Here is a 54,214-nt window from a genome sequence, read left to right on the forward strand (position 1 = left end):
CGGATACGATCTAGACACTCGCATCCTCGCAGGTCAACGGCACCTTTCTGCTATCGGGACGTCAGCCCGCCCAATTCCGCTGAATACCCAGGGTTGAACTTCGCGGCGACCTCGGGCGCTTCCTGAGGTGAAGGTCGCCAAATCTTGAGCCCCTTCATTCTCGGCCTCAGAAACATCACCTCCACATTGCCGACGTAGATCTCAACCCTGGTGCCGAACTCATCGCCAGGACTCGGGTTGCTGCGCAGCGTCAATGTGCGATGCGATGGGCTGAAGCTCCAGACCTCGAACAGTCTGTCCGACTCATACGCTGACACTACTGACCTGCCAAACCTCTCAGAGTTGCCCAGTCGGGCTCTTCAATATCGACTGGATCGCCTCTCCAATGGAACTGAGGGACGACCAGGGCCTACCAAACTCGCTGTCCACGTTGTTCAGGTAGGCATTTCGTCCAACTACACTCATTTCCCAGGGTGTACCATAGCCGCCTTGAGTGGCCCCTTTCGCGCCGGCCCCCACCCCACGGATGTAAGCATTCTGGAATACCTCTTCTGGCGTTGCGCCGGGGAGCCCGTCAAGCGTGATGCTAAGCCTGGTGTCCGGGCTTCCAGCAGTTCGCATCACACCATGCATCCACTCCGGAATACCGCCCTCTCCGACGTCTCCCAAATGCCGGGAGCAGGCCCATCTCGACCTGGGCGTCGACGACTTGGACGCGGCCCAGGCCTGGTTGCTCGCCCTGGGAGCGGTCGAACCCGCCGTCCAGCCGGAACCCGACACCCGACCGGTGGCGGGTTCTGCTGGACCCCGCAGGCCACCCGTTCCGCATCTCCACCCTCGTCTGAGCAGGTTCGGCCGAGCACTGTCTGATCGCGCAGATCCGTGTGCCCGACCACCCGGAGAGCGTCAGCGCAGTCGGGACGACGACAGGATCGACAGCAGGTGGGCCGGGACCATCAGCCAGGTGATGACGGCGATGGCGGCGAGCGCCCAGCGGGTCGGGTCGACGGAGTCGGTGGCCGCGTCGGCGAACGCCACGACGACGAGGACCAGGGACGCCTCGATGCCGTTGGTCACCCGGTGGATCTTGAACGCGGCGGCGAGCCGGCGCAGTGAGGCCACGCCCTGCGAGCGGGGCGCGGTGGACTCGTCGTCGGCGACGGCCAGCCCGCGGCGGGCGCGGGCCACGTCCACCAGGTCGGTCGAGGCCTTCAGCAGCACGACGCCGAGCGCCGTCGCGAGGCCGAGGGACACCCAGCCGTTGAAGCCCGCCCAGCCGCCGAGGCCCGACTCCGCCGCGCGGAAGCCGAAGCCGATCATCAGCGCCGCGTCGGCGAGGTACGCGCCGAGCCGGTCGACGTAGATGCCGGTCGCGCTGTTCTGCCCCTTCCAGCGGGCGACCTCGCCGTCCACGCAGTCGAACAGCAGGAACAACTGCATGAGGAGGGCCGCGAGGACGGCCCCGGCCAGGCCCGGGATCAGCAGCGCGGCCCCGGACAGCACCCCGCACCCCACCATCGTCCAGGTCAGCTGGTCAGGGGTGACCCGGGTGCGCACCAGCTGGCGGGTGAAGCGGAGCGAGACGCGACGCATGTAGAGCCGGCCGGCCCAGTGTTCGCCGTTGCGGCTCGCCAGCTTCGCCTGCGGCTGACACACCTCCCGCAGCTCCTCCAGAACAGGAGCAGCAACCATGACCTTTCCTTCCGCCCGGGGCTCAACTGCCGCGCCTGCGGCGGTGATCGGCACAGGTTACTTGACCCGCCCCTGGACATTTTCTGGGGGATTTTGACACGGTTGGATGCACCGACCCGGAATCGAACACGCGGTCGATTACGTTCCTGGGAGCCTCTGTGTCCCTCGCTTTCCACGCCTCGCAGAGCACGTTCTCCGACCCCGGCGATCTCGCCGACCTCTACGCAGGACTGCCACGCGACCCCGCCCAACTCGCCCGTATCACAAGGGACTTGCTCATCCACCGGCTGGAGGGCGGGATCTTCGGGCACACCCTCGCCACCGACCGCCTCCACAACGACGCCGAGACCCGCTACATCGACGACATCCTGCGGATCGTCGTCGCACGTGACGACACCCCACTGACGCGACGGCGCGAGGTCGGCGACCGGTTCGTCGGCGTCTGCCGCGACTTCTCGCTGCTGCTGTGCTCGTTCCTGCGCCACACGGGCACTCCGGCCCGCATCCGGTCCGGCTTCGCCGACTACTTCGGGCCCGGCGGCTCCAGCAGCTTCCATGGTGACCATGTCGTCACCGAGTACTGGGACGGGCAACGCGGCTGGCTGCTCGCCGACGCCCAGCTCGCCGACCCGTATGTCGCCGACCACTGGAAAGTGGACTTCGACCCCATGGACGTACCGCGCGACCGTTTCCTGGTCGCGGGACAGGCATGGCGGGCCATCCGCGAGTACGGAGCCGACCCCCGGAGCTTCGGGCTCCATCCGCCGGAAGAGGGGCCGCTGTGGGGAGAGCGGTTCGTGGCGGGCAACATCCGGCTCGACCTCGCCGCCCTGAACAAGGTGGAGACCCTGCTGTGGGACCTCTGGGGCGAGGAGGCTTACGCCTGGACGGAGGACGAGACGGACGGTGACCGACCCCCGATGACGGACACCGCCCGTGCGGTCTACGACCAGGCCGCCCGGGTGACCGCCGGCGACGTCGACTTCGACACGGCACGGCAGCTGTTCGCAAAGGAGGACGAGCTGCGTACCCCGAAGGCGGTGCTGTGCCTGGCTCCGTTCAACGGACCGAGCCGCGTCACCCTGCGCTGACCCCGTCGGACCGCCGACCGCGACCCCGGCGCGGCCCCCGGCCGCGGGCTGTCGGGAGCGTGCGTTCCGCATGTCGCCCTCGTCTTTCCGGCACAGTGGGGTCGTGAACCTTTTGGATCAGGCGACGGCACGCGTCTGGCTCGCCACCGCCGTCGAGGAGGCCCGCGCCGGGCTCGCCGAGGGCGGCATCCCGATCGGGGCCGCGCTCTACGGCCCGGACGGCGTCCTGCTGGGCCGCGGGCACAACCGCCGCGTCCAGGACGGCGACCCCTCGATGCACGCGGAGACGGCCGCGTTCCGCGCGGCGGGGAGACAGCGCACGTACCGCGGTACGACGATGGTGACGACCCTGTCACCCTGCTGGTACTGCTCCGGACTGGTCCGCCAGTTCGGCATCTCGCGGGTCGTGATCGGCGAGGCGGTCACCTTCCACGGGGGCCACGACTGGCTGGCGGAACACGGCGTCGAGATCGTGCTCCTGGACGACCCCGGGTGCGTCACGATGATGCGCGACTTCATCGAGACCAACCCGGCCCTGTGGAACGAGGACATCGGTGAGTGAGCCCCAGGCCCCCCAGACCCCGGCCCCCCAGACCCCCGCCCCCCAGACCCCCCATACCCCCCGACCGCCCCGCATCCCGACCGTCGACCTGCGCCCCTGGCTGGACGGCGATCCCGAAGCCCGGGCCGCGATCGCCCGTACCGTCGACGAGGCCCTGCAGAGCGCAGGGTTCCTGCTGGTCACCGGGCACGGCGTCGACCCCGTCCTGCGGCAGCGCATCCGGGAGGTCGCCCGGGCGTTCTTCACCCTCCCCGTCGAGGCCAAGCAGCCGTACGCCGCGAAGGTCGGCGGACGGGGCTGGCTCGGGCCCGGCGCGGAGGCCAACGGCTACGCGGAGGGGACCGAGACGCCCCCCGACCTGAAGGAGTCCCTGACCTTCGCCACCCACGAGCCCTTCGACGACCCGGTGATCAACGCCGAGTGGTACGCGCCGAACGTCTGGCCGGCGCAGACGCCACTGCTCAAGGTGTTGTGCGAGGAGTACCTGGAGCGGATGGCCGAGCTGGAGAAGGAACTGCTGTCCCTGCTCGGCCAGGCCCTCGGCCTCGAACCGGACTTCTTCTCCCGCCACATGGACCATCCCACCTACGGCTTCAACATCAACTGGTATCCGGGCACGGAGGCCGTCGGCGAGCCGCAGCCCGGTCAGTTCCGCATCGGCCCGCACACCGACTTCGGCACCGTCACCATCCTCGACCGGCAGGCCGGAAAGGGCGGACTCCAGGTCTTCACGGATGACGGCGGCTGGGAGGACGCGCCCTTCGACCCGGATGCCTTCACCGTCAACGTCGGTGATCTGCTGGCCCGTTGGACCGGCGACCGCTGGCGCTCCGGCCGCCACCGGGTCCTGCCGCCCCCGGCCGACGAGCCCGCCGAGGAGCTGATCTCCCTCGTCTACTTCGGCGAGTGCACCCCGGGGACGCTGGTGGAGTCGGTGCCCGCCCCGGTCGGCCGGGTGGCGTACGAGCCGGTCGACTCCCATGTGTACCTGCGGGAGAAGCTGGACTCGATCACCGTGCCCTAGGTGTTGCCCCAGGTGTACACCTAGACCGTCAGCAGCAGCTTGCCGGTGCTCTTTCGTGCCCCCATCAGCCGGTGTGCCTGTGCCGCTTCCTCCAGGGCGAACTGGGCGGTGACCGGCAGGGACACCGTCCCGTCGGCGGCCTTGGCGAACGCCCGCTCGACCAGCGTCCGCAGCTCGGCGGGGGCGGTCTGGGCCAGCGTGAGGATCGAGAAGCCGCCGACCGACAGGCCGGTGGGGTACAGCTCGGGCTGGCCCACCTGCCACGGCTCGGCGGAGCTCGCGTTGCCGAAGGAGACCAGGCGGCCGAAGACCGCGAGGGAGGCCAGGGAGGCCTTCAGCGTCTCGCCGCCGACCGGGTCCAGGGCGAGATCGACCCCGCGCTCGCCGGTCGCCGCCCGTACGGCCTTCTCGAAGTCGCCGACGAACACCTCGTCGTAGCCGTGGCCGCGGGCGTACTCGGCCTTGGCCGCCGACGACACCACGCCGTACACCGCGCCCGCGCCCGCCGCCTTCGCCAACTGGCCGGCGACGGTGCCGATCCCGCCGGCCGCGCCCTGCACCAGGACGCTCTCGCCCGGCTGAAGCCGGCCCACGGTGTGCACCAGGGCGTACGCCGTCGGCAGCACCGCCAGGAGGCTCGCGGCCGTGCGCAGGTCGACGCCTTGCGGCAGCGGGAAGACGGTCGCCGCCTCGGCCACGGCCACCTCCGCGTACGCGCCGCTCTGCGTCAGGGCGGTCACCTCCTGGCCCACGGACAGCCCGGTCACGCCTTCGCCGATCGCCCGCACCCGGCCGGAGAGCTCCAGTCCGGGCCGGAACGGCAGTGCCGGGACCCGGTAGCCCTCCGCGCGTGCCTTGAGGTCCGCGAAGTTCACCCCGGCGTAGGCCACGTCGACGCTCACCTGGCCGGGGCCGGGCTCGGGCACGTCCGCCTCCACCGCCTCCAGAACCTCAGGGCCGCCGTACTGCTGGAACTCGATCGCGCGCATGCCGGACTCCTCGCCCATCTGTTCAATGAAAAGCGAACACTCGCGAGTGTATGGTTTCTGTCGAACACTCGGCAAGCAGCGCGAAGGAGTCGGGCGTGGCAGAGCGCAGCGTCAGTCATCGGGCCGCACCCGAGCATGTTCACCCCGACGACGTCCCGGTCCTGACCGCGCTCGCCGCGCTGGCCGACCCCGTACGACTCACCCTCGTCAGGGAGTTGGCGGGCTCGCCCGAGTGGACGCGGGCCTGCGGCAGCTTCGACGTGCCCGTCGGGAAGGCGGCCCTCAGCCACCACTTCGCCGTACTGCGCGGGGCCGGTCTCGTCGAGCAGCGCGACGAGGGGCCCAGGCGGGTCAACCGGCTGCGGCGGGAGGAGTTCGACGCCCGCTTCCCCGGACTGCTCGACCTCGTCCTCCGACGCGACTGACAGCATCCTCCGACCCGTCCGACCCGTCCGACCCGTCCGCCCGTGCGGGCACGGCGGTCTGCCTGGGGGCATCGGCTGCCTCGATGGGCCCATCGGCGGGACGCCCCACTGGCTCGTGGACCGGCCTGCCCGCCCGCTCCTACCTTCGGGGCATGACCTCACAGAACACGGCCTCGGGGACCATGACCTCGGGGAACACGGGCTCGGAGAGCAAGGGCACGGCCCAGCTCACGGCCGCGATGGTGCTCTCCGGCACCCTCGGCGTCTTCGTCGTCGAGTCGGGCGCCTCGCCGTTCAACGTCGTCTTCTTCCGCGTCCTGTTCGGCGCGCTGGCGCTGGGGACGTACGTCGTGTCCCGCGGCTGGCTGCGCGACCACGGCTTCACGCCCCGCACCCTCGGACTCGCCGTGCTCGGCGGGGTGTTCATCGTCTTCAACTGGGTCTTCCTCTTCCAGTCGTACGAGAACACGTCGATCTCCGTCGCCACGGTCGTCTACCACACCCAGCCGTTCTACGTCGTACTGCTGGGAGCCCTGCTCTTCCGCGAGCGGCTCACCGCCGCCAAGGTCGGCTGGATCGTCGTCGCCTTCGCCGGGCTGATCCTCGTCTCGGGCGTCAGGCCGTCCGACTTCACGAGCGGCGGAACGTATCTGACAGGCGTCGGCCAGGCCCTCCTCGCCGCACTCCTCTACGGCCTGTCCACCCTGGTCACCAAGCGGATCACCGGCGTACGCCCGCACCTGATCGCCCTGGTCCAGGTCGTCGTCGGCATCCCCCTCCTCCTCCCCTTCGCCGACTTCGGCGCGATGGGCGGGACCGGCGCGGACTGGGGCTGGCTGGTCGGGCTCGGCGTCGTCCACACCGGGCTGATGTACGTCCTGATGTACGCCGCCTACGCCCAGCTGCCGACCGCGAAGATCGCCGTCCTCGCCTTCACCTATCCGGCGGTCGCGATGGGCATGGACTGGCTGGTGTACGGCCACCACATCGGCCTCGTGCAGGCGCTCGGCGTCCCGCTGATCGTGACGGCGAGCCTCAGGGTCACCCTTGCTCGGCCACGAGCCGCCGCGCCTGTTCGAGGAACAGTCGGGCATGCGCCGGAAGCCGCTTCCCGGCCCGCCACGCCAACTGCGTGCGAAGCGTGAACGGCGGCTCCCAGGCCAGCCGCAGCAGCGTCCCCTCCGCGAGTTCGGCGGCGACCGTCACCTCGGGCAGCAACGAGATCCCGAGGCCGGCCGCCGCCGCGCGTTTCGTGGCCTCGATCGTGCCGAACTCCATGAACTGCACGTCGGGATCGGCGGACTTGAGCTCCCGCTCGAACAGGTCGCGGTAGGCGCACCCCGGTTCGGTGGCGAGGAGCGGTTGCCGTACGAGGTCGGCGGTCGTCGGCTCCTTCCCCGCGAGGGCGTGTCGCGGCGAGGCGACGAGGGCGAGCGGCTCCACCGCCAGCACCTCCGCCTCCAGCCCCGGGTGCTCGGTCTCCGCCTCCATCAGGAATCCGAGGTCGTACGTCCCCTGCCGCAGCGCCTGCCGGGTCTCGTCCCCGAGGGTGGGGCGCAGCGAGAGGCGGACCTTCGGGTAGCGGTGGTGGAAGAGTTCGAGGAGCGGGGGCAGCCGGTACGAGGTCAGCGACTCCATCGTGCCGACGGCGAGCGTGCCGGAGGGCTCCTGCGGGCCGGTGACCGCGACGCGCGCCTCCTCGGCCAGCTCCCGCAGCTGCCGGGCGTAGGGCAGCAGCCGCTCACCCGCCTCGGTGAGCCGGATGCGGCTGCCGAGCCGGTCGAAGAGCTCGACGCCGAGGGAGTCCTCCAGGGCGCGGATCTGGCTGGTCACGCTGGACTGGGCGTAGTTCAGCTCGGCCGCGGCCCGGGTGAAGCTCAGGACGGCGGAGACCTTCTCGAAGGTGGCCAGCAGCCGCAGCTCCATCAGCTGTCCTTGGGGCCCTCGCCGGACTCGCGGCGCTTCAGCTCCTCCTCGCGGCGGCGCAGGTCGGCCTCCCAGTCCTTGAGGAGTTTCTCGTCCTTGTCGTTCTCGTCCTTCAGGGACTTGAGGAACTCGGGGTTGTCGTCCGGCGCGACGAACTCCGTGCGGTGGCTGCGGTGCCACTGCGACGGAGTGGTCCCGCCTGCCGGCGCGTGCCGCACCTTCCCGGCCACCAGCCAGGCGATCGGACCGACGAGCACCTCGCCGAAGAGCAGGATGATGATGACCCACACCACCTTCGGCAGCCCCCGCACCTCCTCCTCGGGAGTGTTCACGCAGTCGATGAAGGCATAGATCCACAGCGCCAGGACCAGCAGGAACGGCAGATACCTGAGCATGGTGGTGGGATCTCCCAGAAGACGGCGGCGGGGCGCTGGGCAGCCCCGGTGACGCGGCCAGAGTAGCGGGTGGCCGCTGTGCCGCCCCGGGGGGACGAGCCCGGACCCCCGGCACAAAGCAGGGGGCGGGCGTCAGGACAAAGCGGTCCCTCGGTGATACTGGGACACATGGCTTACGACGATCTTCGTTCCCTGCTCAGGGCACTGGAACGCGAAGGCGACCTCAAGCGCGTCAAGGCCGAGGTCGATCCGTATCTGGAGGTCGGGGAGATCGTCGACCGGGTCCAGAAGTCCGGTGGCCCGGCGCTGCTCTTCGAGAACGTGAAGGGGTCGTCGATGCCCCTCGCGATGAACGTCTTCGGGACCGACCGGCGGCTGCTCAAGGCCCTCGGCCTGAAGTCGTACGAGGACATCTCCGACAAGATCGGCGGGCTGCTGCGCCCCGAGCTGCCGCAGGGGTTCGTCGGTGTGCGCGAGGCGTTCGGCAAGCTCGGCGCGATGACGCACGTACCGCCGAAGAAGGTGAAGGCCGGCGACGCGCCCGTCCAGGAGGTCGTCCTGTACGGCGACGACGTCGACCTCGACGCCCTGCCCGCCCTCTTCACCTGGCCGCAGGACGGCGGCTCCTTCTTCAACCTGGGCCTGACGCACACCAAGGACCCGGAGAGCGGGATCCGCAACCTCGGCCTGTACCGCCTCCAGCGCCACGACAAGCGCACGATCGGCATGCACTGGCAGATCCACAAGGACAGCCGCAACCACTACCAGGTCGCCGCGCGCAAGGGCGAGAAGCTCCCCGTCGCGATCGCCTTCGGCTGCCCGCCCGCTGTCACCTACGCCTCCACCGCCCCGCTCCCCGGTGACATCGACGAGTACCTCTTCGCCGGGTTCATCGCGGGCAGGCGGATCGAGATGGTCGACTGCAAGACCGTCCCGCTCCAGGTGCCGGCGCAGGCGGAGGTCGTGATCGAGGGCTGGCTGGAGCCGGGAGAGATGCTCCCGGAGGGCCCCTTCGGCGACCACACCGGCTTCTACACCCCGCAGGAGCCGTTCCCGGCTCTGAAGATCGACTGCGTGACGATGCGGAAGCGGCCGCTGCTCCAGTCGATCGTCGTCGGCCGTCCCCCGACGGAGGACGGCCCGCTGGGCCGGGCCACGGAACGGTTCTTCCTGCCGCTCCTGAAGATCATCGTCCCGGACATCGTGGACTACCACCTGCCCGAGTCCGGCGGTTTCCACAACTGCGCGATCGTCTCGATCGACAAGAAGTACCCCAAGCACGCGCAGAAGGTCATGCACGCGGTCTGGGGCGCTCACATGATGTCGCTGACCAAGCTGATCGTGGTCGTCGATTCCGACTGCGACGTCCACGACCTGCACGAGGTCGCCTGGCGGGCGCTCGGCAACACGGACTACGCCCGCGACCTGTCGATCGTCGAAGGCCCCGTCGACCACCTCGACCACGCCTCCTACCAGCAGTTCTGGGGCGGCAAGGCGGGCATCGACGCCACGAAGAAGTGGCCCGAGGAGGGCTACACCCGCGACGGCGGCTGGCCCGAGATGGTCCTGTCCGACCCGGAGACGTCCGAACGCGTGACGCGACGCTGGAAGGAATACGGACTGTGAGCGCCTCCGCCGCCGCGATTCCGCAGCCGGGCAGAGCCCGCGCGTTTCTGCGTCTGGTGATGATCGAGCACTCGATCTTCGCGCTGCCCTTCGCCTACATCGCCGCGCTGACCGCGATGTTCCAGAGGGACGGCAACATCCACTGGGGCAGGCTGCTGCTGGTCACCGTCTGCATGGTGGGTCTGCGCACCTTCGCGATGGCGGTCAACCGGATCATCGACCGCGAGATCGACGCCCGCAACCCGCGCACGGCCCACCGCGAGCTGGTGACCGGCGCGATGTCGGTCAGGCACGCCTGGACGGGCGCGTTGATCGCCGTCGCCGTGTTCCTCGGCTCGGCGGCCATGCTCAACCCTCTCTGCCTGGCCCTCGCCCCCGTCGCGGTCATCCCGATGGTGGTGTACCCGTACGGCAAACGGTTCACGAACTTCCCGCAGGCCATCCTGGGCCTCGCCCAGGCCATGGGTCCGATCGGCGGCTGGCTGGCGATCACCGGCGAGTGGTCGTGGGACGCGGTGATCCTCGGCCTGGCGGTCGGCGTCTGGATCGGCGGCTTCGACCTGATCTACGCCTGCCAGGACGTCGAGACCGACCGTGAGATCGGCGTCATGTCGGTTCCGGCCCGCTTCGGCATCCCGGCGGCGATCTGGGGGGCGCGCGCCTGCCACGCGATCACGACGGCCCTGTTCGTCTGGTACGCCCTCGCCACCGGCGCCGGCGCGTTCTTCTGGCTCGGACTGCTGATCGTGGCGGGCGCGTTCGTCTACGAGCACACCATCGTGCGGCCCCATGACCTGTCCCGTCTGAACAGGGCGTTCTTCAGCGTCAACGGTTTCATCGGCATTGCCCTGTTCGGGTGTGCGTTGCTGGATCTCCTGGTTCGGGGTCTGAGCGTCTGAGTACGTTGCGGCCTACCATCGAGTGCAGGAACCCAAGGAGGCCAGCGTGAGCGTCTCGGACCTTGACCGCCTGCACTCACAGCTCAGCGAGCTGGAGGACATGTTCCCCGGCTATCTGACGGAGATTGTCGAGGGCAGCATCGTGATGAGTCCGGTCAAGCCACACCACGCGGAGACCCTCCGACTGGTCTGGAACGCCCTCCGCGAGCAGGTGGCCGAGGAGTGGGGCTTCACAAGCGACGTCGCCTTCCCGTTCGACGAGGACAACGAGTTCTGCCCCGACCTGGCGATCATCCCGGCATCGGAGGTGGCGAAGAACGAGGGCGCGTACTCGCCAGATCTCGTCGAGCTGGCGGTCGAAGTCGTCTCCAAGGGCAGCATCCGCCGCGACTACGAGGTCAAGTCGCGCTGGTACGCCTCCCGAGGCATCGCCAACTATCTGATTTTCGACCCTCTCCAAGGGCATGTCGTCACGCTGTGGAACCCCGGTGCCGACGGTTATGCGGGCAGAGACACCATCCCGTACGGTCCCGAACTGATCGTCGCCTCGACTCTCGGCAAAATCACCCTCGCCACCTCCGGCCTCCCCGTCGACCCCCACGCGCCCTACCGGTCCTGAAGACCTTTCCGCCCACCGGTACGCTCAAGGTGTGAACGCAGGAGAAACGCAGCGCGTGCCTTGGATCGTGGGGGTGTCCGGGGCGTCCGGTACGCCCTATGCCGCCGCCGTGCTGCGTGCGCTGCTCGCCGCGGGGGAGAGCGTGGACCTGGTGGTCAGCCGGGCCTCGCGGCTCACGCTGCTCGACGAGACCGGGATCTCCTTCCGGGACGCGCACTGGCGGGACGACCTGCGGGAATGGCTGACGCGGGGGGCCGACGGCAAGCCGGGCACGTTCGAGGTCGACATCGAGGCCGGAGCCGAGGTCGACATCGAGGCCGGCGTCGAGGCCGTGCGGTACTGGAGCGCGGGGGACCTTGCGGCGGGGCCGTCGTCGGGGTCGTATCCCGCGAAGGGGATGCTGATCGTGCCCGCCTCCACCGCCTGCGTCGCCGGTGTCGCCCTCGGTCTGTCGAAGGATCTCCTCCAGCGTGCGGCGAGCGTCACGCTCAAGGAGCGCCGGGCGCTCGTCGTCGCCGTACGGGAGACCCCGTTGAACGGGCAGACGCTGCGGCATCTGGTCGCTCTCGACGACGCCGGCGCGAGCGTCGTGCCGGCCTCGCCCGCCTTCTACGCGGGGGCCACCCACATTCAGGACCTGGTCGACTTCGTCGCCGGGCGGGTCCTCGACGCGGCGGGGGTCGCGCACGGACTGTACCGCCGGTGGGACGGCGAGCTGGGCACGGTCCGGGACACCTGAGCACGCCGTACGTCGTGGCACCTCTCATCTCTTCAGGAACTTTGACCGGAAGGCTTCGATTCGCATGGACGCGGTGGACAGGCAGCTCATCCAGGCCCTGAGGGAGAACGGCCGGGCCTCCTACGCGGAGTTGGGACGCCTCGTCGGACTGTCGGGACCCAGTGTCACCGACCGCATCAACCGGCTGGAGGCGGCCGGCGTCATCACCGGCTACCGCGCCACGGTGAACGCCGCGCAGCTCGGCCTCGGCGTCACCGCCCTCATCGGCATCTCCCTCTCCGACGCCGCCGACCACGAGGACGTGGCGAACCGGATGAAGGACCTCGGCGAGATCGAGGACTGCTGGTTCATCGCCGGCGACGACTCGTTCATGCTCAAGGTGCGGGCGAACGACGTGGACGGGCTGGAGAAGATCATCCGGCGGCTGTCGGGAACGAAGGGCGTCTCCCGGACCCGTACGACCATCGTGCTCTCCACGAAGTGGGAGAACCGGGTGGGTGAACTGCCGGAAGAGGTCTGAGGCAGCGGTCGAAGTCCGAAGGCGTACGGTTTAACAGGTCTGTCTGCGGATCTGTCTGCGGATCTGTCTAGGAGAGGGTTGATCATGGACGTCGGGCTCAAGCGCGAGCTGGAGGAGAAGGTCAGGGCCGGTGAGCGGCTGACCCGTGAGGACGGCATCGCGCTGTACGAGTCGGACGACCTGGCCTGGCTGGGCGGTCTCGCGCACGAGGTACGGACGCGGAAGAACGGCGACGTCGTCCACTTCAACGTCAACCGTCACCTCAACATGACCAACGTGTGCACGGCGTCCTGCGCCTACTGCTCGTTCCAGCGCAAGCCGGGCGAGAAGGACGCGTACACGATGCGCATCGAGGAGGCGGTGAAGCTCGCCAAGGCGATGGAGGGCGAGAACCTCACCGAGCTGCACATCGTCAACGGCCTGCACCCGAACCTGCCGTGGCGCTACTACCCGCGTTCGCTGCGGGAGTTGAAGGCCGCCCTCCCGAACGTCTCGCTGAAGGCCTTCACGGCCACGGAGATCCACCACTTCGAGACGATCAGCGGTCTGTCGGCGTCGGAGATCCTCGACGAGCTCATCGACGCGGGCCTGGAGTCCCTCACCGGCGGCGGCGCGGAGATCTTCGACTGGGAGGTCCGCCAACACATCGTGGACCACCGCACGCACTGGGAGGACTGGTCGCGGATCCACCGCCTGGCGCACGAGAAGGGTCTGAAGACCCCGTGCACCATGCTGTACGGCCACATCGAGGAACCGCGCCACCGGGTCGACCACGTCCTGCGCCTGCGTGAGCTGCAGGACGAGACGAACGGCTTCCAGGTCTTCATCCCGCTCCGCTACCAGCACGACTTCGTGGACATGAAGGACGGGAAGGTCCGCAACCGCCTTCAGGCGCGGACGCAGATGGCGACGGGCGCGGAGGCGCTGAAGACCTTCGCCGTCTCCCGTCTGCTCTTCGACAACGTCCCGCACGTCAAGGTCTTCTGGGTCATGCACGGCGTCCAGACCGCGCAGCTCGCGCTCCAGCACGGCGCGGACGACATGGACGGCTCGGTCGTCGAGTACAAGATCACGCACGACGCCGACAACTACGGCACCCCGAACAAGCTGACCCGCGAGGACCTCCTCGACCTCATCCGCGACGCGGGCTTCCGTCCCGTGGAGCGGAACACGCGCTACGAGATCATCCGCGAGTACGACGGCCCGGACCCGGCCCGCCGGGACGCCCCGCAGCCGATGCGGGTGTGACCTTTCAGCCGGGGTGAGCGTGGGGTCCGAGCCCACGGCGGGTACTCGGGCCCCATGGTGACCACGCGAGCGCCTGAGGACGCCTACACAGCAGGGCCCTTCGTTCCGGAGCGCGGCGGTCTCGCCGCGCTGCGCGAGGCGGCGGCCGGCTGCCGTGGCTGCCCGCTGCACCGGGACGCCACCCAGACGGTCTTCGGCGCGGGGGCGGCCGACGCCCGGGTGATGCTCGTGGGGGAGCAGCCCGGCGACCAGGAGGACCGGCAGGGCAGGCCCTTCGTCGGCCCCGCGGGGAAACTCCTCGACCGTGCCCTCGCGGAGGCCGGCATCGATCCCGGCGACGCCTACGTCACCAACGCGGTCAAGCACTTCAAGTTCACGCAGGCGGAGCCCCGTAAACGCCGTATCCACAAGACGCCGAACCTTCGTGAGATGACGGCGTGCGCCCCCTGGCTCGCGGCCGAGCTCGCCCTCGTCGAGCCCGAGCTGATCGTGGTGCTGGGCGCGACGGCCGGGAAGGCGCTGCTGGGGTCGTCGTTCCGGGTGGGGCAGGTGCGCGGGACGGTCCTGGAGGAGGAGATCCACGGCCGCCGCGAGCGGCTGGTGCCCACGGTCCACCCCTCCTCCGTGCTGCGCGCCGACGACCGCGAGGGCGCGTACCAGGGGCTGGTCCAGGATCTGAGAACGGCGGCACGCGTCCTGTCGTAAGGATTACGATCCCGGTGTGTCGCTTACCTTCACCCTCGATCCCGCCCTCACCCCTGCCCTGCGCGACGGCGTCCTCGACCTGTGGACGGACGTCTCCAACGCGGGCGGAGCCGTCGGCTTCGTGCCGCCGGTCGAGCGTGAGACGGTTCGGCCGGAGCTGGTCCGCCACCTCGTGTCCATGGCCGAGGGGCGGATGCGGCTGCTCGTCGGGCGTGACGAGGCCGGTGAGGTGGCGGCGACCGCGTTCTTCTCCTTCAACGCGCACCGGCTGAAGACCCACTGGGTCTGGCTGTACACGGTGATGGTCCACCCCCGGCACCAGGGCAAGGGCTACGGACGTGACCTCCTGGCGGCCGCCGAGGACGCCGCCCGCGGCTTCGAGGGCATCGAGGCGATCCAGCTCACCTGCCGGGGCGGGCTCGGCCTGGAGCGCTTCTACGGGTCCTGCGGCTACAAGGAGGTCGGCCGGGTGCCCGGTGCCATCAGGGTCGCGCCGGGGGACGACCGGGACGACGTCACCATGCTGCTGCCGCTGACGTGAGACCGCTCCTGTGACGCCGCGGGGGCGACTGCGAGATCGGGAGTCCGGCGTGCTTCACTGGACGCTGGCCCCTTTTGGAAACGGAAGAGTGGATTGACATGCTCCGCTACACACTGATGCGCCTCGGTGTCTTCGCCGGCTGCTTCGTGGTCGTCTGGGGTCTCGTCTACTCGGGCGTCGTCCCGCGCGGCCTCGGCGACTCCAACATCATGTGGATCCTGCTGCTCTCGCTGGTGATCTCCGCGCCGATCAGCTTCGTGGTGCTGCGCAAGGAGCGCGACCGCGCCTCGGTGACGGTCGTGGAGCGCGTCGACCGTATGAAGGCCAACCTGGAGGCCAACCGCTCCCAGGAGGACGCCACGGTCGACGAGGCCACCCGCCCCCAGGGCCAGGCGCAGGGCCAGACGCAGGGCCAGGCGCAGGGCCGGACGCAGACCTCCTGAGGCCGGAGCCTCAGCTCCTGGCTGCTCGTCCGGCTGTTCGTCCGGGGTCGGGTCCGGCCGGGCCCAACTACTCTGTGCTCATGGGTGCCGTGAAGACCAAGCGGATGCCGCGTGCGGTCCGTGAGCAGCAGATGCTGGACGCCGCCGTGGAGACCTTCGGCCGCCGGGGGTACATGGCCGCGTCGATGGACGAGATCGCCGAACTCGCGGGCGTGTCCAAGCCGTTGGTGTACCTGTACCTGAACTCCAAGGAAGACCTCTTCACCGCGTGCATCCGGCGTGAGGCCAAGGCGCTCGTCGAGGCGGTCCGCACCGGCGTCCGCACCGACGTGCCCGCCGACCGCCAACTCTGGGACGGGCTGCGGGCGTTCTTCGCGCACACCGCGCAGCATCCGCACGCCTGGTCCGTCCTGCATCTCCAGGCCCGCACGCACGGCGAGCGGTTCGCGGGCGAGGTCGCGGCGATGCGCGAGGAGCTCGTCGCGTTCGTGACGCAGCTGATCCTGGTCGCGGCCCGGGAGGCCCACCGCGACCCCGACCTGCCGGAACGCGAGGTCGCAGGCCTCGCCGAGGCCCTGGTCGGCGCGGCCGAGTCCCTGGCCGCCTGGGCCAACGCCACCGACGGCACCACGGCCCGCCAGGCGGCGGCGACGCTGATGAACTTCGCGTGGGCGGGCCTGGGCAACCTGATGGAAGGCCGCGCGTGGACTCCGCCGGAGGCCGCGCTCGGCGCATGACATCCGTCATGCTCACCGCTGGACGCGAGGCACTGGGCCGCCCCTGCCCGCCACCCCTACCGTCTTGCTCATGACGAAGCCGGGCAAGGACCAGACGCAGAAGACCGACATCCAGATCAGCCTCATCGGCGGTCACCGGCTGGACGGCGCCACCCTCCACGAGCGGACCCTCACCGTCTCCCTCGTCGGCGGCGCCGACGTCGACCTGACCGACGTGGCGATCCCGGACGGCGCCGAGCTGCGGATCACCAAGCTGAGCCTGATCGGCGGCGTCAGCCTGAAGGTCCGCCCCGACGTCCAGGTCGACGTCCGGGGCCTGCGCCTGGGCGGTGTCAAGGACGCGGGCCCCACCGAGCCGGGCGGCCCCACGGTCCGCATCGACGCCTGGGGCCTCCTGGGAGGCGTCACGGTCGTCCGCGGTTAGTCCTCCGACGGACGATCACGGGACGGTCATGGGACGCTCACGGGGACGGTCATGGGACGAGTGGGTCGACCCTGCCGCTCACATGGACCCGTCCCGCCTCTCCCGTCCCGTCTCCCGTCCCCTCTCCTCTCCCGTCTCCCGCCCCGCGCAGTTCGAACCGGGCGCCGTCCGCCACGAAGGTCACCGTGCTCGGGAGCAGTACCGGGGCCCGGAACTGCGCCCGTACGCGCACTGCCGGAGGGGTGCCGTGGGCGGCGAGGCAGCGGGCGAGGGTCCACATGCCGTGGGCTATGGCGCGGCGGAAGCCGAAGAGGCGGGCGGTGAGGGCGTGCAGATGGATGGGGTTGCGGTCGCCGGAGGCGGCGCCGTAGCGCCGGCCGACGTCGGCGGCGAGCCGCCACTCGTCGAGCACGGGGAGCGGGCCGGGTTCCGGTTCCCTCGGGGCGGGCGTGGTCTCGGTTTCCTTCGGGGCGTGCCTGGCCTCGGTGCGGTGCCGGGCCAGATACCTGCTCGTGGACTCCCACACGACCCTGCCGCCGTTGCGCAGCTCGGTGACGACGACCGCCTCCGTGCCCCGTCGGTGCGGAGTCAACCGGTCGACGTACACGGTGAGTTCGTACGTTCCCGTGGCTGCCAGGGCCGTGTGGCGGGTGATGTCGATCGAGGTGTGGACGAGGCCGAGCAGCGGGAGGGGGAAGTCCCGGCGGCTCATCAGGCGCATGGCCAGGGGGAAGCCCAGGACGTGGGGATAGGTCAGCGGCAGCGAGTCCTCACCGGTCGGGAAGGCGCACACCCGTTCGTACGCGGCGAGGCGGGACAGGTCGACGCGCAGGCCGGGCAGGACCAGGCGGTCGCCGAGGCCCGGGAACGTGACGCCCGGCCGGGGCCGCTTGAAGGGTGAGCGCAGGGCGCCGAGGGCGAACAGCGGGCCGAGGGCGGGCAGGCGGGAGAGGGTCGTGGTCACCGTAGCCACTACGCCCCCAGAAGGCTCTGACCGCACACCCGCACGACCTGCCCGTTCACCGCGCCGGAGGCGGGATGCGCGAGCCACGCCGTCGTCTCGGCGACGTCGACGGGCAGCCCGCCTTGCGCGAGGGAGTTCATCCGGCGGCCCGCCTCGCGGATGAACAGCGGCACCGCGGCCGTCATCTTCGTCTCGATGAACCCCGGCGCCACCGCGTTCACCGTGACCCCGTGCCCGGCGAGCGCGCGCGGCGCGAGGGAGCGGACCAGACCGGCGACGCCCGCCTTGCTCGCGCCGTAGTTCGTCTGCCCCGCGTTGCCCGCGAGCCCGGCGATGGAGGCGGTCGCCACGATCCGCCCGCCCGGCCGCAGGGCCCCCTTGGCGAGCAGCGCGTCCGTCGTGCGCAGCACGCTCGCCAGATTGACGTCCAGGACGGAACTCCACCGCTCCGCAGGCATGTTGACCAGCCGCCGGTCCCGGGTGATCCCCGCGTTGTGGATCAACACGTCCAGCCCGTCGGGGAGTTCGGCGACGATCCGCTCGCCCGCGTCGGCGGCCGTGATGTCGAGCGCGAGAGCGGTGCCGCCCAGCCGCTCGGCGACCCGACGGGCGTCCTCCTCGGCCTGCGGCACGTCCAGGACGACGACATGGGCGCCGTCCCGGGCCAGTGTCTCGGCGACCGCCTCGCCGATGCCCCGGGCCGCGCCGGTGACCAGCGCGGTACGGCCGGCGAGAGGCCGCGACCAGTCGTCGGGGCCCTCGGACCCGCCAAATCCCTCGGACCCGTCGGAGGCCACCGCGATCACCTGGCCGCTGACGTACGCCGACTTGGGGGAGAGGAGGAAGCGCAGGGTCGACTCGGCGGCGGCCGGGTCGCCTCCCAGCCGGACGAGGTTCACGGTCCGCCCGCGCCCGATCTCCTTGCCGAGCGACCGCACGAACCCCTCCAGGGCCTGCTGCACGGCCGCCTGGTGGTGGTCCTCGGGGTCGAGCGGCGCGCCGAGCACCACCACCCGCCCGCTCGCCGCGACCGACCGCACCACCGGGTGCAGGGCCGCGTGCACCTCGGCGAGCGAGTCGACGTCCCGCACGCCCCGCGCGTCGAGCACGACGGCGGCGGGGTCGGCGGGGTCGGCGCGGTCCGTGGGGTCCGTGGGGTCCGTGGCGGCGAGCGGCAGACCGGTGCGGGAGAGGACGGCCGCAAGATCGCCGACGGTGGACCCGCCGGCCGTAAGGTGAGCCAAGCTGCCTGTGAGAGAGGGACGTTCGGGCGAGAAGCGGCTGAGCGCCGCCGGCTGCGGGAGCCCGAGTCGCCGGGTGAGGAAACGGCCGGGTGCGGTGGCGGTGAAGCTCAGATAGCGGTCGGCCATGTGCGTCTCGTCTCCCACGGGCTCGGCACGACGGAAAAATGCTTACTCCGGAGTAAGGTTACCGGGGGTAAGTCTAGGTCACGGGTGAGGAGCAGGTCGAGAATGAGTCCCCTGGAGCTGGTGCGCGAAGGCACCCCGAAGCCCCCGGTCGAGCCCCCGCGCGCCCGCCGCGTCGCGATCGTCGGCGGTACCCGCATCCCCTTCGCCCGCTCCGACGGCCCCTACGCCACCGCCTCCAACCAGGAGATGCTGACGGCGGCCGTGAACGGGCTGGCGAACCGGTACGCGCTCGACGTCCCGGGCGTGGTGGGCGAGTTGGTCGCCGGCGCCGTCCTCAAGCACAGCCGTGACTTCAACCTGGCCCGTGAGACCGTCCTCGGCTCGAAGCTCGACGCCCGCACCCCCGCCTACGACATCCAGCAGGCCTGCGGCACCGGACTCCAGGCCGTGATCGCCGCCGCCAACAAGATCGCCCTGGGCCAGACCGAGTCCGCGATCGCCGGCGGCGCCGACACCGCCAGCGACGCCCCCCTCGGCGTCAACGACCGCCTGCGCCGCATCCTGCTTGAGGCCCGCCGGGCGAAGTCGACGGGGGCCCGCCTCAAGGCGCTCGCGCAGATCCGCCCCTCCCATCTGATCCCCGACATCCCGCGCAACGCCGAACCGCGCACCGGCCTGTCCATGGGCGAGCACGCGGCGGTCACCGCCCGCGCCTGGGGCATCGAGCGCGAGGCCCAGGACGAACTGGCGGCCACCAGCCACCAGCGGCTCGCGGCCGCGTACGAGCGGGGCTTCTTCGGCGATCTCGTCGTCCCGTTCCGCGACCTGGCCCGCGACCAGAACCTGCGCCCGGACTCGACGGCCGAGCAACTCGCGCGTCTGAAACCGGTGTTCGGCACGGACGGCCCCCATCCGACCATGACGGCGGGCAACTCGACTCCGCTGACGGACGGCGCGGCCGTGGTCCTCCTCGCCTCCGAGGAGTGGGCCGAGGCGCGGGGCCTGGAGCCGCTCGCCTACCTGACCGCGTACGAGACGGCGGCCGTCGACTTCGTGCACGGCGACGTCGCCGACGGCCAGGGCCGGACGGGCGGGACGGGCGGGACGGGCGGAAACGGCTCCGGTGGCGACGGGTTGCTGATGGCCCCGGCCTACGCCGTCCCCCGCATGCTGGCGCGCACCGGTCTGGGCATCGAGGACTTCGACCTCTTCGAGGTCCATGAGGCCTTCGCCTCCCAGGTGTTGGCGACCCTCGCGGCCTGGGAGAAGCAGGGTCTCGCGCCCGTCGACCGCGACCGGCTGAACGTCGTCGGCTCCTCCCTCGCGACCGGCCACCCCTTCGCGGCGACCGGGGCCCGTATCGTCGCCACGCTGGCCAAGCTGCTCGCCGAACGGGACGGCCCGGCACGGGGATTGATCTCGATCTGCGCGGCGGGCGGACAGGGGGTGACCGCGATTCTGGAACGAACGTGAAGATTCCTCATATAACCGCCGAGATTGCACATCCCCAGCCCCGGAACATCCCGGAACACGCACAAGCCCCACACGTGCACGCCGTACGATCCCCTACCTAACCGGTGGTAACCCCTGCCTTAAAGAGCCTTAGGACGTCTTAGGGCCTCTTAAAGTCCGTTAGGGGGCATCCTGGTTGAACGCCTCGGTGCGCGAAGCACGTACGTCATGCAGCAAGCAGTTTTTCTCGCTGCACGCTCAGGGAGCCGCCCGTGTCCACCCCGTCCTCAGCCGCCGGCTCGGCATACGTCTCCGCCGGCTACGACGCTCCCCCCGCCCTCGTGGAACCCGAGACGCGACGACTGGACGGCGCGGTACGGGAGGCCTCCGTGCCCGCGTTCGCCCGCCCGGTGACCTACGGCTCGCTCGCCGACCTGCCCTACGACAACGCGGCCGCCGCTCCCCGGACGGTGGTCGTCAGCCGCAAGGACAAGGACGGCGACTGGACGGACATCACGGCCGAGCGCTTCGCCGCCCAGGTCCACGCGGTGGCCAAGGGGCTGATAGCGGAGGGGCTGGTGCCCGGCGACCGCCTCGCCATCATGGCCCGCACGACGTACGAGTGGACGCTGCTCGACTTCGCGGCCTGGGCGGCGGGCCTGGTCACCGTCCCCATCTACCCGACGTCCTCCGTCTTCCAGACCCGCTGGATCCTGCACGACTCCGGCGCGGCCGCCCTCGTCACCGAGACCGTCGGCCAGGCGGCCGCCCTCGGCCCCGAACTCGACCGGCTGCCCGACCTCCGTCACCTCTGGGTCATGGAGAAGGGGCACGTGGACCGGCTGATCGAGGCGGGCGAGCACGTCCCGGACGCCGAGGTGGAGATCCGCCGGGGGATGCTCGTCCCCGACACCCTCTGCACCCTCATCTACACCTCCGGCACCACCGGCCGCCCCAAAGGCTGCGCGCTCACCCACGGCAACTTCTTCGCCGAGGTCGACAACGCGATCGAACTCCTCTACCCGGTCTTCAAGTCGAAGGGCGACGACGTCTCCGTCCTCCTCTTCCTCCCCATGTCCCACGTCTTCGGCCGGATGGTCGCCATCGCCTGCATCCGCGCCCGCGTCCGCCTCGGCCACGCGCCCAGCCTCAAGTCCGAGGACCTCCTGCCGGACCTGGCGGCCTTCAGACCCACCTGTCTCCTTGCCATCCCGTACATGCTGGAGAAGGTCTTCAACACCGCCCGCGCGAAGGCGGAGGCCGGCGGCCGGGTCTCCTCCTTCGACCGGGCGGTCGGCGTGGCCCGCCGCTACGGCGAGGCGGTCGAGGCGCACAAGACCGGCACCGGCTCCGGCCCGGCGGCCACCCTGCGCGCGGCCCGCACCTTCTACGACCCGCTCGTCTACCGCCGCATCCGCAACGCCATGGGCGGCCGGGTCCGGCACGCCATCTGCGGCGGCTCCCCGCTCGGCCGCCGCCTCTCCTCGTTCTACCTCGGCGCGGGCATCGAGATCTACGAGGGCTACGGCCTGACGGAGACGACGGCCGCGACGACGGTGACCCCGCCGCTGAAGCCCCGCCTGGGAACGGTGGGCTGGCCCCTCCCGGGGACGAAGATCCGCATAGCGGCGGACGGCGAGATCCTCGTCGCGGGCGAGCACGTCCTGCGCGGCTACTGGGACCCGGCGGCCGGGGGAGTGGTCCCCGCCGCGCCCGACGGCTGGCTCGCGACCGGCGACATCGGCGAGCTCGACGACGAGGGCTATCTGACGATCACCGGCCGCAAGAAGGAGATGATCATCACGGCGGGCGGCAAGAGCGTCGCCCCCGCGCCCCTGGAGAACTGGCTGCGCTCCCACCCGCTGATCTCCCAGGCCATGGTCCTCGGCGACGACCGCCCCTACGTCTCCGCCCTCCTCACCCTCGACCCCGACGGCCTCACCCACTGGCGTCACATGAACGGCAAGCACCCCGTCCCGGCGGAGCTGCTGATCGACGACGAGGAGCTGAACGCCGTCCTCCAGCGCGCGATCGACGAGGCCAACAAGCTGGTGTCCCGCCCGGAGTCGATCCGCCGCTTCGTCATCCTCCCCTCGGACTTCTCCGAGACGGCAGGCCACCTCACCCCCTCGATGAAACTCCGCCGCGAGACGATCATGCGGGACTTCGCGGACCAGGTGGAAGGCCTGTACGCGCAGCACTAAAGGATTCGCGGACGGCCCCCGGACCAGGGAGCATGCCGCTCGTGAACGGCACGAGCGGCATGAGCGGCATGAGCGGCATCGAGTTCTTCCACTACCCCTGGGACGACCACCCGACCGCCCTCGTCTGGGGCATCCGCGTCGACGGCACGGACCTGCGCGCGCTGACGGCCCGGGCGACGCGTGAGCTGTGGCGACCGGAACTGGAGGACCAGTTCGAGGAGGAGGAACAGGAGCGGGAGTCGGCCGAGCTGATCTGGCGTCAGCACGACGGTCTGGGCGTCCTCGACTTCACCGGGAACCACTTCCTGGACGCGGCCCACCGGACCCCCCTCCTCGGCTGTCCCTGCGGTCTCTGGCAGTGCTGGGCGCTGATGGCTTGTATCGGGACGACCTCCACGACGGTCACGTGGTCCGCCTTCCGTCAGCCCGAACGCGAGGAGTGGGGCGAGCTGCCGATCGGCCCGTTCGCCTTCGAGCGGACGGCGTACGAGACGGCGCTGAGGAACCCTCCGGTACTGCGGGAGGACCCATTGGGCCCGCCTTCATTCTCGGGTTCTGCACGGTAGTGGAGAGCGCTTAAAGATCATGAATTGTTACTTCCGGTTAGCCGTTGACGGAATCATGACAGGTACTTTAAAGTTCATGTTCAACCCCCCATAAGGAGGCGGCCTGACCGTTCGCCTCCTTTTTTGTGCAAGGAGTTCCGCAATGAGCGACCTTGTTACGTTCGACATTCCCGAGCGCGTCACCGGCTTAGCCGACGACATAGAACTCGGGCGGCGAATGGTGAAATCCTGGCAACGGGACGGCATCTATCAGGTAGCCATGAAACCCACCCAGGAAACCGTCGTAGCCAACGCCTACGCGGCAAGCAGGAAGTTCTTCACTCTTCCACTCGCCGAAAAATCCGGATTCGTCAGCGATCTCTCCTACAGCGGCTATGTCGCCTCCGGCGAGGAGGTGACCGACGGCGTCCAGGACGGCTCCGAGATCTTCACGGTCACCAAGGACGTCCCCCTCGACGACCCCCGGGTCGCCGAGAACTGGCCCTGCCACGGACCGGTGCCCTGGCCGAGCCAGCACTACCGGCACGCCGTCAACGCCTACATGGACCAGTCCGGCAGCCTCGGCCACCGGATCCTCCAGCTCACGGCCCTTGGCCTGGGCCAGGACATCGACGCGCTGACCCGCCTCACCGACGACGGCTGGCACCACATGCGGGTGCTCCGCTTCCCGTCCGCGTCCGCCACGAGCGACCGGGGCATCGGCGCGCACACCGACTACGGACTCCTCGTCATCGCCACGCAGGACGAGGTCGGCCAGGCCCTGTACATCCGGCCCCCGATCGAGGGCGAGAGCCGCAACCGCAACTGGCTGCCCGAGGAGAGCGCGGCCGGCGTCTTCGAAGACGACGACCACTGGACTTACGTGAAACCGGTGCCGAGCACATTCACCGTGTTCCCGGGCGACCTGCTCCAGTTCATCACCGGAGGGGAACTCCTCTCCACCCCGCACAAGGTGAAACTCGCCGACAAGGAACGGTACGCGTTCGCGTACTTCCACGAGCCGAGTTTCCAGGCGGTGGCGCGTCCGCTGGGCTCAGCGGAATCGGGGGACGAGGAATCCCTCCACTACGGAAGCCACTTCACCAACATGTTCGTGCGGTGTTATCCGGACCGGGTCACGACCCGGCGAATTCACGCGGAGGACAGGCTTTCGTTGCTCGCGAAACTCCGTGAGAAGGCCACCGCGTAGGAAAGGAATTCCCCCCACGAGGAAGCGGACGAGAAGGTGAGGTGAGGGCCGGTGGGTGTCTTGGAGTCGCGGACGTGGACGGTGTCCGGGCAGACAGCGACTTCGAGGCAGTCGCCGCCCTCGCCGCTGCTGTACGTCGACTTGCGCCAGGTGTAGGCGGCTTCGAGGCACTCGCCGCCCCCTCCGTCGCTGTAGCTGGACTTGAACCAGTCGAGTTCGTGGCTGCTCACAACTCCCCCAGCTTCTTGTCGATCAACGCCCGTGATTCCTTGGGCGAGAGGGCCATGGCTCGGATCATTCCATAGCGGTCGACGATCTTTCGGATCTCCTCCGGGTCGGTGATCAGGCGAGGGAACTCCTGGATCTCCGTGTACGCGACCTGCGGATGCCGGGGCGGGGTCAGCAGGTTGAACGCGCCGCCCATGTTGGGGTGGTTCTCAACGCTGGTCGGCATCACCTGGATCTCCACGTTCCGCAGACCGCTGATGCGGAGCAACTGCTTCAACTGTCCCTCACGGGCGGTCCGGCCTCCGATCGGCCGATCCAGAACGACCTCCTCCAACACGAAACTGCACATGGGGGCGGGCCACTTGTCGAAGACCTGTTGGCGCGACAGCCGGTCGGCGATGCGCTTCTCGATGGTCTCCTCGGTGAGCAGCGGCCGTCGTTGGGAGAACACCGCCCGCGCGTAGTCCGCGGTCTGCAACAGGCCCGGCACTCCTTGGTTGGCGTAGAAGTGCAGCTCAACCGCCTCCGCCTCCAAGGCCGCGTAACTGCGGTACCACTCGGGATGCCGCGTCCGGACCTTGCTCATCGCCTCGCGGACCTCGGGGATCGCCTCCAGGAACAGGCCCCCCGCGTCCAACAGCCCATCCGCCTGCTCCAGAACCTCGGGCCGCATCGTCCGCACCCCACGCTCCATGGAGGAGATGGCATCGGGCCCGTATCCGACGAGCTGCCCGAACTCCTTCTGCGTCAGCCCCTTGCGCTCCCGCAGGAGTTTCATCATCTTGCCGAGCGCGGTGAACAGCCCCGTCGTCCCGTCGGCCTCCGCCGGTGTCTCCGGCCTGCGCTCATCCGTCACTCACGCCACCGCCTTCGCGTCTCCCTGGTCAGGACCGACGACCCGTACGCTCGCCCCACCGCAGCCGTACGGCTACACAGAGTCGTCAAGTCGCCCCTGGCCAGGGTAGATACAACCGGCCACGCTGAGTCAGGTGAACTCCGAAATCTCCACCCAGATCTCCACCCGGAACGCTCCTCCCGGTGAACTGACCCTGCGTTTCAGCTCCACCCCGCGCGGTGCTCGCCTGGCCCGTCGGCTCACCGCGCAGCAGCTCACGGACTGGGGATACCCGCATGGCGGCGACGCCAACTACACGGCGCAGCAGGTCGTCGCGGAGCTCGCCGCCAACGCCGTCACGCACGGACGGGTGCCCGGCCGGGACTTCGAGCTGAGGCTGCTGCTGCTCGGGGACGACACGCTGCGTGTCGAGGTGAGCGACACCCGAGGGGACCGGCAACTGCGGATCGTCACGAACCCGGAGGAGGAGGGCGGCCGGGGCCTGATCCTCGTCTGGGTGCTGGCCCGGACGTGGGGAGTGGCGGAGCGGCCCGTCGGAAAGACGGTCTGGGCCGAACTGCCGCTCGCTCAGGGCAGGTAGCCGGAGGCCACCAGTACGTCACCAGGGCACGACCCCGCTGTCGTCGAACAGCTGACCGGTGGGGCCGTCGTCGGGCAGGGTCGCCAGCCGGACGGCGATCGCCGCGCCCTGCTCCGGGGTCCGCGTGCCGCTGAACCCGTTGAGGTCGGTGGCCACGTAGCCGGGGCAGGCGGCGTTGATCAGGAGGTCGGCGCCGCTCAGCTCCTTGGCGTACTGGATGGTGACGGCGTTGAGGCAGGTCTTCGTCGGCGCGTAGGCCCCGCTGATCCCTCCGAGGTCGACGCCGGGTGTGGTCTGCAAGGTCAGCGAGCCGACATGGCTGGACTGGTTGACGATCCGCGGGTGCGCCGAGCGGCGCAGCAGCGGCAGCATCGCGTTGGTGACCCGGATGACGCCGATGACGTTGGTCTCCAGCAGCCGCCGCACGGTCTCCAGGTCGACGGTCGAAGGCTCCTCGGGCCAATCCCCTGCGACGCCGGCGTTGTTGACCAGTACGTCGAGGCGTCCCGCTCGCTCCTCGATCAGTCGCGCCGCGGCACTCACGCTGTCGTCGTCGGTCACGTCCAGCGGCACGCCGAACGCGTCGACGCCTGCCGCGCGCAGCTTCGCCACGGCGTCCGTCCCGCGCCGCTCGTCACGGGCGCCGACGCCGACGCTCCAGCCCAACGCGCCCAGCCCGGCCGCGATCTCGTACCCGATTCCCTTGTTCGCGCCGGTGACCAGCGCGACCGTCTTCTCACTCATGTCGCTCACGTTGCTCATGCCAGCGAGCATGGCCGGGCATCGGCCGGGCACCAACACCCTCTCGGCAGTGCAGCAATACCCGAACGACATCGATCGCCCGACCGGCCGCCGAAGTTACTGTGCATGTATGGAGATACGGGAGCTGCGGTACTTCGTCGCGATCGCCGAGGAACTGCACTTCGGCAAGGCCGCCGAGCGTCTGGAGATATCCCAGCCGCCCCTGTCCCGCGCCCTCGCCCGCCTCGAACGGCAGCTCGGGGTCACGCTGGTGGAGCGCACCAGCCGCAAGGTCACGCTCACCGAGGCCGGGGCCGTACTGCTGTCGGAGGCGCGCGCGATCCTCGGCGCGGTGGCGGCGGCCGAGCGACGCACCCGGCAGGCCGCGCAACGGCGTCCCCGCCTCGTCCTCGCCGTCAAGTCCGGCACCGCCGGCGAGTTGCTGGCCAAGCTCCTCGACGCCTACCGCGCGGAGCCCGGCGCGGCCGACGTCGATCTGTTGCTCTGCGAGGCGCACCAGCACCAGAAACTGCTCCAGGACGGGCAAGCCGACGTGGCTCTGCTGCACGCGCCCTTCGACTCGGCGGCCGGACTCGACACCGAAATCCTGCACACCGAGGGACAGGTGGCGATCCTTCCAGCCTCTCACCCGCTCGCCGGCCGCTCTGCGGTTCGGACGGCCGAGGTGAGCGCGCTGCCGGACCTCCCGATGGCCCGCTGGCCCGGCCCTGGCGGCGGCTATCCCGAGGGACCAGGGGCGGAGGTGCGGAACCTGACCCAGCTCTTCCAGCTGATCGCGCTCGGCCGTACCACCGTGATCGTGCCCGAGTCCGCCGGCGCCGACCTGCGCCGTGACCTCGCCGCGATCCCGGTCCTGGACGCTCCGCCCGTGACGACGTTGATCGCCTGGCCACCGCAGAGCCGACTGCGCGCGGTCGCCGACCTGGTCCGCGTGGCGGCAGGTCTGTGACCGTTCTCGGCCCCTCGCTCAGGGCGCGTCGTCCCGCAGCACGCTGTAGGACACGGCGTCGCGCCAGCGGCCGTCCCGGAACACGACGCTGCGCAGGACGCCCTCGCGGGTGAAACCGGCTTTCTCCAGCGCACGTTGCTCGGCGAAGTTCTCCACGTCGGTGTTCGCCTCGATCCTCATGACGGGCGTGTGCGCGAACAGGTAGCGGGCCAGGAGGCGTTGGGCCTGGGTGCCGACGCCGCGCCCCTGCGCCTGCGGCAGCAGTTGGATGCCCGTGTTCCAGCAGTAGGAGTTGGGCGCGGTGACGACCTTGCGCCAGGCCACGAAGCCGTGCGCCTCCGCGCCGGACGTCACCATCAACAGGCCGCCGTCGTCGGAGAGCATGCCGTTCTCCGCCCACCGCCGCCTGAAGCGCCCCGGATCCCCCCACCCGAACCACGAGAACGGCCCAGCGGCCTCAGGATCAACCAGAAACACCTCCAGCACCGCCAGATCGCCCTCCCGAACAGGCCCCAACCGCACCCCGCCATCACTCATCCCGCCACGCTAGCCGTCGCCCGCTGCATCACATACGAGTTCCCGGCGTCGGGATCGCTGTAGAAGAAGAACAGCACCAGCTTCTTCTGCGGATTGCGATCGACGAAGAAGCGCCACGTGTACGTCGCGGGCGCCTCGGGCGACGCCGTGGGCGCCGGTGTGGCGGCGCGGGTCGCGACCGCCGTCCGGGTCGTCATGGCGAGGTGGAGCTCCTGGCCTTCGGCGTCGTCGGTCAGTTCCCAGGTCCCCGTGCCGGTGACGCGCCACGCGTCGTCGAAGTCCCATTCCTGGCCGTCGAGTTGCCGGAAGGCGGCCGTCCCGTCCGGGCGGAGCGTCAGTCGTGTTCCTTCCACGCACTCCCAGGTCCCCGCGGCCTCGGCCGCTGTGGCGTCGTGCAGCCCCGTGCCGTTGTAGTACTGGTAGGGGCCTGCGAGGCCGGCGGTGCACGCGCTCAGCAGGACCGTCGACGCGACGCACGCCGCGAGTGCCGCACCTGCGAGGGGCCGTCTCATGCGGACATCCTCGCAGAGCTTTTGAACGTGTTCAACTCAAGTGCGGCGCCTGGCCCTACTCGTCCGCTTCCGCGGGCCGGCGGGCGATCAGGAACGCCTGGGGCACCGCCTCGCCGAGCTCGGGCTCCGGCTCGCGTACGGTGCTCGATCGCATCGTGAAGCCGGCCGACGTCAGCAGGCCGGCCATCTGCTCGGGGCGGCGGCGTTCGAAGTCGAGGGCGACCGGGTGGCCCCAGGGGCGGTCGTGGCGGCGGGGCTCGTCGCCGACCTGGAAGGCGAGGAGGAGATGCCCGCCGGGCGTGAGGACGCGGTGGAACTCGGCGAAGAGCGCGGGGAGTTCGTCCACAGGGGTGTGGATGGAGGAGTAGAAGGAGACGACGCCGTCGAGGGAGCCGTCCGCATGCCCGTCCAGCTTCAGCATCGAGCCCTGCTCGAACCGGATCCCGGGGTTCTCGCGCCGCGCGATCGCCAGCATCGACTCCGAGAGGTCGAGCCCGGACATGTCGAGCCCGAGGGAGGCGAGGCGCCCCGTCGTCCGGCCGGGGCCGCACCCCAGGTCGGCCACCCGGCCACCCTCGCCGACGAGTTCGGCGTACGCTGCGAGCACGGCCCGCTCCAGCGGCCTCGCGACGAGTTCGGCACGGAAGCGCTCGGCGTAGTCCTCGGCGATGGCGTCGTAGAACGTGCGGGTGGCGGTCACGAATCCCGGGGCGGGGGGTGTCGTGCTTCCGTTGGGTTCCGTGATGGGTGCCGTAATGGGTGCCGTGGTGGGGGCTGTCGTGTCGGTCATGGGGCGGGACCCTAGTGGGCGCCACCGACAACCGGGTGCGTTCCAAGCCACGCCCTGGGCCACGGTGTCCTCGCCCGCGCGGCTGCCCGCCGGGATCGAAGCTCCGCGGGCCCGCCCGGCCCGGCCAGGGACCTGGCCTCCCGTGCCCGTATAGGCAGGGAACGCTGCCCCATGGCCTATGACCGGCGCTTGGTGCGTCCGCGTAGCGTCGCGGCGTGATCCTGTGGACTTCCCTGGAACCCGCCTCCGCAACCGTGGACCCGGGCGACACCACCACCGTGCGGCTGCGGCTGCGCAACACCGGCGAGGTCGTCGACGAGTACCGCTTCGAGGCGGTCGGCGACATCGCACCGTGGACCACCGTGGAACCGGCCGTGCTCCGGCTCTATCCAGGGACCACGGGGACAGTGGAGCTGACGTTCGCGCCGCCGCGCACACCCGACGCGACAGTGGGCCCCAACCCGTACGCCGTACGCGTCACGCCGACCGAGTATCCCGAGGCGGTCACCGTCCCCGAGGGCAACCTCACCATCACCCCGTTCAGCGAGGTCCGCGCCGAACTGGTGCCGGCCACCGTCAAGGGCCGCTTCCGCGGACGGCCCAGGCTCGCTGTCGACAACCTCGGCAACACCCCCCTGACGGCGTCCGTCAGCGGCAGCGACAACGGTGACGAACTGTCGTACGACATTGTTCCGGGCAGCGTGCAGATCGAGCCGGGCCGTGCCGCGTTCGTGCGGGCGACGCTCAAGCCGCGCCAGATCATCTGGTTCGGCTCGAAGCAGCGGCGCCCCTACACGCTGACCGTGCAACGGTCGGGGACGACGCCGCTGGAGGTCGACGGCACCTATGTCCAGCGGGGGATCCTGCCCGGCTGGCTCGCCACCTCCTTGGGCGTCGCCCTGGCACTGGCCATCACCTTCGTGATGCTCTGGATCGCGTACACACCGCAGGTTGGCACCGCGGCCGTGGAGCAGCTCCGGCAAGCCGGCGTCAGCGCCCTGCCGCCGCCCGACGCCAAGGAGACCGGCGTGGCCGGCGAGCCTTCGCCGCCCGGCTCGGAGCCGACCGCCAAACCGCCGTTGGAGGAAGCTCCCGAAGACTCTCCGCCGCGCGGCGGAGGCGGCGGCAAGGAAGGCGGGGGAAGCGGCGGAGGCGGAGCCACCGCCCCGACCACCGAGAAGGAGACCGGCCGGCGGACCGTGGACAACGTCCTGCTCAGACTCAGGTCGGTCAAGCGGTGCGCGGACGTCCCGGGCGTGGCCGAGCCCGAGCGGGGCGATCTGGTCACGGTGAAGACCTGCGATCCGAGCTCCAGGGAGAACGAACGCTGGAACGTCGAGGTGGTGGAACCGACGGGCGGTCCCGGAGACACCGCCCTCTTCCAGATACGCCAGGTCAAGGGCGGGCTCTGCATGGACCTCAACGGGTCGGGGGCCAAGCCCGCGGCCAGCGCGGTGTTCACGTATGGCTGCAATGGAACCACCGAGGACAACCAGCTGTGGTGGCTCGACCAGCAGGACGAGGACACCTACTGGATCCGCAACTTCGCCAGCCACGGTGCCTGCCTGGACATGGGGGGCACCAGCGTGGCGGGGAACCCCGACAGGCTCCTCATCAGGGATTGCGTCGAGGGCGAGGCCCAGAGGTGGCAGATCGTCAACCCGACCGTCCCGAACTGGACGATCGTCCACCCCTGAGATCCTCCTCCGGTTCACCGCGGCCGACGGCGGCGTAGGCCGCGGTGACGACGGCGCGGCGGATCAACCCGCCGGCCGGCCCGAAGTCACGGCGCACCCGCCCGGGTCGTCGTCCGCCGCACAGGGCACCCCGGCCCACTTCGGGTGAACGCCTCGTCGGTGGCCCGCAGACTGGTGGTCAGCCGTGCATTTTTGCCCTCGCGGTCAGATGAAACCCTGTCGCATGGCATAGGCCACGGCATGTGCCCGGTTGCGCAGGTGAAAACGGGTGGTCAGCCCGTGCAGCACGTTCTTGACGGCGCGTTCGGAGTACGCGAGCTTCGCTGCGATCTGCGGGTTGTCCAGTCCCTCGGCGACCAGCCGCAGAACGTCCGCCTCGCGTGCCGTCAGCCTCGTTACGGAAGTGCCGGTGTCTTCCGCGGCGCAGCGCCGGAGCGTTTCCACCTGACTCATCAGCCGGCCGAGCAGATCGGCGGGCAGGTCGCCGTCGCCCCGCGATGCCGCGATGACGGCCTGCGACAGCCGCTGTGCGGTCGCCTCGTGGCGCCAGACGACGGCTCCGACACCGCACTCGATGACCGCGAGGAGTTCACCCTCCCGAAGTGCGCTCACCACAAGGACGGTGCGTGCGCCTTCGCCGCGCACGAGTTGGCGCAGCCGCGCGAAGGTCGTCTCGTCCGGTGTCTCCTCGACCAGCACTGCCACGGCCCCGGCCCCGGGCCGGGCCTCGTCACGAAGGTCGATCAGCGGATGTTGCCGCAGCTGACTGACCACCCCCACCTTGGAGATGAGGTCCCGCGCGTGGACCACGACACCGATCCGGTACCCGGAACCGTCCGGTTCCCTGCCCGTGGTCCCTGCCGAACCGATGTCCGAGGTGCCCGACATACCGCTCACTTCGCCCCTGTGTGCCTCTGTGGCTTGCCTTACAAATTCATGACTGACGAACGGCGTTCACATTTCTGTACCTGTCGCGCACGGACAATCGTGGAGAACCACGAGGCGCGCGGTGTCGACCACGGCACTCCACGACAGCAGGAGGCAGTCATGCCGGTAGCGGAGCCCCTTCTCGAGCGCGAGGCGGGCCTGGCGACCGTGGCCGCGGAGGCAACGCGTGCCTGCTCCGGCTCAGGGCGCCTGGTGCTGCTGAAGGGCGCAACCGGCACCGGCCGCAGCGCGCTCCTCGAAGCGGCGGCCCGGCACGCCGCCGCCCAGGGCATGCAGGTGTTGCGGGTTCGCTGCTCGACCGAGCCGCTCGCCCCGCTGACCGCGGTGTGCCAACTGCTCAGCGATCGCCCGGAGTTGGCGTACCCCGTTCTGGATACCGCGGACGCCGGCAGCGCCGACCCTGCCGCGCACCGGGAACGGGCCACGCGGCTGTGGCGTGCCCTGCTCACCTGGACGGAGGAGGCGCCGCTGTTCATGGCCATCGACGATGTCCACCTGGCCGACAGCACATCGCGCGGCTGGCTCGTCGAAGCGGCCCGGCTGGTGGAGCGCCTGCCGGTGCTGCTGGTGGCGACCGAGCGCAGCCAGTACGACGTCGGGCTGCCCGCCCCCGGCCTGGATCGCGCGCTCTCGCCCGGCGTCGTCCGCACCCACACCCTGGCCCCGCTCCGCGCGAGCGCGTCGGCGCGGCTGGTCCGTGCGGCCGTCGGCAGTGCGGTTCCCGATGCATGGGTGGACGACATGGTGCGGGCCGGCGCGGGCAGCCCGCTGTTCCTGCGGGCCCTGCTGGACGACCTGCGCGGGCAGGGCCCGAGTGCGGCAGGTCTCCCGGAGTCGTGTGCCGCCCTGTATTCAGGCGCCTTCCCGGCGGCCGTCTCCTGGTGGCTGGAGTGCGCCGGCGCCGGATCCGCGGAGGTCGCGCGGGCGCTCGCCGTCGTGAACGGTCCCGACGGCGGTCATGAGGACGGCGACGGCGGTCTGCTCGCCGCCATGACGGACTCGGATCCCTCCAGGGTCCGCGGCTGGCTCACCGCCATGACCCACCTGGGGCTGTTGCGTCCTGATGCGGAGGGCCGCCCCCGTTATGCCCACCCCCTGCTGCGTGACGCGGTACTGAGCGGCTGGTCCGGCGACCTGCGAGGCGCGTCCCACGGCAGGGCGGCCGAAGCGATGCTGCGCAACGGCGCGAGTACCGAGGCTGTGGCGGGACAGCTGCTGTCGGCGCCCGCGCCCGTCGGCGCCTGGGCCGCAGATGTCCTGCTGGACGCCGCGGCGCGTGCGGTCGGGGAAGGCCGTACCGCCGACGCCGTCACCCTCCTGCGCCGCGCGCTGGGCGAGGCACTGCCGCCGGCCCGGCAGGCCACCGTCCTCACCCAGCTGGGGTCCCTCGAATTCGCCGCTTTCCCGGCGGCGGCCGGCATACCCCGGCTCACCGAGGCCACCCGGCTGTCCGACGAGCCCCGCAACCGGGCTCGCTCGGCGATCGCACTCGGCACAGCACTGGCCGGACGGGGAGAGGCACGGGCGGCTCTGACCGCGCTGGCCTCCGCGGAGGAGAAGCTGGCGGCCGAGCCGGGGCTGGCAGCCGCGGTGCGGAGCGTGTCCATGCTGGTGTCCGACCGGGACCAGGCCCTACGGCGCGAGATGTACGGCCGGTTGCGTGCGGAGGCGGGGCGCGCGCCCGAGTCGGCGGATCCGGTCGGGCGTGCGCTGGCGACGCAGTACGAGTCGACCGCCGGGCTGCTCTCGGCCAAGACCGCACTTGCCCGGGTCCGGGACCTGCTGCGGGAGCCCGTCGATCCCCTGGCCGAGTGCATTCTCGTCGCGGCGGCCGCGGTGGTCGCCCTGTGGGCCGACGAACTGGACGAGGCGGAGCGCCTGGTCCGGCGTGGCCTGGCCGAGCAGCGTGCCTCGCTCCTGCATCCCGTGCACTCCACCCTCCTGAACATCCAGGCGGAGATCTTCGCCGCACGTGGCGACTACCCGGGCCTCCTGGCCGAGCTCGATTCACGCCGGGCCGCCGGAGCCGGCGCCCCGGGAAGGCCCGGGCACACGGAGGTTCTCGCCGTCGTCGCCCTGGCCGAGACCGGATGTCTGGAGGAGGCCGTCGCGCTCGCGGACCGCTGCGATCCGAGGGACGCATCCGACTCTTGGGAACGGCCCGTCCTGCACTTCGCGCGGGGGCGCCTGCGCGCGGCGTGCGACGACCCGGTCGGCGCGCTCGAAGACTTCCTGGAGTGCGGGCGGCGCCAGTCGGCCCGGGATGTGGTGAGCCCGATCGTCACCCCTTGGCGAACCGCCGCGGCCGAATGCCTGCTGACCCTGGGCAGAACTGACGAGGCCGTCGCGCTGGCCCAGGAGGAGATGGGCTTTGCCGAGGTCTGGAACACGCCCCGCAGGCTGGGCCGCTGCCTGCGCGTTCTGGGCACCGCCACCGGGGGCCGGTACGGCCTCGAACTGACCGACCGGGCGGTGCGGTTGCTGCGGGACACCCCGGCCGAGACGGACCTGATTCAGGCACTGATCGCCCAGGGCCGTCAACTGGCCGCCACCGGAGAACGGACCCGGGCCCGCGACCCGCTGCGCGAAGCGGCCGACCGAGCCGGACGCATCGGCGCGGTCCGCCTTCGTGCCCTGGCCGAGAACGCCCTGCGCGAGTGCGGCGCCCGCCGCCGCACCACACCGCCCGGCGGGCAGGCCGCCCTGACCGACAGCGAACGCCGCATCGCCGAACTCGCCGCTGCGGGCCGCACGAACGCCGAGATCGGCGAGCTTCTGCACCTGGCCCGGCGCACCGTCGAAACCCATCTGACCAACGCCTACCGCAAACTCGGCATCCGACGACGCACGGAACTACCCCGTGCACTTGACCGGTTGCTGGTGGATGCCGGCATGGGAGTCGGGTTGCGGGCCGTTCGGTGAGGGAAGCGGCGGGGATACCGGCCCCGCCGCCTCACAGGGGTGCCAGTTGGCGGCTGAGCCTGAGGACGTTCTCGACGGCCCGTGGGTCTTCGGCGCCGCGTGGCACGGGAACCGGCACGGTCTCGGGCCCGATGAGTATCCCGGTCTGCCCGTTGAGGGAGGCATCAGTGGCGGCGAAGACGGACGACCGGGCGGCCACGGAGGCAGGGGCGGTCGTGGAGCGTTCGAACTTCCGGCGTACCAGTGGCCACAGAAGACGCAGCGGCGGGGAGACGATCTTCGGTGAGGTCATGGTGCCGTTCGTCATGGCGGTCGCTGCGCCGCCGGGGTCCGCGGCGAAGACCGCCACTTGGGTGCCGCGAAGGCTCTCGGCCAGGTGAAGGGTGTAGACAAGGTGGGCGAGCTTGGCCCGGCCGTACCAGTGGAACCCGTAGTAGCCGCCCGGCGGTTCCACGGAATCGAAGGTGCGCTTGGCGAGGCTGACCGCACCGGAGGTGACGTTGACGATCCGGCTCGGTGCGCCCGCCCGCAACTGCTCCAGAAGCAGTTCGGTCAACAAGTAGGGCGAGAGATGGTTGACGGCGAAGGACGCCTCGACGCCGTCGACGCTCTGGTGGCGCCGGTCGAACATCGCGCCGACGTTGTTCACGAGCACCCGCAAGGGGCCCTCGGCGGCCAGTTGCGCGGCCAGGGCCCGTACCTCTTCCAGTGAGGCGAGGTCGGCCGCCACGAAGCATGGCGCCGCTCCGGTCGCGACCGACGCCACCTCCTCGACGGCGCGCGCACCGCGCTCGGCGTTTCGGCCGACGACGGTGACGGCATACCCCCGCTCCGCAAGCCCTTTCGCCGTCTCCAGGCCGATGCCTCCGGTACCCGCCGTTACCACTGCTCGCGCGCTCATGGATCTGCTCCCTGCATGGCCACAAAGAATCGGATAGCTATCCGTTTTTTCGTGGGCATGCTACAGCAACCGGATTGGTATCCGTTTACCCATGAGGCCGCCCGGGACGGCTGCCGCCGTGTCAGCGCGGCGGGCGGAGCCCTTCCAGCAGAACCCCGAGATACAGCTCGCGGGGTTCCCCGTCCCCGGAACGCACCGCGTGCTCCACACCGCACAGCAGGCGGCGCACATCGTCCGCCTCGACACCGCTCCGGATCGCGCCGGCCAGCCGGGCCCGGTCGAGCAAAACGGCTACCGCTTCATCGAGCTCGGCCTTCATCTCCGAGGTCTGGGCGCGCGCATCGCCCGCAGACGACAGCACAGTCGCGAAGTCGGGATCGTCCAGCGCGAGGTCGAGCGTGAACCGCAGCAGTCCGCGCAGCCCCTCCAGCGCGTCCGCAGCCGAGGACGCTGCCCGAGCCTGCTCCACCAGTTCCCGGAAGCGTTCCACCGAGAGCGCCTCGATCAGAGCGTGGCGGTCGGGGAAGTGCCGGTAAACCGTGCCGACGCCCACCCCGGCGAGCCGGGCGATGAGGTTCAGCTGCAACGAGTTGTCACCACCGGCGACCTGATCACGTGCGACCTGCAGAATCCGGGCCCGATTGCGCGCGGCATCGGGCCGCAACCCCGCCTCTTGCCCCGATCTCGCCGCCACGGCCCCAGCATAGGCGGGCACCCCGCCATGAGAGTCATCTGGGCCTCTGGCGGCATCCTCCGCACCGCGGGAGACCTCGGACGGCCCGCCTCCAGCAGGAGGGGTGTGACCCGGATGCGCGTCAAAGGGGAGCCCGCTGTGGCGCGTTCGCCAGGCGCCAGGCGCTCCGAGTTCCGGCTGTCGTGCGGGTGCCGGGGGACGGGGAACAGCCAGGCAGCCCTGACTTGCCCTCCATGCCGCCCTCTTCGCCCTTGCCGCAGCAATGGCGACCCAGCAGCATCAGGGTCTGATCCGTACGTGGCCACAAAGAAGGAGACACCATGCACGCCGACCGGCAGCGACCCGTCGGAGATCCCGATCGCGGCCAGGGGCTTCCTCGGCGTGCAGTCCAGTTCCCGGCGACCGCAGCCCCCCAGCAGGCCGCCCGGCACACGGGGGGCCTGTCGCCCGCCGCCGCACTGTCTCTCCAGCGGGCGATCGGCAACGCCGCGGTCGCCCGGCTGGTGGAGTCGCAGCGCCATCAGCACAGTGCGGACTGCGGTCATGGCCCGACCGTGCAACGAAGCGCCCCTGACCAGACCGTGCAGCGAGACGCCCTGGACCGGGTGGATGCCGTGACGCGGACCTCGGGCAGTCCGTTGCAAACGGACGTCAGGCGCCGGATGGAGAGCGACTACGACGGTGAGGACTTCAGCGACGTCCGGGTCCACGTCGACCGCAGTTCGGCCGAGGCCGTCGGTGCCAAGGCATACACCACGAAAACCCATCACATCGTCTTCCGCAGCGCGGCCGACATGGACGACCACACCATGCGTCACGAGTTGCAGCACGTCCGCCAGCAACGAGAGGGGGGCGTTCCCTCGGGCATCAGCGACCCCACCGACGCCTGGGAGCGCGACGCAGAGAGCGCGGCGACCAAGCTGGGGCAGAGGCCGGCACCCATCCAGCGTTCCACGACCCAGGAGCAGAACCACACTCCGACCCCGGGCGTCGCCGTCCAGCGGATGCCACCGAGCCGCTCGCGAAGCGAGGAGAGACGCTCGCGAAGGGAGGAGAGACGCTCGCGAAGGGAGGAGCGACGCGGCCGGAGCGGGTCGGACTGCCGGATCGAAGGATTCGGCAGCGGGGCCCAGGTGAGGGTCTCCAGGTCCTCCAGTCCGCCACGCTCCCCCCACGAGGAGACCGGGTCGACGATGAACACCTTCTGGAACGAAGAGTCGGTTATCGGGAACCAGGCGGGGGTTATCCGGAACGAAGGGGCGGTTATCCGCAATCTGGGGCGGGTTGTCCCGAACCAGGGGCCGGTGATACATGACGAGACTGAGCCGATGATTAACAACTACCGGAACGAAAGGTCAGTTATCGGGAACCAAGCGGGAGTCATCCGGAACCAAGGGACGGCTACCTACAACCTAGGGCCGGTTGTCCGGAACCAAGGGACGATGACACATGACGAGACCGAGCCGATGATTAACAACTACCGGAACGAAGGGGCGGTTATTCGGAACCAAGGGGCGATGATATATCATGGCGGTCTGTATACCAGAAACTTCTCCGGGAGCGCCATAAACTCGGGTGAAGGGAATCTGTTCTTCGCGAACACCTTCAACCTGTTCGACCGGCACCCCGCCGGCGACCCCAACTGGAGCCAGGAACCCAACTGGGAATTTAACGCCCACATGACAAACAGCCGTGGACGGAGACGGTTCTACGGAAACTCGTTCAACACGAGCCGCAGCGCCATCAGATTCAACGGTGGAGACACGGGCGGCGGCGGGGCCATCCGCTACAACGGTGGAGACACGGGCGGCGAGTTCATCACACCCCACAGTGGGGAGGATGTGATCCGCGAAAATGCCCTCAACACGGGCGGCACACCCCTCACGTTCAGCGGTGGCGAAGATGCGTTCGCTGGAAACACCTTCGACGCGGGCGGCGGGGAAATCCAATACAACGATGGAGGGGGTGTGTTCTACGGAAACTCCTTCAACCCGCGCGGCGGGGAAGTAGCCGGCACGACCTTCCATATGTCGTCCGGCATCGAACAATCCTCCCGCGAGGGTGCCATGTCCCCTCCAACAGCCATGCGCGAAGAATCCCGAGCGCACTGGCGAACGGTCTTGAACTTCGACGGCGACTTCACAGTGGAGGGGAACGCGTCGATGTTCATTGGGAACTTCTTCGACGCCGGCCACTACAACGCGCGGAGCCGGCAGCAAGAGGGCCGCAGTGGTGAGCAAGGTGCCGACTACGCCGCGGGCGAAGCATTTCCCGACTATGCACGCGAAGACTTGTATGTCGGCAACGTGTTCAACATCCGAGGTGGCAGCATCACCCTCTCCGGTGGAGTCTACTTCCGCAACTCCTTCACGGCGGAGAGGATCATCATCCGAGGCAACGCAGTGTTCGTGGGCGGCAACTCGTTCCACGGCGAGGTCGAAGTCGAAAATCCCGACCTGGTAGCCCAGGAAATCCACGTCGGTGACATCGCCGGCGTGCACGCCGATCGGGTCACTCCGCTCTGAACGGGGAGGCCGGGTTGTCCGACGCGGGCTGGGTGGGGTTCTTAAGAGGTGACTCCCTGTCATGTCTGAGGAAGCACAATGAATCGAGGGAAACCGATGACTGTCAGCTCTAAGCTGAAGACCGCTCGAGCGGCTTTCGTTGTGGGGGCTGTGGTTGCTGCTGTCGGCGGGACTGTCGCGCCTGCTCAGGCGGCCACTCCGCACTACTACACAATGTGCAACAACACGACCAACTTCTCCGTGCAGACGGAGTTCGTCGCCTATCCCGGAGAGGGGGCGATTTTCACTGCTTGGCTCAATCCGGGCCAATGCTCGATATGGCTTCCCGCTGAGGATCGGGTGGTGAGGATCTGGGTGAAGAGCGGCAGCGCCAAGCCCGCCCTGGCGAGGCAGTTCGAGTACAAGTACGCCACGGGTGTCGATGTCAACGTCAGGAACTCCAACGACTTCGTGGTCGTCGCCCGCAGTTGATCCCGAGCTTCGGCGGAACGAGCCTGGCCCACCCTGCCTCTGAGGGGCTATTGAGCCGCGCCCAGCGCCCGCAGGGCTCCTGCCGTCGCCGCCGCCCCCAGCACCACCACCGCGAACGGCGCCTTTCGCCACGCCAGTACTCCGCCGGCCAGCACTCCGGCCGGACGCGCCCAGCCGGCGAAGCCGCCGCCCTCGGTGAGCGCGCCCGTCGCCAGCAGCGCGACCAGCAGGACCACCGCCCCGGCGGACAGCAACTCCTGTACCCGGGCAGGCAGTTCCACCCGCCCGTGCAGCACGGGGCCGACCAGCCGGAGTGCGTACGTCCCCAGCGCCAGCGCCAGGATGAGGATCAAGGTGGCCGTCGTGCTCATGCCGCTGCCCTCCCCTCGCTGCGGCTGCGGCCGTACAGAGCCAGGCCTGCCAGCGCGAGCAGTACGGGCGCCCCGGCGGGGACGACGGGCGTCGCCGCCAGGGCGAGGGCCGCGCCGAGTGCGGCCGGGCGGCGTAGGCGTGCGTCCGTGCGCAGGGTCGGCAGGACCAGCGCCACGAGGACGGCGGGGAAGGCCGCGTCCAGGCCGTAGGCCGCCGTGTCGCCGAGGGCGCTCCCGGCGACGGCGCCCGCGAGCACGCCGATGTTCCATACGGCGAACAGTCCGACCCCGGAGATCCAGAACGCGACGCGGCGGCGGGCGGGGTCCGGCTGGGCGAGGGCGAAGGCGACCGTCTCGTCGGTCACCAGGTGCGCCCCGAGGAGACGGCTCGCGCGGCCGGGGCCGAGAAGGTCGGCGACCGCCAGGCTGAACGCGGCGTTGCGCGTGTTGAGGAGGAGCCCGGTCGCGGCGGCGGCGAGCGGACCGCCCCCGGCCAGCACCACACCGACCGCGCTGAACTGGGCGGAGCCCGCGTACACCACCAGCGACATCACCACCGGCACCCACACCGGCAGCCCGCCGGCGACGGCGATCGCCCCGAAGGAGACACCCACCACCCCGCCGGCCAGCCAGACGAGTGAACTGTCACGGACGAGGGGCCGGAGCCCGGAGCTCTCCGAGGACGTGGGTGTTCGTTGTGGCGAACGCATGTTCTCTACAATGGACAGAGCGGCCGCTGTTCGTCAAGCCGAACGACCGTACCGATGGAGCGAACGACATGTCCGACCCGGCGTCCCCGCCCCCCTCCCGCCTGCCCCTGGACTGGATCGCCGCCGCCCTGCGCCGCGAGCGCACTCGTGCCGGTCTCTCCCTCTCCGAGCTGGCCAAACGCGCCGGCATCGCGAAGTCCACGCTGTCGCAGTTGGAGGCAGCGAGCGGGAATCCGAGCGTGGAGACGCTCTGGGCGCTGGGCGTGGCGCTGGGCGTGCCGTTCTCCGTGCTCGTCGAGCCGCCCGTCTCGGCCGTCCGGGTGATTCGCGCGGGGGAGGGGCCGACGGTCGCCTCGGATCGGGCGCCGTACGTCGCCACGCTGCTGTCGGCCAGCCCGCCGGGCGCGCGGCGGGACATCTACCACCTGCGGGCCGAGCCGGGCGCCGCACGGGAATCGGACCCGCACATTCCGGGCACGGTCGAGCATCTGATCGTGAGCACGGGACGGGTGAAGGCGGGCCCGGTCGGGGAACTGGTGGAACTGGAGCCGGGGGACTACCTGACCTACCGCGGGGACGTGCCGCACTCGTACGAGGCGCTGGCGCCGGGCACGACGTTCGTACTGGTCATGCAACACGTGTGACCCCGCACAGGCAGGAGCCCCGTGCCGTATGGCACAGGGCTCCTTGGGTACTGCTCTCAGACTTGCGATGTCACGGGTGCGAGGATCAGACGGGGGTGACGTTCTCCGCCTGAGGACCCTTCGGGCCCTGCGTCACGTCGAAGGAAACCTGCTGGTTCTCCTCGAGCGAACGGAAACCCTGCGCGTTGATCGCGGAGTAGTGGACGAAGACGTCGGGGCCGCCGCCTTCTTGGGCGATGAAGCCAAAGCCCTTTTCGGCGTTGAACCACTTCACGGTTCCGGTAGCCATAAGCCCTCCTTGGGCCCAAAGGGTTGCCCTGCTCCAGATCCTGCAAGTGTGAAAACAGTGCCGCACAACTGCATACGTCTGAAAACGACGAGAGCCTGCGGTTACATGCTCCGCAGGCTCTGTACTGCAAGGGAAACCAAACTGCAACTTGCGGCGAGCCTAGCATGCAGGCAGCCGAAAGCAATAGAGGTCAAGATCACGTCACCCGGATGTTTGAAGATCGCGAAAATGGGTTGACGCGGAGGGGTTCGGGGGTCGGAGTCCGGAGCGTACCCGAAGGGGTCTAGCCTCGCGATGTGGACAATTCTCGCACCCGGCCGCGCGTCGGCCACATCCAGTTCCTCAACTGCCTGCCCCTGTACTGGGGGCTCGCGAGAACCGGCACCCTCCTCGACTTCGAGCTGACCAAGGACACCCCGGAGAAGCTCAGCGAGCGACTGGTGCAGGGCGACCTCGACATCGGGCCCATCACCCTCGTCGAGTTCCTCAAGAACGCCGACGACCTGGTCGCCTTCCCCGACATCGCCGTCGGCTGCGACGGCCCGGTGATGTCCTGCGTGATCGTCTCGAAGGTCCCGCTGGAGGAGCTGGACGGCGCCCGTGTCGCCCTCGGCTCGACCTCCCGCACCTCCGTCCGCCTCGCCCAGCTTCTGCTGGAGGACCGTTTCGGCGTGCGGCCCGACTACTACACCTGCCCGCCCGACCTCAGCCTGATGATGCAGGAGGCCGAGGCCGCCGTACTCATCGGCGACGCCGCCCTGCGGGCCAACCTGCTGGACGGACCGCGCTTCGGCCTGGAGGTGCACGACCTCGGCGCGCTGTGGAAGGAGTGGACCGGCCTGCCCTTCGTCTTCGCGGTGTGGGCGGCCCGTCGGGACTACCTGGAGCGCGAGCCGGTCATCACCCGCGAGGTCCACCAGGCCTTCCTCGACTCCTGCCGCCTCTCCCTGGAGGAGGTCGGCAAGGTCGCCGAGCAGGCGGCCCGCTGGGAGGAGTTCGACGAACAGGTCCTGGAGCGGTACTTCACCACCCTCGACTTCCGCTTCGGCGCACCCCAGCTCGCGGCCGTGACCGAGTTCGCCCGCCGCGTCGGCCCGACGACGGGCTTCCCGGCGGACGTGAACGTGGAACTGCTCAACCCCCGTTCTGCGTAACCTGCTGTGCAGAGACTTACGGGCTCCTTACGGGGCCTACGGGGTCATGGCGGGTGTCCTTACGGGGGAGGGGTGGACGTCCATGCAGGCGCTCGGAGCCGACGAACCCACGGCCGTGGGGCCCTACCGGCTGCTCGGCCGGCTCGGGTCCGGCGGAATGGGCCGCGTCTACCTGGGCCGCAGCGCCGGCGGCCGCACGGTCGCCGTGAAGATCGTGCACCCGCACCTCGCCCTCGACGAGGAGTTCCGCGCCCGTTTCCGGCGCGAGGTCGAGGCCGCGCGGCGGGTCGGCGGAGCCTGGACAGCGCCGGTCCTGGACGCCGATCCGGAGGCCGCGATCCCGTGGGTCGCCACCGGCTACGCGGCCGGCCCCTCCCTGGCCGCCGCGGTCACCTCCGGCGGCGGACCGCTGCCCGAGACCTCCGTACGGGTCCTGGGCGCGGGCCTGGCGGAGGCGCTCACGACCGTGCACGAGCTGGGCCTGGTGCACCGGGACGTGAAGCCGTCCAACGTCCTGCTGACCGTCGACGGCCCCTTGCTGATCGACTTCGGCATCGCCCGCGCGACCGACGGCACCGCCTCCCTCACCTCGACCGGCGTCTCGGTCGGCTCGCCCGGCTACATGGCCCCCGAGCAGATCCTCGGCAAGGGCGCGTCCGGCGCGTCCGACGTCTTCTCCCTCGGCGCGGTGCTGGCGTACGCGGCGAGAGGGCGGCCCCCGTTCCCCGGCGACTCCTCGGCCGCCCTCCTCTACAAGGTCGTCCACGAGCTGCCCGAACTGGGCGAGCCGGACGGCGAACTCCGTGGTGAGCTGCGGTCGGTGGTCGAGTCCTGCCTGTCCAAGGACCCGACCGCACGGCCGTCGCCGTCCGAAGTGGCCCACCGGCTCGCTCCCGAGGGCGCGGCCCGGCTGGTGGCGCGCGGGTGGCTGCCGGGGCCGCTGGTGGAGCAGGTGGGGCGGAGCGCCGTACATCTGCTGAACCTGGAGGTGACGAGTGCGGGTGAGGGTGAGGGCGCGGGGTCAGGCGTCGGTGCGAGTGCGAGTGCGGGTGCGGGTGCGGCCGTTGGCGTGTCCGGGCCGGTGGGGTTCAGCAGTCCGGCGGTGACGTCGGGGCAACCGGCGCTGACGGTGGGCGAGTTCGGGCCGCCGCCCGTGATGGGCGGGAGCGCCGCCGCCACGCCCGTGGACGGGGCGCCTTCCGTGCCCGCGCCCCGGGACGCCGAGCCGGTCGCCGCCGAAGGCGGACGTCCCGGCAAGGTCTCCGTCACCGTGGCGGCCGGCGCGACACCCGGCGAGGGCGGGCGCGGACGACGGCTGAGCTGCACCGTCGTGCTGGCGGTCGCGGGCGCGATGGCGGCGGTGACGGTCGGCTCGGTGTTCCTGTTCGACCTGCTGCCGAACGGCGACCGTGACGCCGGGAGCTCCGGCGCCGGCGCCTACTCGCCCGCGCCGACGGCCGCTTCGAGCTCCGACGCCGAGGACGGCGGCCACGACGGCACCGCGCCCACCGCACTCCCGGCCCGCTACGTCGGCACCTGGGAGGGCCAGGGCACCGGCCTCGACGGCGCCCTCCCGATGGGCACCTTCCGGGTGACGGTCCAACAGGCCGACGTGGGCAAGAAGGTGGGCGAGCTGCGGCAGACCGATGTGCTCGGCGGCGTCTGTGTCGACATCCTGACGCTGAAGCAGGTGACGAAGAAGGACGTCGTCGCCACCTCCGTCGGGGCGAAGAGCAACCACGCGGGCTGCAATCCGACGCCCCACACGATCCGCCTCACCCCGACCGGCGACGACCTCACCTACACCTCGGACAGCGCGGCCGAGGGCAACCCGGTGGCGCGGATGTCGAAGGTCCGATAGGGGAAGGTCCGATAGGGGAAGGTCCGATAGCGGATGACCACACCTCCCAGTGACCTGACGCTGGCCGCCGTCGCCGCACTCTGGGGCGCCGTGGCGGGCGCGCTGCTGCCACGCGCCGCCTACCGGTTCGCCGTGCCCTGGGAGGAGACGGAGGACGGTTCGGAGGAGGACCCCGGCTGGCGGTCGACCTGCCCGGACGGCCACCCGATCCGGGGGTGGCTCGGCCGGGCGAGATGCGGTCGGCGCACCCCCTCCTACGCCCCCGGCGCCCTCCTCCTGCCCGTTCTCACCGCGCTCCTGTGCGCCGCGCTCGCCGCCGCCACCGGGGTCCGGCCCGAGCTGGTCGTATGGCTGGTGCTCGTGCCGGTCGGGGTGCTGCTGGCCGTCGTCGACCTGCGGGCCCGCCGGCTGCCCGATCCGCTCACCCTCCCGCTCGCGGCCGCCGCCCTCGCCCTGCTGGGCCCGGCCGCGCTGCTGCCCGAGCACGCCGGTCACTGGACGACGGCCCTGCTGGGCGCGCTCGCTCTCGGCGTCGGCTACCTCGTGCTGCACCTCGTCAACCCCGCCGGCCTGGCCTTCGGCGACGTCAAGCTGGCGCTGGGCATGGGCGCCGTCCTCGGCTGGTACGGCTGGGCCACGGTCATGCTGGGCACGCTCGCCGCGTTCGGGTTCGGGGCGCTGTACGGGGCAGTGCTGGCCGTCGTGGGACGGGATGGGCGCAAGGCGACGATCGCCTTCGGGCCTTTCATGCTCGCGGGGACGTTCACGGGTCTGCTGATCGGCGCGTACGCGGCCTGAGGTCCGGGTGGCGAAACGGCTGGCGTAGGCTGGTTCGGTCCGTCCACAACCCTTGACGAAAGGGACGCTCCGGTGCCCGAGAAGGCCGACCTCCAGTCTGTGCTCGACCGTGCCGCGGACGGCGGGCGGATCACCCCGGAAGAGGCCCTCGACCTCTACCGCGACGCCCCGCTGCACGCGCTCGGCGCCGCCGCCGACGCCGTACGCCGCCGTCTGTACGCGGGAACCGAGCACATCGCGACGTACATCATCGAGCGGAACATCAACTACACGAACGTGTGCGTCACGGCGTGCAAGTTCTGCGCCTTCTACGCGGCCCCGAAGGACACCGCCAAGGGCTGGTCCCGCGACCTGGACGACATCCTGCGCCGCTGCGCCGAGACCGTCGAACTCGGCGGCACGCAGATCATGTTCCAGGGCGGCCACCACCCGGACTACGGCGTCGAGTACTACGAGAAGCACTTCGCCGCCATCAAGGAGGCGTTCCCGCAGCTGGTGATCCACTCGCTGGGCGCGTCCGAGGTCGAGCACATGGCACGGATCTCCAAGGTGAGCGTGGAGGAGGCCATCTCGCGGATCCACGCGGCCGGTCTCGACTCCTTCGCCGGCGCCGGCGCGGAGCTGCTCCCCGAGCGCCCCCGCAAGGCCATCGCGCCCCTGAAGGAGTCCGGCGAGCGCTGGCTGGAGATCATGGAGACCGCGCACAACCTGGGCGTGGAGTCGACGTCGACCATGCTGATGGGCACCGGCGAGACCAACGCCGAGCGCATCGAGCACCTGCGGATGATCCGTGACGTACAGGACCGGACGGGCGGCTTCCGCGCCTTCATCCCGTACACCTACCAGCCCGAGAACAACCACCTGAAGGGCCGCACGCAGGCCACGCTCTTCGAGTACCTGCGGATGATCGCCATCGCCCGGCTGTTCATGGACAACATCCGGCACATTCAGGGTTCCTGGCTGACCACGGGCAAGGAGGTCGGCCAACTCTCCCTGCACTACGGCGCGGACGACCTCGGCTCGATCATGCTGGAGGAGAACGTCGTCTCCTCGGCCGGCGCCAAGCACCGCTCCAACCGGCTCGAGATCATCGACCTGATCCGCAAGGCGGGCCGCGTTCCGGCCCAGCGCGCGACGACGTACGAGCACCTCGTCGTGCACGACGACCCGGCGAACGACCCCGTCGACGAGCGGGTCATGTCCCACATCTCGTCCACGGCCATCGCGGGCGGCACGGCCCACCCCGAACTGAAGCTCCTCACCTCCAACTAGCCTTCGTATGCTGACGATTCACGCCGACTCCAGGGGCCGGGCGCTCGCCGTCGACGGCGCCTGGATCGCCGACGCCGGGCCGCTGGAGGAACTCGTCGCGGCTCATCCGCGCGCGCGGGTCCGTACCTGGCCCGGCATCCTGACGCCCGGCCTGATCAACCTGCACGGCAACGAGCTGCTGGAGGAGGCGTACCACCCGGATCCGCGCGAGGCCGACCTGCTGGGCACCGCGCCGCTGACCGGGGACGCGCTGGCGGCGCTCACCATGGACGATGTCCGCTGGGGCGCGAGCGTCCGGCGCGGGGTACAGCGCATGCTGGCGCACGGCACGGTCCGGGCGGCCTGCGAGGAACTGCGCAACCGCGCGGTGCGGGACGCCGTGCACCGCTCCGGCCTGGCGGTCATGGGCCGCATCGGGCGCCCCGGCGGGACCCCCGCGCTCGACCCGTACGCCGCCGGGCTCCCGGTCGAGTTCGCGCCGCCACGGGAGCGGCACTCCGCAGCCCGGTTCGCCGTCTTCGACGTACAGGACGAGACCGAGCTGACGGAGCGCGGCGCAGCCACGTGCGTGGCCACGGTGGTGGAGGGCCGCATCGTCTACCGGCGACGGTAGACGGGCGGTGGGCGGCGGGTCGCAGGGAGGGTTTTCTCCTACTTCGAAAACGCCTCCGCAAATGCTCCCGAACTCTGCTCGACCCCACTGCAGTTGGTCAGAGCGTCATCCTTGGCCGAGTCCTCGTCCGAACACTGCTGATCCCGGAACGTCGACCACATGGAAACCCAGGAAATCCCCTTCTGCTCGGCGAACGCCCGTACCTGAGCCGCATCCGCCAGCGAAAACGTCTCGCCCGCGACATCGTTGGTCCCGATCATCGAGGTCAGCGCCATCCCCCTCCACGCGACGGAGTCCTCCGTCCCGAACACCGACTTCAACTGCGCCTGCGCCGCCGTCGCCGAGGTGATCGCGTATCCGCCCATGTCATCGGCGTACGACTCGCCGTAGTTCATTGTCATGAGGTTGACGGTCGACACCTGCACGTCGTACTTGTTCGCGGACGCCAGCAGCGCCAGGCTGTCGGAGTCCAGCCCGGACGGCATCACCGGGAGCGTGAAGGAGACCTCCAGGCCGGGCCGTTCCTTCTGCAGCGCCGCGATCGCCCGGGAGCGCAGGGCGACCGAGGCGGAGTCGGTGAGTTCGTCGCCCTCAATGTCGAAGTCGGCCTGCGTGGAGCCGGCCGCGTCGAGCGCCGCTCCGTACGCCTCGGCGAGTTCCGACGCGCTGTCACAGGTGGCCGCCAACTCCTTGCCGGAGGCCCCGCCGAAGGAGACCCGCACCGTGGCGCCCGACTTCGTCAACGCCGAGATACGGGACTTCACCGCCGAGTCGTCGATGGCGTTCGTCTCGTTCCACTTCGGCGTACAACTGCTGCCGTCGGCGATCACGAACGCCAGGTTGTACGTCGTCGGCGAGCCTGCGGAGTCGTTGACGGAGGCCTCCGCCGCGCTCACGTAGGGCGCGTAGGAGGTGCTCTTGCCCGTTGCGTTGTCCGTGTCGTTGCCCGTTGCACTGTCTGTTGCATTGTCTGTTGCGTTGTCCGTGGCCTTGGGGGCCGCGCCGGACGTGTTGTCGGACCCCGCGGAGCATCCCGCCAGGGCCAGGGCGAACAGGCAGGCGACCCCGGCCGTCGGCATCAGGAAACTCCTCATTGCGTATGCACCCGCTTTCGTGACTTCTCTCTCAGCACCGAAACAAAAGGTGATAACCACCCGCCCAAAAGGGATAATCAACCCTCCCATGGTGAGTGGCGGTTGCGCAGGAGTTTCATGGATCTCTAGGGATTGGACAGGTTCACCCGTTTCTCATGGGCCTCTCACATGAGGCTCAGAGTTTGTGTCACATAAAGGCTCTCTAATATCCGGGGAATGCAATCCGAGCCTGCCATCGAAAGCCGTGCCGCAGCCCGCGGCCGCCGTCGCAGTCGCAAACGTGACGACGCCTCCGCGGAGGGGCCCGTGTTCGTTGACAACTCCGGACGCAGGTCGAAGCTGCTGCGCCGGATCGGTCTCGTCCTGGGAGTCGGCTGCCTCGCGTACGCCGTCGTCCTCGGCGCCGCCTTCATGGGCTGGGGCACGTCCCTGACCCCGTCCTCGCTGCTGCCGTTCGGCGGCGCAGGTCCGAGAGGCGCCCAGAACCCCGGCCCCGGCGGCATCCAGCCGCAGGGCGGTGTCGGCACCCCGCCCTCGAAGCCCACCGGCACCCCGCCCTCGGGCGTCGTCACCGGCGAGCCGCCCAGCTCCGCCCCGACCGCGACCGCCTCCGCGGCCGCCAACTGACCGGAGCGCGGCCACTTCCATGACGACCACTTCCTCCCGCGGCCGCCGCCGCGCCCCGACCCGCATGGAGCGGGCGGCGGGCAAGGCCGCGGCGCTGCAGAAACCGCGTGTCATCCTCGCCCTGCTGCTTCTGCTCGCACTGACCAGCGTGATGCTCCTGGACGGCTATCTGCGCGCCGAGGTCGGCGGCGACCAGCGGGTGCGCACCGGTGCCGCCGCAAGCAAGGTGCCCGAGAAGATCCTCGACGGCGGTCCCATCCTGACCTTCCGGGGCGGCCAGGCCACCACCGTCTCGGTGCCCGACAAGACGATCGCGCTGACCTTCGACGACGGCCCGAACCCGACCTGGACCCCCCAGGTCCTTCAGATCCTCCGGGAGTACGCCGTGCCCGGCACGTTCTTCCTGGTCGGCTCGATGGTGTCGCGCTATCCGGGCATCGTGAAGGACATGGTCGAGGAGGGCAACGAGGTGGGCGTCCACACCTTCACCCACGTCGACCTCTCCTACCAGTCCGACGCCCGCGTCAACCGGGAGATGGAGCAGACCCAGCTCGCCCTCGCGGGCGCGGCCGGCATCACGACGACGCTCTTCCGCGCCCCGTACTCCTCCGAGACGGACGCCATCGACAACTACAGCTGGCCCGTCTACGAGAAGCTCGGCGAGGACGGTTACACCAGCGTCTTCGTCGACACCGACAGCGACGACTGGAAGAAGCCGGGCGTCTCGAAGATCGTCCAGTGGGCCACGCCGAAGGACGGCAAGGGCGCGTCGGTGCTGTTCCACGACGCCGGCGGCGAGCGCTCCCAGACATCCCTGTGCTGGCGCTCTCCTTCGCGCCGATCCTGGTCCTGAACTTCGTCTGGGCCGGCCCGGACAACCGTGTCGGCAGCGCGCTGTGGGACCTGTCGACGTACCTCTTCTGCTGGATGCTCGGCTTCGCGCACCGCGACGGTGTCCTGCAGCGCATGAAGCCTGCCCTGGTGACCTTGGTGTCGCTGGCGGCGATCGGCTTCGGCGGCTGGTACGCCTTCACGCACCAGGCGGACGCCGGCACCTACGACCTGGACGAGATCCCGCTCGCGCAGGCCTTCTGGTCAGCCGGCTTCGTCATGCTGCTGATGTGGGCGAAGGCCTACTTCGGCATCGACTTCGCCTGGCTCACCCGGCTCCGGCGCACGAACCGCGTCGTCACCGTCTTCAACGCGCGCGCGGTGACGATCTACCTCTGGCACGAGATCGCCCTGATCCTCGCCGTCCCGCTGATCGACCGGTTCTGGGACATCCCCGCGTTCGAGACGTACCTGCCGCTGGACAGCCAGTGGTTCATGTTCGGCGTGGGCTGGCTGCTGATCGGCGTCTTCGTGCTGGCGTGCGGGTGGGTCGAGGACGTGGCGGCACGGAAGAAGCCGAGGCTCCTGCCGTGAGCCGGTGAGGGAGGGGCTGCCACAATGGACGGGTGACCCGCGCTTCCCTGAACAAGCAGCCCAACGAAGTCGCCTCGATGTTCGACCGCGTGGCGGAACGGTACGACCTGACCAACGACGTGCTGTCGCTGGGCCAGGACCGGAGGTGGCGCAAGGAGGTCGCGAAGGCGGTCGACGCCCGCCCCGCCCAGAAGGTCCTGGACCTCGCCGCGGGCACTGCCACCTCCTCCCTCCCCTTCGCCCGCACCGGCGCCTACGTCGTCCCCTGCGACTTCTCCCTCGGCATGCTCCAGGTCGGCAAGCGGAACCACGCATGGCTGCCCTTCACGGCCGGGGACGCGACGCGGCTGCCCTTCAAGGACGACACCTTCGACGCCGTCACCATCTCCTTCGGCCTGCGCAACGTGCAGGACTTCGACGCCGCCCTGCGCGAGATGTACCGGGTGACCCGCCCCGGCGGACGCGTCGTGATCTGCGAGTTCTCGCACCCGACCTGGGCGCCCTTCCGGACCGTCTACACCGAGTACCTGATGCGCGCCCTGCCCCCGGTTGCCCGCGCGGTCTCCTCCAACCCCGACGCCTACGTCTACCTCGCCGAGTCCATCCGCGCCTGGCCCGACCAGCCCGCCCTCGCCGAGCACCTGCGCAAGGCCGGCTGGTCGAAGGTCGCCTGGCGCAACCTGACCGGCGGCGTGGTCACCCTCCACCGAGGCTTCAAGGACGCCTGAGGCCCGGTTTTCGGCGTGCCTGCGCGGCCACGCTCCCACGCACCTACCTGCTGATCGCCTCGAAGGGATCCCCGGGCTGGTCCAGCTCGCGCTCCAGCCCGCCCCCGCCCGGTCTCGGCACGCGCGGCTCGCGCACGCCCGCGCCTCCGCCGCCCTCCCCCTCACCGAAGTCGAACCACACGGTGACGACGGCACCACGCGGCACCTCGACACCTGGCGGCGGGTACTGCCGTACGACGTAGTCGACGACCGCGCGATGGAAGTCGGGCCGGTCCGGCGCGGCCAGCAGCACGCCGTGCGCCACGGCCGCCTCACGCGCGTCCACGGCCATCAGACCCACGAACCTCGGCACGCGCACTTCGGGTGTTTTGGGCGGTATGAGCACAGATGTCACCCCCAGCGGTACTGGAAGGGTAACCGCCCGTGGGTGCCGCCCGGAAGCGTCAGGTGTCTTTCTGTAGCCGATAATCGCGCCGGTCGCTACAGAGCGTCACCAGGTGAGGCGGTAGCAATGCCCTTCCCGCTCCAGCTCAGGCGTCAGGAACACCTCCGAGAGCCGCATACCCAGCCGTTGCGCGACGGCGATCGACCGCTCGTTGCGCGCGTCGACCATGGCCACCACCCCCGGCACCCCGGCCGCCCGCACCCGATCCAGCGTCATCTGCGCGGCCGTCGTCGCATACCCCCGCCCCCAGTGCTCCCGCCCCAGCCGCCACCCGATCTCGATCTCGCCCTTGGGACCCCACTCCCGCGGCCACGGCTGGGCGCCCGTGAAGCCGATGACCCGGCCGTCCCGGTCCAGCATCGTCCACAGACAGAAGCCGTGCTCGGCGTCGTGCCGCCGCTGGCGGGCGGTGAGCTCCTCGTAGGCGGACAGCTCCGCGGATCTGCCTCCGTGGAACTCCATCACCTCCGGGTGGTCGAACACCCGGTGCCACGCGACCGCGTCCTCGTCCGTGGGAACACGCAGCCGTACTTCGGGGAGAGCTCGGTTCACTGGGCAGCCCTTCAGCGGGGTGATCAATTCTGCTGAATAGACTGCCCATGTCCAGTGCCGGTCGGCACGCAGATTCCGAACTTGGGGAGATCCCGCCGTGACCGCCGTGAACGAGCCCCACGCCGAGCACTTCTCCGAGAACACCGCCGACGTGATCGTCGTCGGCGCGGGGCCGGCCGGCTCCACGACCGCCTACTACCTCGCCAAGGCCGGACTCGACGTACTCCTCCTCGAGAAGACCGAGTTCCCGCGCGAGAAGGTCTGCGGCGACGGCCTCACCCCGCGCGCCACCAAGCAGCTCGTGGCCATGGGCATCGACATCTCCGAGGAGGCCGGCTGGCTGCGCAACAAGGGCCTCAGGATCATCGGCGGCGGGGTGCGCCTGCAGCTCGACTGGCCGGATCTCGCCTCCTTCCCCGACTACGGCCTCGTCCGCAAGCGCGACGACTTCGACGAACAGCTCGCCCGCCAGGCCCAGAAGGCGGGCGCCCGCCTGTACGAGCGCTGCAACGTCGGCGCCCCGATCATCGACGACCGCACCGGCCGCATCACCGGTGTGCGCGCCAAGCTCGGCGAGGAGAAGCGTGAAGTCACCTTCCACGCCCCGCTGGTGGTGGCCGCCGACGGCAACTCCACCCGCCTCTCGCTCGCGATGGGCCTGCACCGCCGCGAGGACCGCCCGATGGGCGTCGCCGTCCGCACCTACTTCACCTCCCCGCGCCACGAGGACGACTACCTGGAGTCCTGGCTGGAGCTGTGGGACCGCCGAGGCCCCGGCGAGGACCGGCTGCTGCCGGGCTACGGCTGGATCTTCGGCATGGGAGACGGCACGTCGAACGTCGGCCTGGGCGTGCTGAACACCTCCGACTCCTTCAAGGAACTCGACTGGCGCGAGGTCCTCAAGGCCTGGTGTGCGTCCATGCCGGAGGACTGGGGCTACACCCCGGAGAACATGACCGGCCCGATCCGCGGCGCCGCCCTCCCCATGGCCTTCAACCGCAAGCCCCACTACACCAAGGGGCTGCTGCTGGTCGGCGACGCCGGCGGCCTGGTGAACCCCTTCAACGGCGAGGGCATCGCCTACGCCATGGAGTCCGGCCAGATCGCCGCCGACGTCATCGTCCAGGCCCACGCCCGCGCCACCCCCGGCCAGCGTGAACTCGCCCTGCAGCGCTACCCGCAGATCCTCGCGGACACCTACGGCGGCTACTACACGCTGGGCCGCGCCTTCGTGAAGCTCATCGGCAACCCGAAGGTCATGAAGATCGCGGCCCAGCGCGGCCTGACCCACCCCTTGCTGATGAAGTTCACCCTCAAGATGCTCGCCAACCTGACCGACCCCACGGGCGGCGACGCGATGGACCGCATCATCAACGGCCTGAGCAAGGTAGCCCCAAAGGCCTGACCACCAACCACCCCACCCCTGGGACGCCAACCACCCCGATCCGGAGAACACCGGCCGTCCGGCGGCCGGTCCGGCCCGGGGGCGTTGGCCGAGCCTGACTCAGGGCGGTGGCAGGATCCGGATCCCCGACTCAGGGCTGTGGCAGGGTCCGGGTCCCCGGCTCAGGGCTGTGGCAGGATCCGGGTCCCCGGCTCAGGGCTGTGGCAGGGCCTGAGGCCGGGCCTCCTGGGCCTGGGCCTGGGCCTGGCTCAGGGCCGTGGCCTTGGCGGCCCGGCGCGCGAAGACCTCTTCCCGCCGGTCCGCGACCTGCCGCAGGGCGTCCTTCCGGCCCCTCTTCGAAAGCCGGTCCAGATAGACCTGTCCGTCGAGATGGTCACTCTCGTGTTCCAGGCACCGCGCGAAGTACCCGCGCCCCTCGACGACCAGCGGACGGCCCTCCCGGTCGTATCCCCGCACCACGGCCCGGTCCGGCCGCGGTACGTCCATGACGGCGCCCGGCACCGA

58 protein-coding genes and 3 pseudogenes (1 of these 61 cut by a window edge) are annotated in these 54,214 nt (G+C 70.2%); 38 read left to right on the plus strand and 23 right to left on the minus strand.

The genetic code is table 11. The features are described 5' to 3' along the window. Positions 1–336: 336 nt before the first annotated feature. Complete coding sequence (locus ACZ5SK_RS43785; RefSeq protein ID WP_468577736.1) at positions 337–633, minus strand: hypothetical protein; 297 nt, start codon at positions 631–633, stop codon at positions 337–339. Between ACZ5SK_RS43785 and ACZ5SK_RS43790 the strand changes: the two are divergent. Then, positions 584–733: pseudogene (locus ACZ5SK_RS43790) on the plus strand (hypothetical protein); the annotation flags it as partial. The gene ACZ5SK_RS43785 and the pseudogene ACZ5SK_RS43790 sit on opposite strands and share 50 nt — an antisense overlap. A gap of 173 nt (positions 734–906) precedes the next feature. Here the strand turns inward: ACZ5SK_RS43790 and ACZ5SK_RS43795 are convergent. Beyond that, positions 907–1,692, minus strand: a complete 786-nt coding sequence (locus ACZ5SK_RS43795; protein ID WP_079660548.1) for a CDP-alcohol phosphatidyltransferase family protein — start codon at positions 1,690–1,692, stop codon at positions 907–909. A 158-nt stretch (positions 1,693–1,850) separates the two neighbouring features. Here ACZ5SK_RS43795 and ACZ5SK_RS43800 point away from each other — a divergent pair, with 158 nt between their 5' ends. From ACZ5SK_RS43800 to ACZ5SK_RS43810, 3 genes are all read left to right on the plus strand, one after another. Beyond that, the gene (locus tag ACZ5SK_RS43800) at positions 1,851–2,783 is read left to right on the plus strand and encodes a transglutaminase-like domain-containing protein (RefSeq protein ID WP_334577947.1); all 933 of its coding nucleotides are present in this window, start codon (positions 1,851–1,853) and stop codon (positions 2,781–2,783) included. A 70-nt stretch (positions 2,784–2,853) separates the two neighbouring features. Continuing rightward, positions 2,854–3,345 (plus strand): nucleoside deaminase, encoded by a 492-nt coding sequence (locus ACZ5SK_RS43805; RefSeq protein ID WP_334577946.1) that lies wholly within the window; start codon positions 2,854–2,856, stop codon positions 3,343–3,345. 73 nt (positions 3,346–3,418) lie between these two features. Next, positions 3,419–4,369 (plus strand): isopenicillin N synthase family dioxygenase, encoded by a 951-nt coding sequence (locus ACZ5SK_RS43810; protein WP_361709596.1) that lies wholly within the window; start codon positions 3,419–3,421, stop codon positions 4,367–4,369. A 20-nt stretch (positions 4,370–4,389) separates the two neighbouring features. On the opposite strand, the gene ACZ5SK_RS43815 is transcribed toward ACZ5SK_RS43810, so the two are convergent. After that, entirely contained in the window at positions 4,390–5,358 is a 969-nt protein-coding gene (locus ACZ5SK_RS43815; RefSeq protein ID WP_334577945.1) for a quinone oxidoreductase family protein, read from the minus strand. 50 nt (positions 5,359–5,408) lie between these two features. Between ACZ5SK_RS43815 and ACZ5SK_RS43820 the strand changes: the two genes are divergently transcribed. Further along, complete coding sequence (locus ACZ5SK_RS43820; protein ID WP_443041243.1) at positions 5,409–5,783, plus strand: ArsR/SmtB family transcription factor; 375 nt, start codon at positions 5,409–5,411, stop codon at positions 5,781–5,783. A 182-nt stretch (positions 5,784–5,965) separates the two neighbouring features. Beyond that, positions 5,966–6,928 carry a DMT family transporter gene (locus ACZ5SK_RS43825; protein WP_361709599.1) on the plus strand — a complete coding sequence of 321 codons (963 nt, stop codon included), beginning with the start codon at positions 5,966–5,968 and terminating at the stop codon, positions 6,926–6,928. Here the strand turns inward: ACZ5SK_RS43825 and ACZ5SK_RS43830 are convergent. Continuing rightward, complete coding sequence (locus ACZ5SK_RS43830; RefSeq protein WP_334577943.1) at positions 6,825–7,709, minus strand: LysR family transcriptional regulator; 885 nt, start codon at positions 7,707–7,709, stop codon at positions 6,825–6,827. The two genes, ACZ5SK_RS43825 and ACZ5SK_RS43830, sit on opposite strands and share 104 nt — an antisense overlap. Then, positions 7,709–8,104: a PLD nuclease N-terminal domain-containing protein gene (locus ACZ5SK_RS43835; protein WP_468158375.1), complete on the minus strand. Its 396-nt coding sequence runs from the start codon at positions 8,102–8,104 to the stop codon at positions 7,709–7,711. Before ACZ5SK_RS43835 ends, ACZ5SK_RS43830 begins: the two co-directional genes overlap by 1 nt. 168 nt (positions 8,105–8,272) lie before the next feature. On the opposite strand from ACZ5SK_RS43835, the gene ACZ5SK_RS43840 reads away from it, so the two are divergent. The 11 genes from ACZ5SK_RS43840 to ACZ5SK_RS43890 all read left to right on the plus strand — a co-directional run bounded on the left by ACZ5SK_RS43840 (position 8,273) and on the right by ACZ5SK_RS43890 (position 16,605). After that, positions 8,273–9,730: a menaquinone biosynthesis decarboxylase gene (locus tag ACZ5SK_RS43840; RefSeq protein ID WP_319334424.1), complete on the plus strand. Its 1,458-nt coding sequence runs from the start codon at positions 8,273–8,275 to the stop codon at positions 9,728–9,730. After that, positions 9,727–10,629 carry a menaquinone biosynthesis prenyltransferase MqnP gene (gene mqnP, locus ACZ5SK_RS43845; RefSeq protein ID WP_361709538.1) on the plus strand — a complete coding sequence of 301 codons (903 nt, stop codon included), beginning with the start codon at positions 9,727–9,729 and terminating at the stop codon, positions 10,627–10,629. The genes ACZ5SK_RS43840 and mqnP overlap by 4 nt, the downstream gene beginning before the upstream one ends. A 46-nt stretch (positions 10,630–10,675) precedes the next feature. Then, positions 10,676–11,248: a Uma2 family endonuclease gene (locus ACZ5SK_RS43850; protein ID WP_334577940.1), complete on the plus strand. Its 573-nt coding sequence runs from the start codon at positions 10,676–10,678 to the stop codon at positions 11,246–11,248. Between the two features lie 55 nt (positions 11,249–11,303). Then, entirely contained in the window at positions 11,304–11,987 is a 684-nt protein-coding gene (locus ACZ5SK_RS43855) for a UbiX family flavin prenyltransferase (RefSeq protein WP_468577760.1), read from the plus strand. 64 nt (positions 11,988–12,051) lie between these two features. After that, complete coding sequence (locus ACZ5SK_RS43860; RefSeq protein ID WP_079660537.1) at positions 12,052–12,507, plus strand: Lrp/AsnC family transcriptional regulator; 456 nt, start codon at positions 12,052–12,054, stop codon at positions 12,505–12,507. A gap of 84 nt (positions 12,508–12,591) precedes the next feature. Beyond that, positions 12,592–13,755: an aminofutalosine synthase MqnE gene (gene mqnE, locus ACZ5SK_RS43865; protein ID WP_319334413.1), complete on the plus strand. Its 1,164-nt coding sequence runs from the start codon at positions 12,592–12,594 to the stop codon at positions 13,753–13,755. A gap of 54 nt (positions 13,756–13,809) precedes the next feature. After that, positions 13,810–14,460, plus strand: a complete 651-nt coding sequence (locus tag ACZ5SK_RS43870) for a UdgX family uracil-DNA binding protein (RefSeq protein ID WP_334577939.1) — start codon at positions 13,810–13,812, stop codon at positions 14,458–14,460. A 16-nt stretch (positions 14,461–14,476) separates the two neighbouring features. Continuing rightward, positions 14,477–15,001, plus strand: a complete 525-nt coding sequence (locus tag ACZ5SK_RS43875) for a GNAT family N-acetyltransferase (RefSeq protein ID WP_334577938.1) — start codon at positions 14,477–14,479, stop codon at positions 14,999–15,001. Positions 15,002–15,099: 98 nt separating this feature from the next. Further along, positions 15,100–15,444: a DUF4229 domain-containing protein gene (locus ACZ5SK_RS43880; protein ID WP_334577937.1), complete on the plus strand. Its 345-nt coding sequence runs from the start codon at positions 15,100–15,102 to the stop codon at positions 15,442–15,444. Positions 15,445–15,524: 80 nt separating this feature from the next. After that, positions 15,525–16,181, plus strand: coding sequence for a TetR/AcrR family transcriptional regulator (locus ACZ5SK_RS43885; RefSeq protein ID WP_334577936.1), 657 nt, complete (start codon positions 15,525–15,527; stop codon positions 16,179–16,181). 70 nt (positions 16,182–16,251) lie between these two features. Beyond that, positions 16,252–16,605, plus strand: coding sequence for a hypothetical protein (locus ACZ5SK_RS43890; RefSeq protein WP_334577935.1), 354 nt, complete (start codon positions 16,252–16,254; stop codon positions 16,603–16,605). Positions 16,606–16,654: 49 nt separating this feature from the next. On the opposite strand, the gene ACZ5SK_RS43895 is transcribed toward ACZ5SK_RS43890, so the two are convergent. Both ACZ5SK_RS43895 and ACZ5SK_RS43900 read right to left on the minus strand, forming a co-directional pair. Then, positions 16,655–17,569 carry a MaoC family dehydratase gene (locus tag ACZ5SK_RS43895; RefSeq protein ID WP_334577933.1) on the minus strand — a complete coding sequence of 305 codons (915 nt, stop codon included), beginning with the start codon at positions 17,567–17,569 and terminating at the stop codon, positions 16,655–16,657. Positions 17,570–17,577: 8 nt separating this feature from the next. Then, positions 17,578–18,939, minus strand: coding sequence for a 3-oxoacyl-ACP reductase (locus ACZ5SK_RS43900; protein WP_361709546.1), 1,362 nt, complete (start codon positions 18,937–18,939; stop codon positions 17,578–17,580). 102 nt (positions 18,940–19,041) lie between these two features. Here ACZ5SK_RS43900 and ACZ5SK_RS43905 point away from each other — a divergent pair, with 102 nt between their 5' ends. The 4 genes from ACZ5SK_RS43905 (at position 19,042) to ACZ5SK_RS43920 (ending at position 24,350) form a co-directional block, all read left to right on the plus strand. Next, positions 19,042–20,412, plus strand: a complete 1,371-nt coding sequence (locus ACZ5SK_RS43905; RefSeq protein WP_457494698.1) for an acetyl-CoA C-acetyltransferase — start codon at positions 19,042–19,044, stop codon at positions 20,410–20,412. Positions 20,413–20,663: 251 nt separating this feature from the next. Beyond that, a complete protein-coding gene (locus ACZ5SK_RS43910) occupies positions 20,664–22,595 on the plus strand; it encodes an AMP-dependent synthetase/ligase (RefSeq protein WP_334577930.1) in 1,932 nt (643 codons plus the stop codon). 41 nt (positions 22,596–22,636) lie between these two features. Further along, positions 22,637–23,161, plus strand: a complete 525-nt coding sequence (locus ACZ5SK_RS43915; protein WP_468577743.1) for a hypothetical protein — start codon at positions 22,637–22,639, stop codon at positions 23,159–23,161. Positions 23,162–23,303: 142 nt separating this feature from the next. Then, positions 23,304–24,350, plus strand: a complete 1,047-nt coding sequence (locus tag ACZ5SK_RS43920; RefSeq protein ID WP_334577928.1) for a 2-oxoglutarate and iron-dependent oxygenase domain-containing protein — start codon at positions 23,304–23,306, stop codon at positions 24,348–24,350. Here ACZ5SK_RS43920 and ACZ5SK_RS43925 read toward each other — a convergent pair. Both ACZ5SK_RS43925 and ACZ5SK_RS43930 read right to left on the minus strand, forming a co-directional pair. Then, positions 24,293–24,580, minus strand: coding sequence for a DUF397 domain-containing protein (locus tag ACZ5SK_RS43925; protein WP_334577926.1), 288 nt, complete (start codon positions 24,578–24,580; stop codon positions 24,293–24,295). The two genes, ACZ5SK_RS43920 and ACZ5SK_RS43925, sit on opposite strands and share 58 nt — an antisense overlap. Continuing rightward, on the minus strand, positions 24,577–25,434 hold the full coding sequence (locus tag ACZ5SK_RS43930) for a helix-turn-helix domain-containing protein (protein WP_361709554.1): 858 nt from the start codon (positions 25,432–25,434) through the stop codon (positions 24,577–24,579). Before ACZ5SK_RS43930 ends, ACZ5SK_RS43925 begins: the two co-directional genes overlap by 4 nt. Positions 25,435–25,567: 133 nt before the next feature. Here ACZ5SK_RS43930 and ACZ5SK_RS43935 point away from each other — a divergent pair, with 133 nt between their 5' ends. Beyond that, positions 25,568–26,014 carry an ATP-binding protein gene (locus ACZ5SK_RS43935; protein WP_361709556.1) on the plus strand — a complete coding sequence of 149 codons (447 nt, stop codon included), beginning with the start codon at positions 25,568–25,570 and terminating at the stop codon, positions 26,012–26,014. An 18-nt stretch (positions 26,015–26,032) separates the two neighbouring features. Here the strand turns inward: ACZ5SK_RS43935 and ACZ5SK_RS43940 are convergent, their stop codons facing one another. After that, positions 26,033–26,776 (minus strand): SDR family oxidoreductase, encoded by a 744-nt coding sequence (locus tag ACZ5SK_RS43940; protein ID WP_334577922.1) that lies wholly within the window; start codon positions 26,774–26,776, stop codon positions 26,033–26,035. Between the two features lie 109 nt (positions 26,777–26,885). On the opposite strand from ACZ5SK_RS43940, the gene ACZ5SK_RS43945 reads away from it, so the two are divergent. Next, a complete protein-coding gene (locus ACZ5SK_RS43945; protein ID WP_334577921.1) occupies positions 26,886–27,725 on the plus strand; it encodes a LysR family transcriptional regulator in 840 nt (279 codons plus the stop codon). A gap of 18 nt (positions 27,726–27,743) precedes the next feature. On the opposite strand, the gene ACZ5SK_RS43950 is transcribed toward ACZ5SK_RS43945, so the two are convergent. The 3 genes from ACZ5SK_RS43950 to ACZ5SK_RS43960 are packed head-to-tail and all read right to left on the minus strand — an operon-like array spanning position 27,744 to position 29,564. After that, positions 27,744–28,262, minus strand: coding sequence for a GNAT family N-acetyltransferase (locus ACZ5SK_RS43950; protein WP_334577920.1), 519 nt, complete (start codon positions 28,260–28,262; stop codon positions 27,744–27,746). After that, positions 28,259–28,774: a hypothetical protein gene (locus ACZ5SK_RS43955; protein WP_334577919.1), complete on the minus strand. Its 516-nt coding sequence runs from the start codon at positions 28,772–28,774 to the stop codon at positions 28,259–28,261. The genes ACZ5SK_RS43950 and ACZ5SK_RS43955 overlap by 4 nt, the downstream gene beginning before the upstream one ends. Positions 28,775–28,829: 55 nt before the next feature. Then, on the minus strand, positions 28,830–29,564 hold the full coding sequence (locus ACZ5SK_RS43960; RefSeq protein WP_334577918.1) for a class I SAM-dependent DNA methyltransferase: 735 nt from the start codon (positions 29,562–29,564) through the stop codon (positions 28,830–28,832). A gap of 215 nt (positions 29,565–29,779) precedes the next feature. Here ACZ5SK_RS43960 and ACZ5SK_RS43965 point away from each other — a divergent pair, with 215 nt between their 5' ends. Next, positions 29,780–31,261: an RICIN domain-containing protein gene (locus tag ACZ5SK_RS43965; protein ID WP_334577917.1), complete on the plus strand. Its 1,482-nt coding sequence runs from the start codon at positions 29,780–29,782 to the stop codon at positions 31,259–31,261. 204 nt (positions 31,262–31,465) lie between these two features. Here the strand turns inward: ACZ5SK_RS43965 and ACZ5SK_RS43970 are convergent, their stop codons facing one another. Further along, positions 31,466–32,149 carry a response regulator transcription factor gene (locus ACZ5SK_RS43970; RefSeq protein ID WP_334581213.1) on the minus strand — a complete coding sequence of 228 codons (684 nt, stop codon included), beginning with the start codon at positions 32,147–32,149 and terminating at the stop codon, positions 31,466–31,468. Positions 32,150–32,308: 159 nt separating this feature from the next. Here ACZ5SK_RS43970 and ACZ5SK_RS43975 point away from each other — a divergent pair, with 159 nt between their 5' ends. Next, positions 32,309–35,131 carry an AAA family ATPase gene (locus tag ACZ5SK_RS43975; protein ID WP_334577915.1) on the plus strand — a complete coding sequence of 941 codons (2,823 nt, stop codon included), beginning with the start codon at positions 32,309–32,311 and terminating at the stop codon, positions 35,129–35,131. Positions 35,132–35,162: 31 nt separating this feature from the next. Here the strand turns inward: ACZ5SK_RS43975 and ACZ5SK_RS43980 are convergent, their stop codons facing one another. Together ACZ5SK_RS43980 and ACZ5SK_RS43985 are read right to left on the minus strand one after the other, a co-directional pair. Next, a complete protein-coding gene (locus ACZ5SK_RS43980) occupies positions 35,163–36,032 on the minus strand; it encodes an SDR family NAD(P)-dependent oxidoreductase (RefSeq protein ID WP_334577914.1) in 870 nt (289 codons plus the stop codon). 121 nt (positions 36,033–36,153) lie between these two features. Beyond that, positions 36,154–36,726 carry a TetR/AcrR family transcriptional regulator gene (locus tag ACZ5SK_RS43985; protein WP_361709572.1) on the minus strand — a complete coding sequence of 191 codons (573 nt, stop codon included), beginning with the start codon at positions 36,724–36,726 and terminating at the stop codon, positions 36,154–36,156. A 320-nt stretch (positions 36,727–37,046) separates the two neighbouring features. Here ACZ5SK_RS43985 and ACZ5SK_RS43990 point away from each other — a divergent pair, with 320 nt between their 5' ends. Next, the gene (locus ACZ5SK_RS43990; protein ID WP_334577912.1) at positions 37,047–39,251 is read left to right on the plus strand and encodes an eCIS core domain-containing protein; all 2,205 of its coding nucleotides are present in this window, start codon (positions 37,047–37,049) and stop codon (positions 39,249–39,251) included. Positions 39,252–39,347: 96 nt separating this feature from the next. Beyond that, positions 39,348–39,722, plus strand: a complete 375-nt coding sequence (locus tag ACZ5SK_RS43995) for a hypothetical protein (protein ID WP_334577911.1) — start codon at positions 39,348–39,350, stop codon at positions 39,720–39,722. Positions 39,723–39,769: 47 nt separating this feature from the next. Here the strand turns inward: ACZ5SK_RS43995 and ACZ5SK_RS44000 are convergent, their stop codons facing one another. Next, the gene (locus ACZ5SK_RS44000) at positions 39,770–40,093 is read right to left on the minus strand and encodes an AzlD domain-containing protein (RefSeq protein WP_334577910.1); all 324 of its coding nucleotides are present in this window, start codon (positions 40,091–40,093) and stop codon (positions 39,770–39,772) included. Continuing rightward, positions 40,090–40,803, minus strand: a complete 714-nt coding sequence (locus tag ACZ5SK_RS44005; protein WP_334577909.1) for an AzlC family ABC transporter permease — start codon at positions 40,801–40,803, stop codon at positions 40,090–40,092. Before ACZ5SK_RS44005 ends, ACZ5SK_RS44000 begins: the two co-directional genes overlap by 4 nt. Before the next feature lie 68 nt (positions 40,804–40,871). Here ACZ5SK_RS44005 and ACZ5SK_RS44010 point away from each other — a divergent pair, with 68 nt between their 5' ends. Then, positions 40,872–41,447, plus strand: a complete 576-nt coding sequence (locus tag ACZ5SK_RS44010; RefSeq protein ID WP_334577908.1) for a helix-turn-helix domain-containing protein — start codon at positions 40,872–40,874, stop codon at positions 41,445–41,447. An 85-nt stretch (positions 41,448–41,532) separates the two neighbouring features. Here the strand turns inward: ACZ5SK_RS44010 and ACZ5SK_RS44015 are convergent, their stop codons facing one another. Then, complete coding sequence (locus ACZ5SK_RS44015) at positions 41,533–41,736, minus strand: cold-shock protein (RefSeq protein ID WP_003974443.1); 204 nt, start codon at positions 41,734–41,736, stop codon at positions 41,533–41,535. A 296-nt stretch (positions 41,737–42,032) separates the two neighbouring features. Here ACZ5SK_RS44015 and ACZ5SK_RS44020 point away from each other — a divergent pair, with 296 nt between their 5' ends. The 5 genes from ACZ5SK_RS44020 to ACZ5SK_RS44040 all read left to right on the plus strand — a co-directional run bounded on the left by ACZ5SK_RS44020 (position 42,033) and on the right by ACZ5SK_RS44040 (position 47,434). Continuing rightward, positions 42,033–42,890 carry a menaquinone biosynthetic enzyme MqnA/MqnD family protein gene (locus tag ACZ5SK_RS44020; RefSeq protein WP_334577907.1) on the plus strand — a complete coding sequence of 286 codons (858 nt, stop codon included), beginning with the start codon at positions 42,033–42,035 and terminating at the stop codon, positions 42,888–42,890. A gap of 82 nt (positions 42,891–42,972) precedes the next feature. After that, positions 42,973–44,751 (plus strand): serine/threonine-protein kinase, encoded by a 1,779-nt coding sequence (locus tag ACZ5SK_RS44025; protein ID WP_468577752.1) that lies wholly within the window; start codon positions 42,973–42,975, stop codon positions 44,749–44,751. A gap of 33 nt (positions 44,752–44,784) precedes the next feature. Beyond that, on the plus strand, positions 44,785–45,549 hold the full coding sequence (locus ACZ5SK_RS44030) for a prepilin peptidase (RefSeq protein ID WP_457494689.1): 765 nt from the start codon (positions 44,785–44,787) through the stop codon (positions 45,547–45,549). 72 nt (positions 45,550–45,621) lie between these two features. Next, positions 45,622–46,821, plus strand: a complete 1,200-nt coding sequence (gene mqnC / locus ACZ5SK_RS44035; protein WP_334577904.1) for a cyclic dehypoxanthinyl futalosine synthase — start codon at positions 45,622–45,624, stop codon at positions 46,819–46,821. 7 nt (positions 46,822–46,828) lie between these two features. Further along, a complete protein-coding gene (locus tag ACZ5SK_RS44040; RefSeq protein WP_334577903.1) occupies positions 46,829–47,434 on the plus strand; it encodes a hypothetical protein in 606 nt (201 codons plus the stop codon). A gap of 38 nt (positions 47,435–47,472) precedes the next feature. Here ACZ5SK_RS44040 and ACZ5SK_RS44045 read toward each other — a convergent pair whose 3' ends face one another. Beyond that, a complete protein-coding gene (locus ACZ5SK_RS44045; protein WP_334577902.1) occupies positions 47,473–48,528 on the minus strand; it encodes a chitinase in 1,056 nt (351 codons plus the stop codon). 306 nt (positions 48,529–48,834) lie between these two features. Between ACZ5SK_RS44045 and ACZ5SK_RS44050 the strand changes: the two genes are divergently transcribed. The 4 genes and pseudogenes from ACZ5SK_RS44050 to ACZ5SK_RS44065 all read left to right on the plus strand — a co-directional run bounded on the left by ACZ5SK_RS44050 (position 48,835) and on the right by ACZ5SK_RS44065 (position 51,308). After that, positions 48,835–49,155, plus strand: a complete 321-nt coding sequence (locus ACZ5SK_RS44050; RefSeq protein ID WP_457495985.1) for a hypothetical protein — start codon at positions 48,835–48,837, stop codon at positions 49,153–49,155. Positions 49,156–49,174: 19 nt separating this feature from the next. Then, positions 49,175–49,966: pseudogene (locus ACZ5SK_RS44055) on the plus strand (polysaccharide deacetylase family protein); the annotation flags it as partial. Further along, a pseudogene (locus ACZ5SK_RS44060) lies at positions 49,957–50,580 on the plus strand (acyltransferase family protein); the annotation flags it as partial. The pseudogenes ACZ5SK_RS44055 and ACZ5SK_RS44060, both read left to right, overlap by 10 nt. A gap of 32 nt (positions 50,581–50,612) precedes the next feature. Beyond that, on the plus strand, positions 50,613–51,308 hold the full coding sequence (locus ACZ5SK_RS44065) for a demethylmenaquinone methyltransferase (protein ID WP_079660509.1): 696 nt from the start codon (positions 50,613–50,615) through the stop codon (positions 51,306–51,308). Positions 51,309–51,351: 43 nt separating this feature from the next. On the opposite strand, the gene ACZ5SK_RS44070 is transcribed toward ACZ5SK_RS44065, so the two are convergent. Beyond that, positions 51,352–51,666 carry a PASTA domain-containing protein gene (locus ACZ5SK_RS44070; protein WP_468577755.1) on the minus strand — a complete coding sequence of 105 codons (315 nt, stop codon included), beginning with the start codon at positions 51,664–51,666 and terminating at the stop codon, positions 51,352–51,354. A gap of 132 nt (positions 51,667–51,798) precedes the next feature. Next, positions 51,799–52,305, minus strand: a complete 507-nt coding sequence (locus ACZ5SK_RS44075) for a GNAT family N-acetyltransferase (protein WP_468577757.1) — start codon at positions 52,303–52,305, stop codon at positions 51,799–51,801. A gap of 97 nt (positions 52,306–52,402) precedes the next feature. On the opposite strand from ACZ5SK_RS44075, the gene ACZ5SK_RS44080 reads away from it, so the two are divergent. Continuing rightward, positions 52,403–53,710 carry a geranylgeranyl reductase family protein gene (locus ACZ5SK_RS44080; protein ID WP_334577898.1) on the plus strand — a complete coding sequence of 436 codons (1,308 nt, stop codon included), beginning with the start codon at positions 52,403–52,405 and terminating at the stop codon, positions 53,708–53,710. 192 nt (positions 53,711–53,902) lie between these two features. On the opposite strand, the gene def is transcribed toward ACZ5SK_RS44080, so the two are convergent. After that, positions 53,903–54,214, minus strand: partial view of a peptide deformylase gene (gene def, locus ACZ5SK_RS44085; protein WP_457495984.1) — the 3' portion only. The gene runs 363 nt beyond the window's last position; the window shows 312 of its 675 coding nt (coding positions 364–675); its start codon lies off the right edge, out of view — the gene reads right to left on this strand; the stop codon is at positions 53,903–53,905.

The sequence above is a fragment of the Streptomyces sp. NPDC031474 genome (genome assembly GCF_055581185.1).

Excerpts from the sequence above, each read along its gene's own strand:
- ACZ5SK_RS43805 (WP_334577946.1), top strand. The coding sequence starts at position 2,854 with ATGTCGCCCTCGTCTTTCCGGCACAGTGGGGTCGTGAACCTTTTGGAT.
- ACZ5SK_RS43840 (WP_319334424.1), top strand. The coding sequence starts at position 8,273 with ATGGCTTACGACGATCTTCGTTCCCTGCTCAGGGCACTGGAACGCGAA.
- ACZ5SK_RS44000 (WP_334577910.1), bottom strand. The coding sequence starts at position 40,093 with ATGAGCACGACGGCCACCTTGATCCTCATCCTGGCGCTGGCGCTGGGG.
- ACZ5SK_RS43830 (WP_334577943.1), bottom strand. The coding sequence starts at position 7,709 with ATGGAGCTGCGGCTGCTGGCCACCTTCGAGAAGGTCTCCGCCGTCCTG.
- ACZ5SK_RS44015 (WP_003974443.1), bottom strand. The coding sequence starts at position 41,736 with ATGGCTACCGGAACCGTGAAGTGGTTCAACGCCGAAAAGGGCTTTGGC.
- mqnE (WP_319334413.1), top strand. The coding sequence starts at position 12,592 with ATGGACGTCGGGCTCAAGCGCGAGCTGGAGGAGAAGGTCAGGGCCGGT.
- ACZ5SK_RS44030 (WP_457494689.1), top strand. The coding sequence starts at position 44,785 with ATGACCACACCTCCCAGTGACCTGACGCTGGCCGCCGTCGCCGCACTC.
- ACZ5SK_RS43835 (WP_468158375.1), bottom strand. The coding sequence starts at position 8,104 with ATGCTCAGGTATCTGCCGTTCCTGCTGGTCCTGGCGCTGTGGATCTAT.
- ACZ5SK_RS44025 (WP_468577752.1), top strand. The coding sequence starts at position 42,973 with ATGCAGGCGCTCGGAGCCGACGAACCCACGGCCGTGGGGCCCTACCGG.
- ACZ5SK_RS43960 (WP_334577918.1), bottom strand. The coding sequence starts at position 29,564 with ATGACCGACACGACAGCCCCCACCACGGCACCCATTACGGCACCCATC.
- ACZ5SK_RS43975 (WP_334577915.1), top strand. The coding sequence starts at position 32,309 with ATGCCGGTAGCGGAGCCCCTTCTCGAGCGCGAGGCGGGCCTGGCGACC.
- ACZ5SK_RS43905 (WP_457494698.1), top strand. The coding sequence starts at position 19,042 with ATGAGTCCCCTGGAGCTGGTGCGCGAAGGCACCCCGAAGCCCCCGGTC.
- ACZ5SK_RS43955 (WP_334577919.1), bottom strand. The coding sequence starts at position 28,774 with ATGAGACGGCCCCTCGCAGGTGCGGCACTCGCGGCGTGCGTCGCGTCG.
- ACZ5SK_RS43945 (WP_334577921.1), top strand. The coding sequence starts at position 26,886 with ATGGAGATACGGGAGCTGCGGTACTTCGTCGCGATCGCCGAGGAACTG.
- ACZ5SK_RS43870 (WP_334577939.1), top strand. The coding sequence starts at position 13,810 with ATGGTGACCACGCGAGCGCCTGAGGACGCCTACACAGCAGGGCCCTTC.
- ACZ5SK_RS43995 (WP_334577911.1), top strand. The coding sequence starts at position 39,348 with ATGACTGTCAGCTCTAAGCTGAAGACCGCTCGAGCGGCTTTCGTTGTG.
- ACZ5SK_RS43795 (WP_079660548.1), bottom strand. The coding sequence starts at position 1,692 with ATGGTTGCTGCTCCTGTTCTGGAGGAGCTGCGGGAGGTGTGTCAGCCG.
- ACZ5SK_RS43970 (WP_334581213.1), bottom strand. The coding sequence starts at position 32,149 with ATGTCGGGCACCTCGGACATCGGTTCGGCAGGGACCACGGGCAGGGAA.
- ACZ5SK_RS43825 (WP_361709599.1), top strand. The coding sequence starts at position 5,966 with ATGACCTCGGGGAACACGGGCTCGGAGAGCAAGGGCACGGCCCAGCTC.
- ACZ5SK_RS43815 (WP_334577945.1), bottom strand. The coding sequence starts at position 5,358 with ATGCGCGCGATCGAGTTCCAGCAGTACGGCGGCCCTGAGGTTCTGGAG.
- ACZ5SK_RS43990 (WP_334577912.1), top strand. The coding sequence starts at position 37,047 with ATGCACGCCGACCGGCAGCGACCCGTCGGAGATCCCGATCGCGGCCAG.
- ACZ5SK_RS43885 (WP_334577936.1), top strand. The coding sequence starts at position 15,525 with ATGGGTGCCGTGAAGACCAAGCGGATGCCGCGTGCGGTCCGTGAGCAG.
- ACZ5SK_RS43890 (WP_334577935.1), top strand. The coding sequence starts at position 16,252 with ATGACGAAGCCGGGCAAGGACCAGACGCAGAAGACCGACATCCAGATC.
- ACZ5SK_RS43900 (WP_361709546.1), bottom strand. The coding sequence starts at position 18,939 with ATGGCCGACCGCTATCTGAGCTTCACCGCCACCGCACCCGGCCGTTTC.
- ACZ5SK_RS43860 (WP_079660537.1), top strand. The coding sequence starts at position 12,052 with ATGGACGCGGTGGACAGGCAGCTCATCCAGGCCCTGAGGGAGAACGGC.
- ACZ5SK_RS43920 (WP_334577928.1), top strand. The coding sequence starts at position 23,304 with ATGAGCGACCTTGTTACGTTCGACATTCCCGAGCGCGTCACCGGCTTA.
- ACZ5SK_RS44040 (WP_334577903.1), top strand. The coding sequence starts at position 46,829 with ATGCTGACGATTCACGCCGACTCCAGGGGCCGGGCGCTCGCCGTCGAC.
- ACZ5SK_RS43785 (WP_468577736.1), bottom strand. The coding sequence starts at position 633 with ATGCATGGTGTGATGCGAACTGCTGGAAGCCCGGACACCAGGCTTAGC.
- ACZ5SK_RS43940 (WP_334577922.1), bottom strand. The coding sequence starts at position 26,776 with ATGAGCAACGTGAGCGACATGAGTGAGAAGACGGTCGCGCTGGTCACC.
- ACZ5SK_RS44005 (WP_334577909.1), bottom strand. The coding sequence starts at position 40,803 with ATGCGTTCGCCACAACGAACACCCACGTCCTCGGAGAGCTCCGGGCTC.
- ACZ5SK_RS43880 (WP_334577937.1), top strand. The coding sequence starts at position 15,100 with ATGCTCCGCTACACACTGATGCGCCTCGGTGTCTTCGCCGGCTGCTTC.
- ACZ5SK_RS43820 (WP_443041243.1), top strand. The coding sequence starts at position 5,409 with ATGGTTTCTGTCGAACACTCGGCAAGCAGCGCGAAGGAGTCGGGCGTG.
- ACZ5SK_RS43950 (WP_334577920.1), bottom strand. The coding sequence starts at position 28,262 with ATGAGTGATGGCGGGGTGCGGTTGGGGCCTGTTCGGGAGGGCGATCTG.
- ACZ5SK_RS44045 (WP_334577902.1), bottom strand. The coding sequence starts at position 48,528 with ATGAGGAGTTTCCTGATGCCGACGGCCGGGGTCGCCTGCCTGTTCGCC.
- ACZ5SK_RS44010 (WP_334577908.1), top strand. The coding sequence starts at position 40,872 with ATGTCCGACCCGGCGTCCCCGCCCCCCTCCCGCCTGCCCCTGGACTGG.
- ACZ5SK_RS43980 (WP_334577914.1), bottom strand. The coding sequence starts at position 36,032 with ATGAGCGCGCGAGCAGTGGTAACGGCGGGTACCGGAGGCATCGGCCTG.